We start from the raw sequence: 56,930 nt of genomic DNA on the forward strand, positions 1-56,930 counted from the left end.
CGATGCCCTCGCGGCGAAACGCCGCCTCCACCGCATCCCCTACCGCCGGGTCTTCCTGGGACAGCAGGCGGCTGCGGGCCAGCACGGTGACCTGGCTGCCCAGCCGAGCGAAGGCCTGGGCCAGTTCCAGGGCGACCACTGAGGCCCCGATCACGATCAGCCGCTTGGGAAGGGTATCCAGTGCCAGCGCGCCGGTGGAGGTCAGGTAGGGAGTGTCGGCCAAGCCCGGCACCGGCGGTGCTGCCGGTCGGGCGCCGGTGCCGATGAAGGCGCGATCGAAGCGGACGGTCTGCTCGCCGCCCTCATTCAGCGTGACCGTCAGGCTATGGGCATCGACGAACCGCGCCTCGCCGTGCAGGACAGTGATGGCCGGGTGGTCGCGCAGAATCCCCTCGTACTTGGCGTCACGCAGTTCCTCGACACGTCGCTGCTGCTGCTCGAGCAGCTTGGCCCGATCCACCACCGGCGCCTGGGCGCTCAGGCCTGCATCGAAGGGACTTTCCGTACGCAAGTGGGCAATATGGGCCGCGCGAATCATGATCTTCGAAGGCACACAGCCTGTATTGACACAGGTACCGCCGACGGTGCCGCGTTCGATCAGGGTGATCCGGGCGCCGCGCTCGGCGGCCTTCAGGGCCGCCGCCATGGCGGCGCCGCCGCTGCCGATCACCGCGATGTGCGGGGCGTCTTCATCACGGCCCTTGGACACCGATGCGCCTGCCGGGGAAGTGGGCCCACTGTTGGCCAATCGAGCTTGGTAGCCAAGTCGGGTCACGGCAAACGTCAACGCCGAGGCCGGTGTCCCCGGATCAACGGCTACCGATGCCGTCCCCTGAGGATAGGATACCTCCACCGACTGCACGCCGGGCAGCTTCTCCAAGGCTTCCCTGACATGATCCGCACAGCGGTCACAGGTCATGCCGCTCACGTTGAGTTCAATCATCACGTTTCTCCGAGTCTTCATTAGTAAAGCCGGCATCCTGCTTCCGCTTGTGGTATCGCGCGTAGAGAGGTAAGCCGATGACGATGGCCAGGGCGGCAAACAGCAGGTAATCGAGATAGCCTACCAACGCGGCCAGGCCCGCCGTACCGAATAGCACCAGGGCGATTGGCCCGGCGCAACACAGCACCATCAACCCGGTGCCAAGCACGACGCTTAAAAATTTCTGCGAATCTTTCACGCTTATTCCTTCACCGTGGCGGACAAGCTCGTAAACAACTCACCCGATGACCGCGATGTGCAGCTGCTTGATGTCACTCAGGGGGCGTATTCCTTGATTTGATAGAGCCGTTGTCACAACAGGCGTCGAACTGCTTCTTACGCCAAATCGCATAAATGGTCAGGCCGATGAAGAAGGCCAGGGCCGGCAATAACACAACGTCGAGATAGCCCGTCAGCGCCGCCAGGCCCACCGTGCCAAGCAGGATCACCAGGATCGGCGTAAAGCAGCACAATGCCACCAGGACGGTGCCGATCACGCTCACGCGCAGCAGGGTCTTGGGATTCTTCATGATCACTCTCGATCCGCTTGCGAGGATGTCGGGGTTGATGGATACCCAGCGTTGGTGGTGGCTTCGGTCAATGCCTCCACCGACGTTCGGGCGTCGTCAAAGGTGACCACGGCCTCGAGATCCGCGTAGCTCACGTCGACTTGCGAGACGCCGTCCACCTTGTTGAGGGCGGCCTTGACGGTGATCGGGCAGGCGGCACAGGTCATGCCCGGCACCGACAGCTTCACGGTCTGCAGGGCCGCTAAGGCGGGCGTGCTGAGCAGGGCGAGTAGCGCGATGAAGGCGAAACGAGCTTTCATGGTAGATCTCCTTTTAATAGAACAGGGGCAAGACGTAGGGGAATACCAGGGCGATTAGCACCAGCAGCAATACGAGCCAGAAGATCGCCTTGTAGCCCGTCCTGACCCGTGGCACGGCACACACCTCTCCCGGCTGGCACTTTTCCACTGGCCGAAAGACGCGACGCCAGGCGAAGAACATCGCCATCAGCGCGACGCCGATAAAGAGCGGGCGATAGGGCTCCAGCGACGCCAGATTGCTGATCCAGGCGCCGGAAACGCCCAGCGTGATCAGAACCAGCGGGCCGAGGCAACACGCCGAGGCCAGGAGGGCCGCGACTCCTCCGGCGGCCAGGGGTCCTCGCCCCGTTTTAGATGTCCGCATTGACGATTCTCCTTTCGGGATGGGGGGAGCTACGATAAGGTTACTTCCGTAGCTTGGTACGGAGTCAAGCATCATGAAGAGACATGCAGATAAAGTGGCGGACACCATGACCATTGGCGGCCTGGCCAAAGCGGCCGGCGTCAATGTCGAGACAATCCGCTATTACCAGCGACGAGGGCTATTATCGGAGCCCGAACGACCTCCCGGAGGTATTCGACGCTATAGTGCCGCCGATATCGACAGGTTGACGTTCGTGAAAACGGCGCAGCAGCTAGGCTTTAGTCTGGATGAGATCAGTGACCTACTTCGGCTGGAAGATGGCGCCCACTGTCAAGAAGCCAGTGCTCTCGCAGAGCACAAGTTAGGGGACGTTCGCGAGAAGATCGACAGGCTTGAAAGAATTGAGAAGGTGCTGAGCGAAATGGTCGACCGATGCCATGCAAAACAAGGCAATATCACTTGCCCGCTAATTGCGTCATTGCATGAAGGGCTCAGAGAAGCAGAAGACCCAAGGGAGTAACTCACCTTCAGTTCGTAGAAAACAACGCGGTCAAAGAGTCGCGATCATCTATGGACCATGTCGACAAGGAAAGTTTGCATGACTAGCTTGCCTGACAACATCCTTCACCTTCCCGAGTACCACGTCCTAGGTTTTGTCTGAAAAGTCTGCACGCAAACAACGGTCTATGCAGGCCAGGCATACCAACGCCTTGAAACTGCTGGCGAGCTTGTCATAGCGCGTGCAGACACGGCGTAGTTCCTTGATTCAGCCGATGCAACGCTCGATGACGTTTCTTTCCCGGTAGCGCGGCTTGTCAAATCCCCTGGACGCCCCCGGCCGTGGCTTTCGGAGCATCTTGCGTCTGGCAATGATCGGCTTCATCCGGTGGCGGTCGCAGTACCGGCGGAGGGAATCACTGTCGTAGCCTTTGTCCGCCACGATGTATCGGCAACGTTTACGTGGTCGTCCCACTCGCCCAGGCAAATGGACGTGCTCCATGGTAGGAACAAAGTGGCGGGTATCCGAATCCTGCCCCGGCGACACGGTGAACGTTAGTGGCCAGCCATGCCGATCGCAAAGCATGTGGATCTTGGTAGTCAGGCCGCCTCGACTGCGCCCCAGCGCATGGTCTATGGGTTCTTTCGATCCCCCTTTTTGCCGCCTCCAGAGGCAGCCCGGGTGGCCCGGATCGAGGTGGAATCGATCATCCAGGTATCCAAATCCATCAGCCCGTCTTCCCGTAGCTTGAGATGTAGCCGATTCAGGATAGCCTCGAAGGTGCCATCGTCTCGCCATTGCCGGAAGCGGTCATAGACGGTCTTCCAGGGACCATACCGCTCTGGGAGATCGCGCCATTTGGTGCCTGAGCACAGGATCCAGAAGATCCCGTTCAGCACTTGGCGGTCATCCCGGAGCGGGCGGCCCATTGTCTGAGGCGGTGAGACGATGTCTTCGGTCATCTGCCAGCTTGCGTCTGAGAGTTCGTGACATCCTGCCATGCATCACCTATGCAGTTACGGCATCGGAAACATTAGCAAATCAGACTTTTCGGACAAAACCTAACAACTGCCCCGTCATGCACCTTGTTGCCTTAACTCATTGCTATCGCCATTCTTCCTGCTCGCGCTCGTCTTACTGCTAACCTAGAACGCCACGAGCGTGGCATCTGTGCGCCCCTTCAGCGGCGTAGCGCGCCGTAAGGAGCTAGGCCCCAATGCACAGAGCCAAGTTCATACGGCATGCCCTTCCATATAGCCAGCATAGCCAACATGTGTGACTCCAACACCCAAGAAGGCGACCATTTTATCCTGTACCTCGATGACCTAATTGCTCGGCATGTGTATGGAACTGGAGAACGGCGCCAGAGAGGGCCTCAATCCGGTTCCGCACAGGGCTGCGGTTGCGATATGAAGCCACCCGATAGTTCGCCCCCTATGTCGGCGATTACTGGGAAATCTTATGCCGACATGGCTGACTTGGCTCGTGCCTCGTGGGATGCCACCGGGGATACTGGCGTCGTCACCGGCGTGAAGATGTGGCTCTTATCCAGCCCTAACGTCATAATGGTTCGCGCTGAGGCCTCATAAAATATGCGAAGAATCAGGATCTCTCGGTCCTGACCCTGCGATGCGCTCTAGGTCAGAGAAAGGGAGACATGGTTAGCCCGCACAAGATCGATACTGGCGCCCCGAAACGCCTTTCCCGTGCTTCATGGCGACGCATCATGTTGGGCATGGCGGTACTTACCGTTTTTCTCGCCACCGCTCTGGTGCTGTGGCGAACCGGCATGCTGGATGCCTTGCTGGCCGGCGACACCCTCGAACAGGCAGTGATACGGCTTGGCCCATTCGGTCCAGCACTGGTCGTTGGCCTAATGATGATCGCCATCGTCATGAGCCCGATCCCAAGTGCCCCGATCGCGCTCGCTGCCGGCGCGGCCTATGGTCATGTCTGGGGCACACTTTACGTGGCCATCGGCTCCGAGGCCGGCGCGCTCATCGCCTTCGCCATTTCCCGCCTGCTAGGATATGACGCGATGAGAGCCTGGTTGGGCATGCGTCCCTCCAGCGGTCTTCTTCATCGTTTCATCACCTCCCAGAACGCCCTGATGGCCGCCGTTTTCGTGACCCGGCTGATGCCGTTCCTTTCCTTCGACGTCGTCAGCTATGCGGCCGGCCTCTCGCCCCTCAAGGCCTGGCGCTTCGCCATCGCGACGCTGCTCGGCGTCATGCCGGCGAGTTTCCTGCTGGCGCATTTCGGCAACGAACTCGCCTCCGACGATCTGCGCCGTGCGGGCCTAACGGTGCTCGCGCTCGGCACCCTCACTCTGCTGCCGCTGGCCTGGAAGGCGGCGCCGACACGCTACCGATCCGCCCTCAAGCGCTTGCTGCATCTGAGGTAGCCGGTCAGCGTCTCACCAAACACCCGCTGAGGCCGGCTATGACTTGCACCCCGGACATTTCTCGCTGACGTATCCATGACATCCACAACAGTAGCTCCCATTCAGCCTTGGTTCAGCTTTGTCGCCCAGGCTGATGGCGTGCGACGTAGGAGTGAGAATTGCATAACCGTGATCCAGGACTGGTGCTGCCCACCCTCTAGCGGCACACCACAATTTGACCATTGGGTAACACAAGGGTTGTAGGATACTCACACATGATAAGTGGAGGCTCCGCCTGCATCATCCGGGCTGCTCCGTTCTGCGAGCCCCGTCCGGAACGATCAGAAAATCGCCCCCCTGCAGGGAAATGACGCTAGCGAGGTCATGACGACACAGACAAGAAGGAGTGCTCCACATGTCCAAGAATGAACTCCGTCTAGGCGTGAATGAGATCCATCTAGTGACGCGTAAGTTGAAGCTCGAGCCCTGCGATGCCGATGCGTTACGTCTGGCCATCGCACAGATAGACGAGCTATTCGGACTGCAACGCGTCACCTACGACACCGACAAGTGCAAGCTCATCATGGCCTATGACGGGTCGCGGCTGTGCATCGACCATATCGAAGCGATCCTCGCCCGGCACGCCATTGAGATCAGTCACGGCTGGTGGAACCGCTTCAAGGAAGACCACTACCGGTTCGTCGACCAGAACATCAAGGACAATGCCAACAAGGAGCCCTGGAGCTGTCATTGACGGCTCCCGTCGTCACCGACGCCAGGTCGTTCCACGCGGCATCGATGGTGCGGAGTGCCCCGTATTTACGTCAGACGAAGATCCCCCACTGTCAAGCTAGTTGGAGCCTCAGCGGCTGATAGACTCTGAACCCTGGAGGGGCGAGACGAGGCTCCGATGAAGTAATCCGACGAGCGCCGGGAAGCTATCCTCAAGAAGCTATTCCCGCCCCATAACCGCACGGTCGCGGAGGTAGCTGAGGAAGAAGGTATCTCGGCGACCACGTTGTACAACTGGCGGAATAAGGCCCGGAAAGCGGGTCGTCTGCTGCCCGACCAGGCGGATGATCCCGAAGGCTAGAGCTGATGTGACAAATTCCATGCCGTGCGTGAAATGGCCGCGCTGAGTGACGCCGAGCTGGCCGAATACTACCGGCAGCGTGGTTTGTACCCTGATTAGTTCCAGCATTGAACGTGCGTCAAGCGTTCGGGCGATGGGCCAAGCAACGCCCACCGGATCATAGATTTCACCGACGTGTAACTGGCTACTCTGGAGGAATAATGAACGCTACGCAGCAATACGTTCTGCTACTTGGCCTGGCGCTGGGTACCGTGGGTATGGTGCTTTCCCTTTACAGCTTGTCCCGCGCCATAGGCCCGACACGCGGGGAGCCGGGCAAGGATGTGCCGGCGAGTTCCGGAGTCCTGTCGCGGGATCCGGTATGGGGGCGGTATCACGCTCGTTACTATGGATACGCGTTGCTGTTTCTGGCTTTCGATATGGAGATGGCATTCATGTACCCGTGGGCCGTTGTGTACAAGGAAGTAGGAATGGTTGCCTTGCTTGATATGGGCGTGTTTCTTGCCATTCTTTTTCTCGGTCTGCTCTACGGGTGGAGTCAGGGGGCTTTCAGGCGGCAATGAGTTCTGATCCAGCAATAAACCTAACGGGCGCACGGCAGAAACGTTACTCAGTGCTGCAGAAGCTGGTTTCCCGGGCCCTGGCGCGTAACCTGAGCTGTCTGATCGTTCCGGGCCCGGAAGTGGCCCTGGCGCATGGTCTGGACGTGACTGCAGCAGGCTTGCGCATTGCAACCACGCCACGCGATGCCAGCGTGCTTCTGATTGTCGGAGATCTGCCCGGGAAAATGGGGGATGCCGTGGCAGTGCTCTACGCGCAGATGCCCCGGCCGCGCGCGATTCTCATGGTAGGCGGGCAGACACCGTCGACTTTATCGGGTGACGATATCTCCTCAGACCTCTCGCAAGAAGATCTGACCGAAGCCGTAGGTCAGCTAAAGCGGGCATTGGCTGACGGTGCCTTTACAGACTCGCCGGAGGATTTCGACGCCTCTGTAATGCACGCCAGGATCGAGTATGTCTGCCCCATGCATCCCGAAGTTGTGGAGGATGAGCCGGGTAGCTGCCCCAAATGTGGCATGGACCTGGTAGCCCGCGAAGCCGGGGAGTCAACCCCTGACGGCGGCAGCGATCATGAACATCACGAAGATCACGAACACCATGGCCACGAACACGAGCATTGCCATGACCAGGAGCACCAGAGCCACCATGAGCACCAGAGCCACCATGAGCACCAGAGCCACCATGGGCATCATGAGCATCATGATGGCCATGATCAGGACCACGGCCACGACCACGACCACGACCACAATAACGAACACCAACCGGAACACGCTCCCGAAAATGCTGGGACCGAATATACCTGCCCCATGCACCCCGAAATTGTTCGGGACGAACCGGGCAGCTGCCCGAAGTGCGGCATGGATCTGGTAGTCCGTGAATCTGACGACCACTCAGAACATGAACATTCCGGCCATGATCACGGTGAACACGATCACGGTGAACACGATCACGGTGGGCATGATCATGAAGGACATGATCATGGTTCCTCGGGATTCATGTCCATGATTGAAGTCACCAAAGACCTGCCGCGCAGCGCCGACGGCCTGCAGATGGACTGGCTTGAGGTGCCGTTCGGTCCGGTCTTCCCTGGCTTGCCCGGCGGACTGAAGTTGACGCTGACCCTTGATGGTGACGGCGTAACGGAGGGGCAGGCGATCTCCCTGGTGGGGGTGACCAGCAAAGGTGACAATGTTGAAGAAAGTGAAGAGATGGATGCCGAGACCTTCATTGCGTATCTGTCAGCTGCAATTCCGCTCGCGCCGGTGAGCTACCGTCTTTTGGCTTGTCTGGCAATAGAGCAAGCGGCAGGACTGGAGGACGATTCGGCAAACGCCGGTGCCCGCACTGGCGCCCTTGAGCGTGAGCGCATCGCCAGTCATCTTGGCTGGCTGGCTCAGTTAGGGCGCCAGCTCGGCTTCGCCTGGCTGACGCAACGGGCTTCAACTCTGCAACTGCAAGTCAGAGAGGCTAACCGGGACAGTCTTGCTGCCCTGGAGCCAGCGCTGCGTACATTGGGTACCCGCCTTGAACGAACGCCTTTGCTTAAATCGCGGCTGATGGGAGTCGGTATACTGCCAACGGAATCTTCTGGTTTGCGCGGCCCCGTAGCGAGTGCTGCCAACGAAGGCGGAGATGCCTGGGCGCGCCTGTGGCAGCGCCTGGCCGAAATTTCGGCCAGCCTTGACCTTATAAAGTCGGGCGCAGAACCGGAGCTGCCGGTTCTGCGCGACGTTGGCGATGTGTCAGGAACCGGTGAGGCAACCGTTGACACTCCGCGCGGCGAGGCCCGGCTAAGTCTGAAACTGGAGCGCGGCCATGTTAAGTCATACGAGCTGGACACCGCCTGCAGTCACCATATCGGCCTGGTCCCGAAGCTTGTCGAGGGCCAGGAACTGGGCGATGCGCTGCTGGCAGTCGGGTCACTGGACCTTTCGCCCTGGGAGGTGACTTCGTGACTGTCGCCATCGTTTTGCTCGCGCTGCTTGGCAGCGCCTGGCTGCTGGCTGTGATTGAGGGCTGGATGGCCACTGGGCGTCTGAGTCCGGCGGCGCCGCTGTTCAACGGCCTGGCTCACCTCGGACGTGAATCTATTGTGCCGCGCTCGCCGGACCGGGTCTTTTTCGAGGCGGCGCCGGTGCTGCTATTGGTCGTAGCAGTGCTTGGCATGGCGGTCCTGCCGCTGGCGCCGGATCTGATCATCGCGGACCTGGGCACCGGCGCGCTCTTCATCAACGCGGCCCTGGCCTATGTGCTGGTCGCGGTGATCATGGCTGGCTGGGGGCCGGATGGCGCCTACGCGATGATCGGCGGCTGGCGTTTTCTGGGCCAGCTTATTGCCTATTCCATGCTTATTGTCATGCCGATCACGGCCGTGGCCATGCGTGCAGAGTCCCTGGTGAACACCGCGATCGTTGGTTCCCAGAGCAGCTTGTGGAACATCGTCTACCAGCCTCTGGGCTTCGTGCTGTTTTTCATTGCCGCCATGGCGCTGGCGTTCCGTGCCCCCTTCGATCTGCCCACCGCAGAAGGGGAGCTTGGCGGAGGTGTGGACGCCGAGTACACCGGGGTGCGCCTGGCAGTGCTGCGCCTGGCCCGACTGACGCTGGTGGTTACTCTGGCTTCGGCGACCACGGTGTTTTACCTCGGCGGCTGGCATGGCCCGCTGCTGCCGCCCTGGGCCTGGAGCCTGATCAAGACCCTGGCCGTAGCCGTGTCGATGCTGCTCGTCGGTCGCTACCTGCCACGCATTCGCGAGGCGGATCTGATGCGGTGGTGCTGGATTATGGGCATCCCCCTGGCACTGGTTAATATCATTATTGTCGGTTTACTGATCCTGGTGGTTCCCTAATGTACGCACAGGCTTTTTTTGTCGCTGTGTTCGGGCTGGCCGCAATCGGCTTCGGCCTGGTGGTGTTTCGCACATCGTCCATGGTCCGTTCCGCACTGGCGCTGTTGTTTTCGCAGACCGCCGTCGGCTGCATGTTTCTGGCGATGCAGACCGAATTTCTGGGTGTACTGCAGATCATGATGATGGCCACGGAGATGAGCATCATGGCCATCTTCATGGTGATGTTCATGATGGATCCCGGTGGGCTTGGCGGTATGGATATGAGCCACCAGAAGCGCTTCTCGATCGGTGCCGGGGTCAGTGCCGCCGTTGTTGCCATCGCCATTGCACTGCTGTCCGACTGGGGTCCCTTGGCGGACCAGGTGCCGGACGCGGAGGCGCAGACACGGGCGCTGGGCATGGAGCTGCTCGGGCGCTCGATGATGATCTTCGAAACCGCTGGCATCACCATCCTGACCGCGATGATTGCGGCCACGGCGGTGGCAATTCCGGTGCAGAACCTGGCGAGTAAAAACGACAAGGAGTCATCGGAATGACCGCAGTTCTGATAGTAGCGCTTCTGATCGGCGCAATACTCTTCGGTATCGGTATCTATGGCGCACTGTCCCAGACCAATCTGGTGATGATCATGATGGGCGTGGAGCTAATGCTGGCGGGCGCGATGGTGAACCTGGTCGCTTTCTGGCGCTTTCTGCACCCAGAAGCCTATTCCGGCCAGATGTTTGTGCTGGTGGTGATGACGGTTATGGCGCTGGAGATGGCGGTCGGCTTTGGCATTGCCATCGCCCGCTTCCGGGCCAAGGGCTCGGTAGAGATGGAAGAAGCGCAGGACCTTAAAGGATGAATGCAGTGGTCCTGCCGATATTACCGCCGCTGATCGCCGCCCTGGCCGTGTTGATACTGCGCCGGTGGCCGCCTGCACTGGCCCTGGCTGGCGCAACGCTCAGCCTGGCGGGAAGCCTCTGGCTTCTGGCCCGGGTGGCTAGTGGTCAGACCGAAACCCTACTTATGCCCGGTCTGCCGGACATGCCACTGCGACTGGTCGGCGTGCCGCTTACGGCGTTATTGGCCGTGACGGTGGCCACGGTGGGTACATTCGTGCTGATCCATGCCGTCGGTTACATGAAGCGAGGGTCTGGTCAGGCGCGCTTCTACGCCGTAATGTCCCTGTTCCTGGCCGCCATGCAGGCGCTGGTGCTGGCCGGCGACTGGGTTCTGCTGCTGGCGGCCTGGGAACTGATCGGCCTCTGCAGTTACCTGCTGATCGGCTTCTGGTTCCAGCGGCCCGAAGCCGCGAACGCAGCCAGCCGCGCTTTCCTCTATACCCGCAGCGCAGATCTCGGGCTTTACGTTGCGGTATTCATACTTATCGGGTCGGCAGGTACCAGTGAGATTGCCGTCTCCCTGACCGCTGGTGGTAGTGCCTCGACCGCGGCCGGGCTTCTGTTACTGCTGGCCGCCATGGGCAAGTCGGCCCAGGTTCCCCTGCAGGACTGGCTGATGCGCGCCATGGCGGGCCCGACACCGGTCTCGGCGTTGTTGCACTCGGCCACGCTGGTGGCGGCGGGCGCGATCCTGCTGATCCGCTCGGCCCCGCTGCTGACTCCTGAAGCGCTTTTCGCCATTGGGCTTGTTGGTGGCGTTACCACGGTGGCAGCCGGGGTGATTGCGCTGGCCGAGCGTGATCTCAAACGCCTGCTCGCGGCTTCTACGGCCAGTCAGTACGGCCTGATGCTGATCGCAGTGAGCGCCGGGGTTCCGCTGGCCGCCCTGTTGCACTTGCTCGCCCATGCTGCCATCAAGAGCAGCCTGTTCCTGGCTGCCGGTGATTTCCAGCATGCGCGTGGCGATACCACTTTCGATCGGCTGAAGGGCGTTGGCCGCTCCAGACCCTGGGCCTTCGCTGGCTTTGCTCTGGCGGCGCTGGCACTGGCTGGCATTCCACCGCTGAGCGGGTTCTTCTCCAAGGATGCGGTTATCACCGCCGCTCTGTCTGCACAGGGCGCCGTCTGGCTCGGCCCTCTGGCCCTGGCAGGCACTCTGCTGACCGGCGCCTATATGGCCCGGGCTTTACGCTTGCTCTGGCAGAGCTCCGGCGATACCCGGCCGGTCGCCGGTACTGGCTGGATGCGCGCTGGCATCTGGGGTCTGGCGATCCCCGCCGCAGGCCTGGGTCTGGCCTTTGGTCCACTCGAAACAATGCTTGATCTGCCGGTGCCGGAAACCACAGGTATCGGCGCCATATTGTCCGGACTCGTCGCCGCCTTGGGTGGTCTGGCGCTGGGCTGGCTAGTGCCGGTCAAGCGTCTGCTTGGGCCTGCCCATCAATGGGCAGCATCGGGGCTAGTGGTTGCGGGCGGGCTCACCGCCTGGGTAGGTCGGCCCGTAATGGCTGTTGCCCGGCGGTGTGACCGTCTGGAAGGCCACCTTTATGCGGCCGCGCTTGGCGTCGGTCGCGCCAATCTGGCGGTGGGTCGCTGGGTTCGGGGCGGGGATGAGCGTGGTATCGACGGTCTGATCTTCGCCCTGGTGGCCGGTGTGCGGGCCCTGGGCGCGCGGGCGAGAACCCTGCAAAGCGGCCTGATCCATCACAGCCTGGCGATCAGCGCCGTAGCCACCGCTGTGCTCCTTGTCATCCTGTTTTCAGCTTCACTGAGTTTCTAAAGGAACCCTGTATTCATGCTACCACTCGTATCTCTGACCTTGTTTTTGCCTCTCGCCGGCGCCGTGCTGATTCTGTGTTTGCCGAAGCCGACGGCGCGGACAGTGCATGGCATAGCGATCGTCAGTGCCGCCCTGACTCTGGTCGGCGCTCTGGCCATGTGGCTGCAGGGGGTGAGTGGTGAGGGCTTTTCCCAGGTTGAAGAGCTGGAATGGATGCCGGCCATCGGCGCCGCTTATCGGGTCGGGGTTGATGGCATAAGCCTGCCGCTGGTGCTACTGAGTGCCGTGCTTTTCCTGGTTGCACTCATCTACGCCTCGTCGCTTCGCGATCGCCCGCGGGCCTACGTGGCCCTGGTCCTGCTTCTTGAGACCACGGCGATCGGTACCTTTACCGCCCTGGACGGGATTCTGTTCTATGTGTTCTTTGAAGTTTCCCTGGTGTCGATGTATTTCATGATCGCAGGGTGGGGACACGAAGACAGGCAACGTGCAGCGCTGATGTTCTTTATCTACACCCTGCTGGGCAGCCTGCCATTGTTGCTTGCTATTCTGGGGCTTTACCTCGGCAGCCCTGATCCTACCTTCGATATGCGGGCCTGGATTGCCCATCCTCCGCTGGAGGGGGCGGCGGCCATGTGGGCGCTGATCGCCATGCTGATTACCTTTGCGGTCAAGATTCCCGCCGTACCGTTGCATACCTGGCTGCCGGCAGCCCATGTTCAGGCGTCGACCGTTGGTAGCGTCATCCTGGCTGGCATCATGTTGAAATTCGGGACTTACGGGCTTGTGCGCTTCGCCCTGCAAATGACCCCTGACGCTTTCCGCGAAGCCGGAATCGTTGTTCTGTTCTTCGGTGTCGTCAGCGCGATTTACGGCGCCTTTGCCGCCCTGGCACAGACGGATCTCAAGCGCCTGGTGGCCTATACCTCAGTCAACCACATGGGCTACGTGATCGTCGGCGTCGCCGCGGCTGCGCTAACACTGGATCCTGCCGTGCGTGCCACCGCTCTGGACGGTGCCGTGCTGCAGATGTTCAGTCACGGTCTGGTCACCGGTGCCCTGTTTTTCCTGGTGGGCATGATCCAGGAGCGTGCCCAGACCCGCGAAATGAGCGAGTTTGGTGGCCTGCTCAAAACAGTTCCGCTGCTTGGCTGGCTCTTTGTGCTGGCAGCTTTCGCGTCTCTGGGTCTCCCGGGCCTCGCGCACTTCCCGGCTGAGTTCCAGATATTCCTCGCGACTCTCGGTACCACTCCCATTGCCGTTATCGTGATTCTGGGCATTGCCATTATCGCCGGAACCTTTCTCAAGGCACTGCGTGAAACCTTTCTGGGTGAGCCCCGGGAGCGCTGGAATAAAATGCCGGATCTGAGCCCGCGCGAAATTCTCGCTGTGGCGCCCCTGCTAGTGCTCACTGTCGCCACAGGTGTTGCGCCGTCCTGGGTGCTGGACATCATTCACCGGACCACATCGGTACTGGTGCTGTAATGGGTCGAGATCTCGCATTATTAATCCCGGAAATTGCCGTCCTGTTGACGGCTGTCGGTGCGCTGATCGCGGAAATGCTGCGCCGACCCCGAATTTCGCTGGCTGTCGCCGTCATCGGCTTGCTCGTTGCCACGGGGCTGACCCTGCGCCTGCTGGGCACAGACACAACGGTGTTTGGAGGCAGCTTTCGAATCGATGCTCTGAGCATCTGGGCCAAGCTTATTTTGCTGCCTGCTACAGTGCTTTCGATGCTGTTGGCGCGGGTGGATGTTCGGGGGAGCGCCCGCGAAGGTACGGTCTATAGCCTGCTGATCTTTGCCACCCTCGGCGCCCTGGTTCTGGCAGGGGCAGGGGATACCATGTTCCTGGTACTGGGTACACTGCTGACCGGCCTGGCCACCTTTGCCCTGGTTGCCTATCCGGATACTGATCCGGCGACCGAAGCTGCGATGAAATTCTTTGTATTCGCTTCGGTCACCACATCGATCATGATTTTCGGCCTGAGTTACTGGTTCGGCGCTTCGGGCTCCACACTGATTGCCGATCTGCCGGGGATGGATACGATGCCGATGGCTGTCATTCTCGGGTTCGTGGCTGTTGTTGTTGGTCTGGGCTACAAGGCATCGCTGGTTCCGTTTCATTTCTGGGCGCCAGATGCCTACGAGGGCGGGCCCCTCTCGATTGCAGCTTATCTGTCTGTAGTGCCCAAGGTTGGCGCCCTGTTTGCGCTAACGCAGGTGGTTCGTGACCTGCCCCCGGAAACCGGTTGGACTGCCGTCATTGCGGGCCTCGCGGTTCTCAGCATGACCTATGGCTATCTCGCTGCACTGGTGCAGGACAACGTCATCCGGCTGCTGGCCTATTCGTCGATTGCCCAGTCCGGTTATTTTCTTCTGGGCATTGTGGCGGTGGGCTCAAGTGAGCTTGCACTACCATCGATCATTCTGTTTGCCGCCGCCTATGCGGCCATGAACCTGGGTGCTTTCGCGGTTGCCGCCGCAACCGGGCGCACTCTGAACGATTTTGACGGGCTGGGACGTGCACGGCCGATTATGGGTATTGCAATGGTGATCTTCCTGCTGTCGCTGGTCGGCATTCCGCCGCTGGCCGGCTTCGTCGGCAAATTCATGCTCTTTGCTGCTGCCATCGACGTCCAGTTCACCTGGCTGGCAATCATAGCGATCGTCAACAGCGTGCTCTCGCTCGCGGTGTATCTACGCATCGTAGTGCCAATGTACCGGACGGCGGAAAAGACAACCATTTCACCGGGCACATGGCCCGGCATCGTGGTCATGATCACGTTTGCCGCCACATTGATCATCGGACTGGCCGCTCAGATTTTCCTAGCGGGACTGGCGACGTGATCGGACTCGCTATCAAAACGTCCGAGACCATAGACTCACGGACTGGCGGAGCATCTAGGTATCGTTCTTTAGGCTTTGACACCTGGACTCAGGACAATAAACTTCTTATAGCTGCGCCTCTCCTTATAGGCGCATCAGCAGGTTAGCAGTATTTCGGAGGTCGGGCTCACGGGTCTATGTAGTTATAACCCGGCAATTTCACAGATCATCCATCCTCCCCGTCTGACGAACAAGGCGCATTGCTTCGTGTTGCTCCAGCTCAAGAAGGGATTCGAGTAATTCCTTTGCTTCAGGAATTTCTGCCTTACCTATGAGGTTGCGATAAAGGTCCGTCACCTGATCATGGAAATCGAAGATTTCCCGGCAGATCTCATTGAAACCCAGCGCAGCATAGGGTGCATCACAGGTTCGATGCGTACGGATCGGGCTTGTGTTCCAGATGATCATATATATAGGTATTCAATGCTTTGGGGGCGGCTCGACGCTTGAACTCTCTGACAACAAATTCCATCTCATTCTCATGATCCGCCAGATAAGTAAGCAGCATCCTGGCACGCTCTTCTTCATTATGATCGGCACAATGAGAAAGACAGCGTGCCAGATTCTCATGAAGCTGGCGTGTCCAGTCGACCAGATCACCAAACGTTTTTACCTCCATGATCCTGCTCCTCTGAAATCAGTGGGAATGCATGTTGTCGCTGTGATTTGATGATTCTTTACGAGACAGAAAGAGACGTTCGCCAACCAAGATAGCCGCCATGACAACCGATGCTACTATCAGCACCAGGGGATCTGTCGTCGCTTTTACCCAAAGGAAGCCTGCCAGCACGACGACATCCAGCAGTATCGCAATAACCAGCACGATTGGGTTGGCACCGACTTCCTTGCGAAGATGACGCAACACCCCCCAATGAATAGCGATATCCATGATCAAGTAAAAGATGATACCAAGTGCGGCGATACGGCTAAGGTCAAAAAATGCCGTCAGAACCAAACCAAGCACGACGGTATAGACCAGGGTATGCTTCTGGATACTTCCTGGCATATGAAAGTGACGATGCGGCACCAGTTCCATTTCCGTCAGCATTGCCAACATGCGTGAGACTGCAAATATACTGGCAATGATGCCACCCGCGGTGGCCAGCATGGCAAGAATGACGGTAAACCAAACGGCGGCCTCTCCAAAAGCCGGCCGCGCAGCAGCCGCAAGTGAATAGTCTTTAGTTTCGATGATTTCCGTCAGGGACAAGTTACTCGCTACTGCAAACCCCACCAACGCATAGATAACGACGCAAAAACCGATCGATATCATGATCGCCCTGCCGACATTGCGATGGGGATCTTTTATCTCTGAGCCACTGTTGGTAATCGTCGTGAACCCCTTGAAGGCCAGAATACCCAACGCAGTCGCACCCAGAAAGCCTGTAAAAGACCCCTCAGGAGCCGATGCCGAGGTTTCCATACCGACGGAGTCGGCGAATATGACACCGACGACGCCAAACAATAGAATCCCACCAATTTTTATGAACCCGATTACTGATGCAACGCCCTGGATCAACTTGTTGGCGGTGAGGTTGATTAAGAATGCAGAAATAAGCAGCGCCACACCCAGTAGAGGCACATACAGAGACCTATCTCCTAGATCGAAGAGTTCAAGTGTGTAGGACCCGAAGGTTCTCGCCAGGAAACTCTGAGCGATCACCATGGAGAAATACATCAAGAGCGCATGAAAAGCGGTAGGTAGCGTCGATCCATAAGCTTTCTGCAGATACATGCCGATCCCACCTGCCGAAGGATAGGCATTAGACATCTTCACATAGGAGTAGGCACTGAAGGAGACGATTAGTGCCGATGACAAGAAGGCAAGAGGGAAAAGCGCTCCCGTCATCTCGGCCATCTGTCCTGTCAAGGCAAATATGCCAGCTCCAATCATGACCCCGGTCCCTAAAGCAATCGCGCCGACCAGAGACAGGCTATCTTTTTTATATTGTGGCGTTCTATCCATTGGCTCCATTATCTTTCTCCTAGCAGTTCACCTTGCGTCTCATCGATGCTTGGTTCCCGTGCCGATCTAGTACAGGCCGATCCCCTTCTCGATCACGCAGTAGATGCCAGTCAGCCATGCGACGATTCATGCCACACCCAATCGATGGCATATAACCGGCCTGGCCATGCCCCCCTGATGTGCGCTAGCTGCCATGAATCCTTCTCGATCGTAAGAAGAAATAATTCTATCGCGTGTCCAGTGAGATCTGGTGACCTATTCCATCGAGCGAAATGGTGTATAGAACCTCGAGAGAAGCCGGGTCGAGCACCCAGAGCTTGCTTTCCTCACGACTGGTGACAAGCAGCCGGCCATCATCCGGTACCACCGCCAGATGGTAAGGGGCCGTGGACAGGGTGATACTCTGCCGAGTCCCGTCGTCGAGCGTAATCCGGACTAACCGATCATCGCCCTGGCTGGTCGCGTAGAGGATTTGCCCATCTGGGCTCAGACCGACACCATGGGGGGCATCGCCGACCTCATATTCGCCCGTCACGCTGCCGGCAGGCAGATCGATCACGACGACGCGTCCGGCCGAGTCATCATTGACATAGAGCCGCTGATTGTCGCGTGAGAGCACCATATGCTCCGGGCTGCCGCCGACACGCAGGTTTCGCTCAACGAACCAGTGCTGAGTGTCGATTTCGCTGACCGTCCCGTTACCCGCGTTGCTGACCAGCAGCGACTGACCGTCTTCGCTTTCGACGACGTAGTTCGGATTCGGACCCGTTGCCACCGTCTCGATATGCTTTCCGGAATCCAGCGACACGACGCTGATGCTGCCCCCCATGGGATGAGTCGAGACGGCATAGCGACCATCGGCCGTCACCAGCACATGATGAACCGGGCCGGGAACTTCCAGCTTTCGCACAATGGCATTGGTGGTCGTATCCATCATATACAGCACGCCGGTGTTCTGCTGATTGGCCGCTGACTTTTCTCCGCCACCGTGATGGGCCGCATGTTCGTCTTCCGTCACGCCCTCCGGGGGGCTGACGTTTTCCTTCGTATCGCGTGGTGTGAGGCTGCCGGCGATCAGGTAGCGACCGTCCGGCGTTAGTGCAGAACCGTGCGTATTGAGGGTATTCGGAATGGAGGGCATCACCTGGTAGCTCTCCAGGTCAATGACGCCAATGGCATCTGCCGAGCCCATCGGCACGAAGGCGCGACTACCGGCTGCCATCGCGGCCATCGATGCGCCCAGCATGACCCCTGCCACGATTGCGTTGAGCCATTGCTTCGTTGATTTGCGTTCCATGCTGGCACCTCTTTGCTGGATACGCCGCGGGACGTAGGCCCCATAGGGGCGATGCCCACACAGCACTTAGTTGTTGGGTCCCGAGAAGAAGTCCTAGCGCTTGTCCTCGACCATGGTCAGATCTTCACCCGACGCAGCCGCAGCGAATTCGTGACCACCGACAAGGACGACGCGCTCATCGCAAAGGCGGCGAACATCGGCGAGATAAGGATACCGAGGAACGGAAACAGGACCCCGGCCGCGACAGGCACGCCGGCCCCGTTGTAGATCAGCGCGAAGAACAGGTTCTGCTTGATGTTGCGCATCGTGGCCAGCGACAACTTGCGGGCCCGCACGATGCCGTCGAGATTGCCCTTGACCAGGGTGAAGCTTGCGCTTTCGATCGCCACGTCGGCGCCGGTGCCCATGGCGATGCCGACATCGGCCTGAGCCAGGGCGGGGGCATCATTGACCCCGTCGCCCGCCATCGCCACCTTGCGGCCTTGTTCCTGCAGTTCACGGATGATGCGGGCCTTGTCTTCAGGCATCACATCAGCGCGGATCTCGTCGATGCCCAGTCGCCCAGCCACCGCTTTCGCCGTCCGCTCGTTGTCGCCCGTCGCCATGATGATGCGGAAGCCCAGTTGGTGCAGCGCCTTCAGTGCCTCGGGCGTTGTCTCCTTCACCGGGTCGGCGACACTGACCAGACCCGCGATGGCGCCGTCGAGTACGACGAACATCACCGTCTCGCCCTGGTCACGGCGGTCATTGGCGGTGTCCGACAGCTTGCCGCCGTCGAGGCCCAGTTCGGCCATCAGCTTGGCATTACCCAGCGCCACCGGCTTGCCGTCGACCACACCCTTGACGCCCATGCCGGTCACGGCCTCGAAATCGCTGGCATCGGCGAGTGTCACCCCACGTTCCTCGGCGCCGCCTACAATCGCCTCGGCCAGCGGGTGTTCGGAGCCGCGCTCCAGACTGGCCGCCAGGCGTAGCACCTCGGCCTCGTCATGCCCCTCTTCCGGCAACACCGCCACCAGCTTCGGTTTGCCCTCGGTCAGGGTGCCGGTCTTGTCGACCATCAACGTATCGACCTTGGCAAAACGCTCCAACGCCTCGGCATTCTTGATCAGCACTCCCAGCTGGGCGCCGCGCCCGGTGGCCGTCATGATCGACATCGGCGTGGCCAAGCCCAGCGCACAGGGACAGGCGATGATCAGTACCGCCACCGCCGAGACCAGCGCATAGGACAGCGCCGGCGCCGGCCCCCAGATCGCCCAGGCGATGAAGGAGAGAATGGCGACGCCGATCACCGCAGGGACGAACGTGCCCGCCACCTTGTCGGCGAACTTCTGGATCGGCGCGCGGGAGCGCTGGGCATTTGCCACCATCTCGACGATCTGGCTGAGCATGGTATCGGCGCCGACACGGGTGGCTTCCATGACCAGACTGCCGGTGCCATTGATCGTGGCCCCGGTGACCTTGTCGCCGTCGACCTTTTCCACAGGCACCGGCTCGCCCGTGATCATCGACTCGTCGATCGAGGAGCGGCCTTCGACCACCACGCCGTCCACCGGCACCTTGTCACCCGGCCGCACCCGCAGGTGATCACCCACCTGCACGTCATCCAGCGCGACCTCTTCTTCGCTGCCATCGGGCCGGATCACCCGCGCGGTCTTGGCAGCCATGTCCAGCAGCGCGCGAATCGCTTTGCCGGTGCCTTCACGGGCGCGCAACTCCATCACCTGACCCAGCAGGACCAGCGCGACGATCACCGCAGCGGCCTCGAAATAGACGCCGACATTGCCGCTCTCGTCGCGAAAGCCCTCGGGAAAGATGCCCGGCGCCAGCAGCGCGACGATGCTGAACAGATAGGCCGAGCCGACTCCCATGGCGATCAGGCTGAACATGTTAAGATTCATCGTCCGAAAAGAGTTGACACCGCGGACGAAGAACGGCCAGCCCGACCACAGGATCACCGGCGTCGCCAGGACGAATTCGATCCACAGCGTGGTGCGCTCGCCGAAAACGTCGCGGATCGCCGTGAGGCCCAGGAAGGGAGACATCGTCAGCACCAGCAACGGGACCGTGAAGATGGCCGCGACCCAGAAGCGCCGGGTGAAGTCGATCAGCTCGGGATTCGGCCCCTCATCGCCGACCGCCGACGATTCCAGCTCCAGCCCCATGCCGCACAACGGGCAAGCGCCGGGGGCGGTCTGGCGCACCTCGGGGTGCATCGGGCAAGTGTAGACGGCGCCGGCATGCCCGGCCGGCACCTTGTCGTACTTGCCGCCACGCACCGGCGTACTAGCCTCATGGTTGGCATTATGGTCCGCCTCGTGCTCGTGACACTGGTCGTGGACAGTATCGTCATGGCCGGCGAGGGCCTTTGGGTCATCGCTTACCACGGGCACGAGGTGCATGCCGCATTTCGGGCAGTCACCCGGCTGGTTGGCCACCACCTCCGGGTGCATCGGACAGATGTACTGGTCGACACTCTGGTGGTCTCCCTGGCAGCCGGCAGAGACGTGGTCCGTCTCGCCACTGCCTCGTGCTGATACATCATGCGATGCATGCCCGTGACAATGGTCGTGCTGATCTTGTTTCATGGAATCGTCTCCGTCGCCTTCATTGGCAGATGGAATCTCAGGATCGCCTGTTCCGTGATCGATTTGTCGCCATGGTGCTCATGCAGATCCATCAATGACGCAGATCGTTCCTGCGTTGCTCGTATTCCTCACGGTCGATCTCTCCCCGGGCATAGCGTTCTTGAAGAAGGTCCAGTGCCGTTGGCCGCGGCGGGTCCATGGCGTCGCCCCGCCCCCGGCTCAGGCGACGTACCAAGAAAACGGCCAAGGCGATAACGGCGCCCCAGAACAGCACCATCATGAACCCGCCGAAGAGCACATGCCCCCAGCCATCGTTGCCCATATACCCCATCATATCGCCCCACATGGTCGGATCTCCTTTCGTCATGAGGCACTCTGATGTCAGGCTAAGACCTGTGTGTTGCCCAAGGGTCAAGCTGAAGAGGCGAACGCATGCAGCTCTCGACTTCGGTCAACGTTCGGCCTGGATCATGGCATTTCGGCCTTAAGTGGCCGCCACTCCGGGATTCTGGCAAGAGCTCTTAGTGCCGCCCTGCCTGCTCATCATGAGAAATACGTGATCCATCGGCTAGCGTTCGCCACTGCCCCCAGCGAGGAATGAACATCGGCACCCTCCGCTGATAGGCGCGATAGGCGTCACCGAAATGGGCCAGCATCTGCTGTTCCTCGCGATGGGCCAGCCAGGCATAGGTGATTACGATCAACGGAAACAAACCAACCGAGAATAGCGTTGGCCAATGCACCACCCCCTCACCGAACAAGGCGATGAACAAACCCGTGTATTGCGGATGCCGTACGAGGGCATACAGTCCTCCGGTAACCAGGCGGTCCTCGCGCCGTGCCTTGTAGACTTGCCGCCAGCCTTGGATAAAGATCCCGATACCGGTAAACGCCAGTCCATAACCGAGCAGCATGGAGACAAGCATGCCGGTTTCTCCCAGCCCCACCAGCGTCGACCAGAGACTGGCGCTAACATACTCGCTATCCAGGCCGAAGAAACGCACCAGCAGATAGATAGTGAGTGGAAAGCCATACATCTCGGCGTAGAGCGCGATGATGAAGGCCTGCACCGCGCCGGCACCGGCCCATTCGCGCCAGTTCTTCGGTGCGAAATAGCGATAGAAGAACCAGGACACCAAGACGATGACGATCAGCGCGAGGCCCCAGGCCCCGGTATGATTGATGGATTCGTTCATAGCCTAGGCTCCGCTGTGCCGGTGGAGGCGTGTGACAAAGAAGTTGTAGAGCGGGCCGAAGACCAGGGCCACGTACCAGCCGTAGCCGAAGCTTTCAGCCAGGCCCAGGAAAAAACTTGGCCAACTCAACCAGGTGAAGCCAGGCAGGAATCGCAACCAGCTTTCGTACATCGCCTGGTCGGGAAACAGCAAGTCGAAGCCGACACATAGGATGAAGGTCACTGCCAGAAATAGCCCCAGGCTCATCCCCAGTGCGATCACGGGAATCCGCGGCGCGGCTTGACCCGGCAAGGGCGTGCCATGACGCGACCTGGGCTTGGCCATCGGAGCTGGATCGACGTCAGGCATCTTGGTTCTCCAGTTGGGCTGGCCGACTTTCGGTATCCGGGCTGACATATTGCTCGGGCGCTGCCTCGAAGCGTTCCCGACAGTCACGCGAACAGAAGTAATAGACGGAACCGTCGTGGACGCTCGGCTTGGCCTTCTCGGTGCTAACGGTCTTGCCGCAGACAGGATCCACGTCTTCGGCTGGCGGAATCCAGCGCGGGCCTTCGGAGGCCGCCCGGCTCTCTGACGCCACCTCGCCATGCTTGCCCTTGTCACGGCCATGCCCCATCACGTGAGCACCGCAGCCGAAGCGCATCATCAGGAAGATGAGTCCTGCCCAGAGCATGAAATACACCAGTTCGTTCATCGCCCTTCTCCTTTATCATCAACGCCTCACCGCTGGACGCCAGCGAGCTCGATGCCAGTCTGAGGCCTATGGGCAACCCAAGAGGCAAGCAGAACGAGATGTCACGTACTGCGATGCGATTCTTATCCCTAGAAAGCGTATCCCGCCAAGCTGAATCGATGCTGAATGCTGATCTTCGACTCCCGGCGAGTATCACTCTCCCGTCCCTATCTAGCGATCGGAGGCACCCATTCTTCTGCGGTCACCGTAAGCGGCCTGTGACCGCGCGGCCTGTCGAGGCTTATCTGTGAGTCAGTGCAGTCAGGGGCGGCGGGTGCCAAAGCAAGTGATCGAACACCGCACGATTAGGCCTAGCTAACTGGACTCAGCCTGGTTTCAGCTTCGCCCTCTACACTAAAAAAAGACAGTAAGAGGTGTCTCATCGAGCATCTCTGCGTGCCGCCCTCAGAGTGGTGACGGCTCTCGATTCCAGGAGGCGATCATGAAACAACGACGCTTTCTCATCGGCGCGTCGAAGGTAGGAGGTTGCATAGGGGCGACATTCACGACGGAACCAACACCGATCAATCTGGAGGTTCCGCCTTACCGTTTCCTGTCCGAGGCTCGAGTCAAGATCGGCGTCGACCCCCAATCAATGACAGCCTAATACCGAGAGGCAAGTCACCATGACCGCCAACACAGCGACAGACAAGGCACCAACGGTCCGCCGGGCCAAGCGCAAGCGCCAACCGGCAGCATCACAAGAGCTGCCCGAGCAGATGGCCGCACCCGGTCCAGATGAGGTTACTGTCCCAAGCAACGCAGCAACGGAACTGCTCGCCTATCAGGGCGACCTGTGGCGGCGCGGTCTGCGCTACCTGGATACCCTGCGTGAGCGCGCCGATAAAATGCTCGAACATGAGCAGGCGGGTAAGCCGCCACTGCTCGACTTCGACTACGAGATGATCCTCGATGGTCGGCAACTGGCGCGGCCTGCCAACTATGCCCTGCTGCGCATCACCCGGGTCGGCGACGACTGCCTGGAGGACTGTCTCGACGAGAGCAAGCCGCCGGTCATGATCATCGATCCCCGCGCGGGTCATGGGCCCGGCATCGGTGGCTTCAAGCGCGACTCCGAGGTGGGCATGGCGCTCCACTTGGGGCACCCGGTCTACTTCGTGATCTTCTTCCCCGAGCCCGTTGCCGGGCAGACTCTGGAGGATGTGCAGCATGTCCTGCGACGCTTCGTCGAGACCCTGGGGGAGCGTCACCCCGGCAAGCCGCCGGTGCTCTACGGCAACTGCCAGGCGGTCTGGGCCATCGTCCTGCTCTCCGCAGACTGTGAGGGCCTGGTCGGGCCGGCAGTTCTCAACGGCTCGCCGTTGTCCTACTGGTCCGGCGAATCCGGGGTCAATCCCATGCGCCTGGCCGGCGGGCTGCTGGGAGGGGCCTGGCTGACCCACCTGATAGCAGACCTAGGAGACGGGCGCTTCGACGGCGCCCATCTGGCCGCCAACTTCGAGAGCCTCAAGCCGGCGAATACCTTGTGGCAGAAAGACTACCAGCTGTTTGCCGACATCGACGGCCAGCGCGAGCGGTTCCTGGCGTTCGAGCGCTGGTGGGCGGGTTTCTATACGCTAAGCAAGGAGGAGATCACCGCCATCGTCGAAAACCTGTTCATCGGCAACAAGCTCGAGCGTGGTGAACTGCAGATCTGCCCGGGGTGTACCGTCGACCTCAAGCACATCCGCAACCCGCTGGTGATCTTCGCCTCCAGCGGCGACAACATCACCCCGCCCCACCAGGCACTCAAGGCCGCTGGCCAGCGCATCATCTATCTGCTCAATCCGCATGTCGGCCATCTGGGGATCTTCGTTTCCGCCAAGGTCGCACGGCTGGAGCACCGGGCGATCCTCGAGAGCGTCGGCGAGCTGAATGACCTCGCGCCGGGGCTCTACGAGATGAAGATCGACAACCCCACCGGCGATCCCGACTGCCACAAGCCGCAGTTTCAGGTGCACTTCGAGGAGCGCCGCGTGGAGGAGCTGGACTACCCCGAGCAGGAACCGGCGTTCGAGCAGGTAAAAGCACTTTCCACGCACAATGTGGCCCTCTACGAGACCTTCGTCGGGCCCTGGGTACGATTGTTCGTTACACCTTGGTCCGCCGAGGCACTGCGTCAACTGCATCCGGCGCGGACCAGCCGGCTGATATTCTCGGAGCGGTTCGCGCCCTGGATGGGCAGCGTGAAGTGGCTGGCCGAGATAGTGGAGACCATGCCAACGCCGGTCGATAGCAACAATCCCTATCGGCAATGGGAGACCTTGATGAGCGAGGCGATCACCTCGACGCTGACGCTTGCCGGCACGAGTCGCGACAGCGTCTTCGAGATGGTGTTCAAGGGGCTCTATGGCCGTCGCCCAGCCCGATGAGTCGCGGCCCTACAGGGGCCAATGGATAGATCGAGGTCATTCACACCCTGCGCCAGCCGTACTTGATGCGAGTCATGGGCCAAGGCATCCGGCAAGGGTATCCTGCGAGAACCACCGCTTTGGTGCAGGCCTATCGCCGACCAAGCATCCTATAACACAAGAGGGCGTCAACATGCAAGTCGAAACCTTTCAGGATCTCATCGACTGGACCCGGGAGCTCCATGGCTTCCTGGCCAAGTGCCTGCAGCACTGCTCTGTACAGCAAGATGAACCCCGGGCCAAAGCGCTGCTTGAGTACCTTGCCACTCATGAAGCGAACCTGGAAAGTACCGTGGCGAGCTTCGAGCAGCAGGCCGATCCCAAGGCCCTGCATACCTGGGTCTATGACTACTTGCCCCATCCGCCCATCTCGCCCCATCAGGAGTGTGACCTGCCCTACGCCAACATGAGTTTTGATGAGATCTGTCGTGAGGTATTCGCCTTCCATGATCAGGTCGTCGAGCTGTATCAATATCTAGAAGGCCGCGCCGAGATCCCCGAGGCACGCACCTTGATCCAGCAGCTGCTGAAGATGGAGGAACACGAGGCGATGCGACTTTCCCAACAGGCCAATCGCGCCAGAGACCTGTAAGCGTGTATCTTGCTGAGGCCACAGCGCGCCATCATCGTCAATGCGGGTATCGGTGGAGCGGTACTGATGGTGATCCCATTTGCTACGTCGCACTGAAGGAAAGTGACTCGTGGAAACGCTCTCGTCCATTGGACTGATCGGCGCCCTCGTCGGCGGGCTGCTGTCGTTTTTCTCGCCCTGCACCCTGCCACTGCTGCCCGCCTATCTGTCGGTAGTCACCGGCGGCAGTGCCGGCAAGGCGGATCGGCGCTTCGAGGCGTTGCTGCTGAGCACCTTCTTCGTCTTCGGATTCAGCGTGGTCTTCATCCTGATGGGCCTGGGTGTGACCAGCATCGGCCAGCTTCTGCGCGGCTATCGTCAGGAGCTCAACTGGATCACCGGCAGCATTGTCATCGTGCTCGGCCTGTTCATGACCGGCGTGTTCCGACTGCCCGCCCTACAGCGCAGCTTTCAGTGGTCGCCCGAGTTGCGAGGGGGCTCCCCCATGGCAGCAACCTTCTTCGGCGTTTCCTTCGCCATCGGCTGGACGCCCTGCATCGGCCCGATCCTGGGCGCCATCCTGATGGCCACCTCGACCACCGCCAATGCCCAGGCCGGCATGCTCTATCTTGCGACGTACTCGATGGGATTGGCCCTACCCTTCCTGGCCAGCACACTGCTGCTCAACAAGTTCAGCCGCTATCGGGGCAGTCTGGGCAAGTGGAGTGCCTATGCCCGTCCGATCGCAGGCGTGATCCTGATTCTGATGGGGCTTCTGATCGTCTCAGGGACGCTAACCAGGCTCTCCAGCATGCTGGTGGACTGGTTCCCGGCCCTTGCCACCATAGGCTAAATGCTGCCTTCCTGAGACATCTTACCCTTTACACCACCCAATTCGGCACGGGTGAAACCCTACCAAGGATACTCAGTGCGCAGTTCGTGGCACAGAACCGTAAGCTCGGGTGGCAGTGATGAGCCGGAGACCTAACAGGAGAAATTGTCCGTGCTAGTCCAACTACATCTTGTAGGAGCCAGGTACAAAGTATGGGCTAGAGTATGGGCTGATAGAATTTAGACATAAAAAAAGCCGCTGAAATCAGCGGCTTATCTTTGTTTGGTGGCGGAGGGACAGGGATTCGAACCCTGGGTAGGTATTAGCCTACGCCGGTTTTCAAGACCGGTGCATTAAACCGCTCTGCCATCCCTCCGGCTTACGGATGCATATACTACCAGCTTCGCTTGATTCGTCAAGAGGCAGTTTGCGATCAATGCGTTACGACACAATGTCGCAACGGCCTGTGCCTAATAGTAGAGGCGCAGACCGACCCGGGTGATCTGATTACCGCGCATTTCGCTGACGACCCAGTGGAAGCCGTGCCAATCCACGTCATCGCCCACTACCGGATGCCCGCCGACGCGCAGTGACACGTATTCACCCAGCGTCATCTCCTGTTCACCGGGGCTTAACGTCAGGCCATAGGCCTCGGCCACGTCCGACATCAAGGCATCACCTTGCAGGGTAAAGGTGCCAAAGAAGGCGCGGGCGCGCTCAAGGTGAGCATCGCCATTGAAAAGACGATTCAGGGCCGGCAGGTCATCACTTCGGCCGATGACGCAGACCACATCTCCCTCACGTAGCCGAGTGCTGCCCTTGGGATGCAGCATCACATGCTGACGAAACATGGCCGAGATCAGAGCCCCCGAAGGAAAACGCAGCAGACGAATCGGCACATCGTTCAGGGCCTGATCCTCGACCTTATAGACGAACATTTCATAGTCGTTCTCCGGCAATACGCCGAGCGGTCCGCGGCGGTTCGGCGTGATCGTGGCGGGGACCTCGACCTTCATCCATCGTGCCATGAAGGGCAATGAGCCGCCCTGAATCAGCAGCGACAGCAGCACCACCGCAAAAGCGACATTGAAATACAGCGAAGCGTTCTCGACGCCGCCGATAACCGGGAAGATGGCCAGCACGATCGGCACAGCACCACGCAGCCCCACCCAGGAAATGAAACCGACTTCCCGCCAGCGAAACTTGAAGAAAGGCTTGATCGCGATCAGTACCGCCAGCGGACGCGCCACGAAAATCAGCGCGAGCGCGACCATCAGCGACGGTAGCGCGAACTCGAATACCTCACTTGGGTTAACCAGAAGCCCCAGCACCAGGAACAGCCCGATCTGGCTGAGCCATGCCAGGCCGTCGTGGACTGGCAGGATGAAATCAAGATGGCGCCCTGGCTGATTGCCAATCATCAGCCCCGTTAAATAGATGGCGAGGAAGCCGCTACCGCCCAGCCAACTGGTGGCGCCGAACACAAAGAAACCGAGTGCCAGCGCCAGCAGCGAATAAAGCCCCGGTGCCAGGTCCAACCAGCGCAGCAGGCGCGCGATGCACCAGCCGGCCCCCAGGCCGATCGCCAGGCCCAGGCCAAACTGGGACAGCAGGAACATCAGGGTGCCGGTCACGCCCCCCAGATCACCGACCAGCAGTTCGACCAGTGTCAGCGTCAGGAAAATCGCCATTGGGTCGTTGGTGCCGGATTCGATTTCGAGCGTGGCCCCCACCCTCTCGTTCAGGTTGATGCCCTGACCGCCAAGCATCGAAAACACGGCCGCGGCATCGGTAGAGCCGACAATGGCCCCGACCAGCAAGCCCTGGATCAGGGTAAGGTCGAAGACCCACATGGCAATCAGCCCCACCACGCCACTGGTGATGAAAACACCCAGGGTGGCAAGCGACAATGCAGGCTTGAAGCCCACGCGGAAGGTTTTCAAACGGGTGCGCAGGCCACCATCGAGCAGGATCATGGCGAGCGCCAGGTGGCCGATCAGAAAGGCCAGGGAGTAGTCATCGAACTTGATGCCCAGTACCCCTTCCTCGCCGGCAAGCATGCCAAGGCCGAGAAAGATAACCAGCAGAGGAAGCCCAAACAGGGTGGACAGGCGGCTTGCGAGGATGCTCAAGGCAATCAAAAAACCACTGAGCAGAAAGAGGGTGTTGATGCTGTCCATGATCATCCGTGGTCAAGCCAAACCAGCATGTATTATGTCACAGCCACGTGAAGCCAGCGACGTACTCACGCGGCAGCGGGTGGCTCATACATGCTCAAGAGGGATAAACTACTACCGAATTGGCCGATGGGCCCGACAAACCCTTTGCCTTGGGAGTCCTCAGTTGATGACAACGTGTTCGATGCTGCCATTCAGGCGCACCGCCCGACTCACGAGGCTGATGCTAGCCATGCTGCTGGCGGCGACATTGGCGATCGCTCCCGCCTGGGCCCAGTCGGCCGACGACAAGACGCAGACTCAAGCGCCGTCGGCTTCAGACGAAGCCTCGACAGAAGCGTCGCCGCAACCCTCTCCGCAATCCTTGCCTGGCGAGGCCGCAAGCGGCGACTCACCGAGTGCATCCAAACAAGATGCCCCCTCCGGCAGTGAGCCCAAGACAACGGAGACAGTCATCGAAGTTCCCTCGGTGGTGCAGGGGTCTCCTGAACCCATAGAGCCGCCGCCGACACGCGAATTGCGCTTGGTGCTCGACTGGTACCCATCGCCCCAGCACGCCGCTCTGCTGATTGCAAAGGCGCATGGTGAACTCAAGCGTCGTGGAGTGTCGCTGACCATCACCACCCCGGCTGACCCCAGCGTGCCGGCGAAACTGGTGGCAGCCGGACGTGCCGATCTGGCGGTAGGACGCGAGCCGCAACTGCACATGCTGATCGACAAGGGACTACCGCTGGTGCGTGTCGCCACCCTGATTGACACCCCGCTTTCTTCCCTGATCGTCCGTGAAGACAGCGACATCACCGACATCACTGACCTGGCGGGCAAGACCCTAGGCTATGCCTTTCAGGACAGCATCAACCCCGTACTTGCGACGATGCTGAATCATCACGGCATGACGTTAAACGACGTAACGCTCGAGAAAATCGACTTTGCCATGGTGCGCGCACTTGCCGAGAAGAGCGTCGACGCATTAATTGGCGCACCTCGCAACGTCATACCGGCGCTGCTCGGCCAGGAAGGCGTTCCCACCCGCCGCTTCCTCCCCGAGGAGCACGGCCTGCCGCTGCATGACGGCCTGGTACTGATCGCCAACCGGGACCACCTGAATGCCAAGCGCGATGACATCGACCATTTGCTTGGTGCTCTCGAGGAGGCCACCAATTGGATGATCAACCACCCGGATGAGGCTTGGGCCCTGCTCGTCAATCAGGAGCCAAGCCTTGAGAGCGACGCCAATCAGCAAGCCTGGGAGGCAAGCCTTAGACGCATGTCGCCAAGCCCAGCCATGCTGAATGACAGTCGCTACGCCAGTTTTGAACACTTCCTGAAGAAAAAGGCATTCATCGACGAGATCACTTCGTTAAAACGTCTCGCCGTGGACCCTGGCTCGTCGTAAGCATTACCGTTCACCATCAGGAAGGGCCATATGACCAAGGTTTTTCTGGATCTGGAAACCACCGGGACACGCACCACTCGGGATAGAATCACCGAGATCGCCGCCCTGAAGGTTGAAGAAGACTGTGTGGTGGAGCGGTTCGTGCAGCTGGTCAACCCGGGCCAACCGATTCCCGCGCAGATCCAGCGCCTGACCGGCATTTCGGATGCGATGGTGGCAGATGCCCCACGCTTTGCTGACCTGGCCGACGCCTTGCGCGACTTTCTCGGTGACGCCGAACTCGTCGCGCATAACATGCGCTTCGACTACGGCTTTCTGCGCAACGAGTTTGCTCGCGCTGATATCTCTTTTCGCGCCTCGACGATCTGCACCCTCAAGCTGTCCCGGCGCCTGGCGCCCGAACACCCACACCACAACCTGGATGCCTTGATCGAACGTCACGGACTTACCGGCCATCAGCGTCACCGAGCCGAAGGCGATGCCGAGGCGTTGCTCGCACTTTGGCAGCACTGGCAACACCAGGTGGATGGCGATCACTTCGCCTCCCTGATCGCTGGTCAGCGACGTATGCCGAGCCTGCCAAACCAGCTCGACCCCGGTTTACTGCAGGAGATCCCTGAACGCCCCGGGGTCTATCTGTTCTATGGGCACAATCGCTTGCCGCTCTATATCGGCAAGAGCGTCAATCTGCGTGCCCGGGTGTTGTCGCACTTCCATGACGACCTGAGTCAGGACCGCAAGATGCGGCTCACCCAGCAGATTCAGGATCTGGAGTGGCAGGAGACGGCAGGCGATCTGGGGGCCCAGCTTCTCGAAGCACGGTTGATCAAGACCCAGCTTCCCATCATGAATCGTCGGCTGCGTCGCCAAGGCCGGCTGATGGGTTGGCAATGGCCGCAAGGCGAGAAGGCGCCGAGGCTGGTGGCGGCTGAGGAAATCACGACGCACCCGCAGGTACCGTTGTACGGCCTATTTCGCGCCGCCAAAGAGGCACGGCAGGCACTCAAGCAAATCGCCGAGCACCATGGGCTCTGCCCGCGCCTGTTGGGACTGGAAAAGGGACGCGGGCGCTGCTTCTCGAGCCAACTGGGGCGCTGTCGTGGCGCCTGCCACGGCGAAGAACCCAGAGACGTCCACGACGCTCGCGCTCGGGAGGCCCTGGAAAGGCTACGGGTGCAGCACTGGCCCTGGCCCGGCCGAGTCGCCATCGGCGAGGGTACCGCTGCCAATGCCGAGGGCACGCTGGCTTGGCACCTGGTCGATCATTGGTGCTATCTGGGCAGCGTCGAAACCCTGGATGAAGCGTCTCTGGCGGCACTCGACGACCAGCCGGTTGCCTTCGATATCGACACCTACAAGATCCTCAGCCGCGCCCTGGGTAAACACAGGGATGGGGACAAAGCCGATGCATCGCTGACAATTCACCGGCTGGACAGCGACGATGCCCCTCAGCCGCGAGAGGACTAATCGAGCGACTCGATAAACTCGCTCACGGACCGCTGGAAGGCCGTGGGTTGCTCGGCATGCAGCCAGTGACCGGCATCCAGGGTCGCAATCTGCGCTGACGGCAATACCTCTTTAACCGCCGGCACCAGGTCATCGGTCACGTAATTCGAACGTCCGCCGCGCAGCAGCAGGCTCGGGCCTTCGAAGGCGCCCTGCCCGGCCGGCTCGCCACGAATGTCTTCATACCCCGCCTCGATCTGATCGAGCCCGATCCGCCAGCGCATGCCGCCCGCCTCATCACGCTCCAGGTTGGTCGCCAGAAACATGCGAATCGCTTTTTCGTCGATGTACTCGGCCATCAAGGCGTCGACCTCACGGCGGTTGGCCGGGTCGCTTGCCTCGACATGGCGCAATGCCTTGAAGATCTCATCGTGACCGTGGTCGTAGGTGACCGGGGCGATATCGGCGATGATCAGCGAGGCAACGCGCTCAGGCGCCAGGCGCGCCAGGCTCATGGCAACCTTGCCACCCATCGAGTGCCCCAACAGATGACAGCGTGCGATCTCCAGGCGGTCCAGCGCCGCCAGCACATCCTCGGCCATGGCCTGGTAGGCCATGCCTTCCAGATGCGGCGATCGTCCGTGATTTCGCAGGTCCAGCGCCACCACTCGGTGGCGACGCTCCCACTGTTTGACGTGAGAACGCCAGTTGTCGGCGCTGCCCAGCAGGCCATGAATGACCACCAGCGGCGTGCCTTCTCCGCCGCTGTCGAGGGTATGCAATTCCGCTGTCATGAGATCTCCTCTATCGATGAGGGACGGTGAACGTCAGTGAAAGCCCGTGAAAGACATAAAGCAAAGCCGGTAACCGTCCCAGGCGTCACCTGGCCATTGCCGGATCGCGATCGCGTTGCCCCGTCCAGGCCACCAGACGGCGACTCAGCCAGCCAAGCAGCAGACCGTAAAGCGGCAGGAACAACAGCAGGCTGATGCCGAGCTTGATGCTGTAATCGACCCAGGCAATTTCCGGCCAGTTTTCGGCCATGAAGGCATCCGGGCTTTCGTGGAAGGCGATCGAGAAAAAGGCGAAGGTGTCCGCCAGATTGCCAAACAGCGTCGACACCGCCGGTGCGACCCACCAGGCACGCAGGCGCCGCAACCGGTCGAAGACCTGAATATCCATCAACTGGCCCAACACATAGGCCATGAAACTCGCCAGGGCAATGCGCCCCACGAACAGGTTCCACTCCGTCAGAGCCCCGAATCCAGCAAAACTGCCCTGAGGGAAGATCACCGACACGCCGTAAGACACCAGCAGCGCCGGTAGCATCACCCGGGCAATGATCATTCGCGCCGGCCCCTTGCCAAAGAGTCGCACCGTCAGATCAGTGGCAAGAAAAATGAACGGGAAGCTGAACGCGCCCCAGGTGGTATGGAAACCAAACAGCGTGAAAGGCAGTTGAACGAGATAGTTGCTGGCGGCAACCACCGTAATATGAAATGCCACCAGAATGGCCATGCAGCGGCTGGCTTGGGCGGGGGTCAACGTGAACATCGGTCACCTTTTTGGAAAACGGAGGGGTGAGGGAACCCTCGAAACACAGGGCGCCACGGCATAAGCCGTGGCGCCCTTCGTGCAGATCAGTATACCCGCTCACCCGAAGGGGTGAAACGCGCTTAGCGCGCCTGAGCGGGCTGGTTGCTCTCGGATGTGGCCGAGGCATCGCGCTCGGGCCAAGCCTTGGGATCAACCTTGCCGGCAAGCTTGGGGAAGCGGCGCGGATCAAAGACCGGCTCCACGCCGGCGCGCATCTGGCGGTCGTAATCCTTGAACAGCGCCACGGCCAGCGGCGACAACAGCAGAATCGCCACCAGGTTGATCAGCGCCATCATGCCCATCGACAGGTCGGCGAAGCCCCAGATGGCCTTCAGGCTACTCACCGAGCCGATCATCACCATTGCCAACACCGCCAGGCGGTAAATAAATACCGCAGTACGTGCGCGGCGCGGACCGGCCAGATACTCGATATTGCTCTCGCCATAGGAGTAATTGGCAATCACCGAGGTGAAGGCGAACAGCAGGATGGCCACAGCGATGAACATGCCACCCCAATCGCCCACGTGAGAAGACAGCGCCATCTGAGTGAGCTGAATGCCGTTGGGTGAATCACCGCTGTCCATCATCGGGCCGGAGATGATGATGATCGCCGCCGTCGCGGTGCAGATCACCAGAGTGTCGAGGAAGACCCCAAGCATCTGGATGAAGCCCTGGGCCGCCGGATGGTTCGGTGTCGTGCTGGCGGTCGCAGCGGCATTGGGCGCCGAGCCCATACCGGCTTCGTTGGAGAACAGGCCGCGCTTGATGCCCTGCATCATGGCCTGTGCCACGGCATAGCCCACCGCGCCACCAGCGGCTTGCTCGATGCCAAAGGCACTGCGCAGGATGGTCATGATCGCACCCGGCAGTTCGGACGCATTCATTGCCACCACGACCAGGGCCAGAGCGAGATACAGCACCGCCATCAGCGGCACGATCAGCTCGGCAACCTTGGCGATCGATTTCAGTCCACCGAAAATGATCGGCGTGACGACCACCACCAGGGCCACACCCACAATCCAGGTCGGCACTTCAAAGGCCTGCTCCATGGCAAGTGCAATGGAGTTGGCCTGCACACTGTTGAAGGCAAGGCCGAAAGCGATGATCAGGCACACCGAGAATGCCGTAGCCAGCCAGCGGGAGCCGAGCCCACGCTCAATATAGTAGGCCGGACCACCGCGAAACGTCTGGTCACCGTGATTGACCTTATAGGCCTGTGCCAGGGTCGACTCGACGAAACTGGTCGACATGCCGACGATGGCCGTCATCCACATCCAGAAGACAGCGCCGGGACCACCGAAGTAGATCGCGACCGCCACACCGGCCAGGTTGCCAGTACCCACCCGCGCAGCCAGGCTGGTCGACAGGGCCTGGAAGGAAGAGATGCCTTCGCCGCCTTCACGAGAGCGCCTGAGCAGCTTGAACATGTGACCGAAATAACGGAACTGAACGCCGCCGGTCATGATGGTGAATAGCAGACCGGCACCGATCAGTAGATAGATCAGCACGCTGCCCCAGATCAGGCCGTTGCCGGCGCTGACCAGTTGGGTAAAGAGATCAGAGAATGAAACATCCATGGTAACGCTGGGCACCCTGTGTCGTGTTGGTGCCCGCCATTCTTCATAGAATGGATTTATGCGCAAGTATCTCCATGAAACGAGGTTTCTTGTCGCCCATCCGCCAGGCTTTCACGTATCCGCCCTATTTTTTACTGTGGCTACCTTTCGTGTCTTTCTCCCACCCCGCCACTCGGGCATAATCCGCGCCCCAGTGCCGCTGTATCATTCTCTTCTATAAAAAATCGCGCCCTGCGCCCGACACGATATCAATCATCATGGAACTGACCTCACACGCCACCTCGTATCTGTCCTTGCTGGCACCGCTGGTCGCCATCGGCATGGCAGTGATCACCCGTCGCGTACTGCTCTCGCTGACGATGGGCAGCCTGGTCGGCGACCTGCTGCTCAATGACTTCCAGCCGCTGGCGACCCTTGAAAGCCTTGCCAGACGGCTGATCGGCGTGTTCTGGACATTGCCCGAGAGCGATGCCACCGGCCTAGGTAACGCCAACATCTGGAACCTTTCCATCCTTGCTTTCCTGCTGCTGCTGGGCGCCATGGTGGCACTGGTCACCCTGTCCGGCGGCACCAGAGCCTTCGGTGAATGGGCACGTGAACACGTCAGAACTCGCCGTGGCGCTCAGGTCACCACGGTCGTGCTGGGAGCGGTCATTTTCATTGATGACTACTTCAATAGCCTGGCAGTGGGCAACATCAGTCGCCCGCTGACCGACCGCCAGGGTATCTCCCGCGCCAAGCTGGCCTACCTGATCGATTCCACTGCTGCGCCGGTTTGCGTGATCACCCCGATCTCCAGCTGGGGCGCCTACATCATCAGCCTGGTCGGCGGTGTACTCACCGCCCATGCAGTCACCGATATCACGGCGCTGCAGGCCTTTCTGGAAATATCAGCGCTGAATTTCTATGCCATCAGCGCCTTGGTGCTGGTCCTGCTCAGCGCCTGGCTGGATCTGGATATCGGCGCCATGCGCCGCCATTCCGACATGGCCCGCCAAGGCCAGGTGTTCGACGCCTCGCGCGGCGAGCCGCCCGGCAACCTGACCATCGAAGAGGCGCAAGGCGGCCGCACCCGTGACCTGCTGCTGCCGATCCTGATTCTGGTAGCGGCCACCGTGGCGATGATCTTCTACACCGGGGCGGCGGCACTCGATGCCGATGGCCTCACCTTCAGCCTGCTTGGCGCCTTCGAGCAGACCGACGTCGCTCGATCGCTGCTGGTCGGCGGCGCCGTGGCGCTGCTCGCCACCCTCGCCATGTTGTGGCCTCGCTCGTCGGTGCGCCGTCGCACGGGATTGGCCCTGCTGCACGGCATTCACAGCATGTTGCCGGCGGTGTACACCCTGGTACTGGCCTGGCTGTTGACCGGCATCATCTCGGATCTGGGCACGGGCGCTTACCTGGCAAGCCTCGTCGAAGGTGTCCTTGCCGCCCAATGGTTGCCAATGCTGCTGTTCGTGCTCGCTGGCATCATGGCGTTCGCCACCGGCACCAGTTGGGGCACCTTTGGCATCATGCTGCCCATCGCCGGCGACATGGCCGCCGCCACGGATCTCGCCATGCTGCTGCCGATGATGGGGGCGGTGCTGGCCGGCGCCGTTTTCGGCGATCACTGCTCACCGATTTCCGACACCACCATCCTGTCCTCCACCGGCGCTGCCTGCCATCACATCGATCATGTACTCACCCAGCTGCCCTATGCCGGCCTGGGGGCGTTGTCCACCCTCGCCGGCTATCTGACGCTTGGCCTTGGCGGCACAAACCTCCTGGCCCTGATCGTGACACTGGCTACCCTTTCACTTGCCGTGGCCTGGCAACACCAGCGCCAACTGAATAGCCGACAGAGCCAGGCGACGGCCTGACACAAGCCTGTTGGATATTTAAAAGCTACCCCATCTGCCGACATGCCATAAAAAAGGCCGCCCTCTCTAGAGGGCGGCCTTTTTGCTTTGCAGGCCTTGGGTGCGTGGCGGCGCTCACCGCCCCTACTGGCGATTAGGCAGCGCCATGCACCCATGGCTCGCTTGAGACCCGGTGTCTTCCAAGGCTATTAGTCCCGTGGCTTGGCCTGCGCGGCCAGCCCCAGGTCACGGTCGCACATCAAGTCATGCACTTCCTGCAGGCTGGTCGGATCATCGATGGTAGAGGGAATCGAGAATTCCTTACCATCGGCGATGGTGCGCAGCAGCTTGCGCAGGATCTTGCCCGAACGGGTCTTGGGCAGACGATTGACCACCAACACCTGCTTGAGGCTGGCAATGGCGCCGATTCGCTCGCGCACCAGCGCAATCAACGCCTCCTCGAGGGCCGGCTCATCGCCGTCGAAACCGTCCTTGGGAATGACGAGGCCTACCGGCACCTGCCCCTTGAGCGCATCGTGAATGCCGATCACCGCGCACTCGGCCACCGCCGGGTGACCCCCAAGCACTTCTTCCATCTCGCCGGTGGAAAGCCTATGCCCGGCCACGTTAATGACGTCATCGGTGCGCCCCATGATGAACAGGTACCCTTCATCGTCGAAGTGGCCGCCATCACCGGTCAGATAAGCGCCCGGGAAGGCCGACATATAGGCATGCTGAAAGCGCACCGGGTCGCCCCATATGCCCACCAGGCAGCCGGGCGGCATTGGCTCACGAATCACCACGCTGCCTTCTTGTCCCGCCGCGACCGGGTCGCCATCGCGCCCCAGCACCTGCACATTGAAGCCGGGTACAGGGAAGGTCGCCGAGCCTGCCTTGCTAGGCATGGGGGCCAGCCCCTGAAGATTGGCGACAATCGGCCAGCCGGTCTCGGTCTGCCACCAGTGGTCGATCACGGGAATCTTCAACAGATCATTCAGCCAATAGTACGTCGGCGGGTCGAGCCGCTCACCGGCCAGGAACAGCGACTTGAGGCAGGAAATGTCGTATTTCTCTAGCCACTTGCCGTCCGGGTCTTCTTTCTTGATGGCACGAAAGGCCGTAGGTGCGGTAAAGAACGTCTTCACGCCGTATTCGGCGATCAAGCGCCAAAAGGCGCCGGCATCGGGCGTTCGCACCGGCTTGCCTTCATAGACAAGGGTGGTGCAGCCACGCAGCAGTGGCGCATAGACGATGTAGGAATGCCCCACCACCCAGCCAACGTCAGAGGCCGAAAAGAACACTTCACCAGGCGCCATGTCGTAGATGACGTCCATTGAATAGTGAAGGGCCACGGCGTGGCCGCCATTATCACGCACCACGCCTTTGGGCTTGCCGGTAGTGCCAGATGTGTAAAGTATATACAACGGGTCGGTCGCCTTGACCGGCACGCAAGGAGCCGGCTCTGCCTGAGCAACCAGAGACGCCCAGTCATGGTCTCGAGCCCCCAGCTTTGCAATGGCCTGATCGCGCTGCAGAATGACGCAGGCCTCAGGCTGGTGCTGGCTCTGCGCCAGCGCTTCATCAAGCATTGGCTTATAGGGAATGACCCGGTCGATCTCAATGCCGCAGGAGGCGGCTATTACCACCTTGGGCTCAGCATCGTCGATGCGCAGGGCAAGTTCGTGAGGGGCGAAACCGCCAAACACCACCGAATGGATGGCCCCCAGCCGAGCGCAGGCATACATGGCTACGAGGGCTTCGGGGACCATGGGCATGTAAATCACCACACGATCGCCTTTGCTGACTCCTAACCCGGCCAGCGCACCGGCAAACACTGCCACCTCATCACGCATTTCACGATAGCTAAGACGTCTACGCTGCCCGGTGACGGGAGAATCCCACAGCACAGCAGCCTGCTGCCCACGGCCCTGCTCGACATGATAATCCAGGGCGGCATGGCAGGTGTTCATCTCGCCATCCACGAACCAGCGCGCATGGCCATGCTCGTCATAGTCGAGAATCGTCTTGGGCGGGGTGATCCAGGGAATGCGATGGGACTGTTCTGCCCAAAAAGACTCGGGGCGATCGATGGCATGACGATAGGTGTCTTGATAGCGGCTCATGGCAGTACCTTAAATGGAAATGAGCATCCTGGGTGTACACAGAGAAGTAGCCACATGCGGCCTCTGTGCGAACCGATTGTTGACACTCTAGAGGTTTTGCCACGATTTTCTCTGCGACAATGGGCTAACCATTCGCCTTTACGCCAAAATTGTTGACAACGGTCAAGGTATCGGTGGCTGTCATTGGTGCATGCCGCCCCGCTTGTAGACGTTGATACTGCGTTGGCCTTAAGGGATTCATGCTTGCAGTGTTAATAAAACTTTACTAAACCCATATTGATGATTCGCTTAATGAAGCGACAAAATCCGTCCGATTGCCCAGTAGGCAGCATCGTTATTGACCGACGAGCATCGTGATGAACGACACGCTTGGTGCCGTCCAACAGCCAGGGAAGGTGATCTTTCGGCATTACCCTAACCTGCGTGTTCTGCATGCGCCGCTGACGATCCGTCAGGCGCACGGACCGCACAGCCAGGAGGTCACTTCATGAGCTCGCGACAACCCGCCATTCAACTGCTCGAAGCCGGCGACACCGTCTTGAGCGCGGCGACTTCGTTGCTCAAGGCCATGGCAAACGAGAACCGGCTTCGCATTCTCTGCCTGCTCGACGGGGCCGAGCTCTCTGTTTCCGAGCTCAACGCCCGCTTGAGCCTCAGTCAATCGGCGCTTTCTCAGCATCTGGCGATTCTTCGCCGCGAAGGCATGGTCACCACGAGACGCGCGTCACAGACCATCTATTACTCGTTAAAGGGCAACCAGGCGAGGGTCATCATCGACGCCATCAGCCGCCTTTACCTGGGCAACCCTGCCTGAAGCACCAAGCACAGCTGTCGTTGAACGCAAAACGCCCCGAGCCAAGCCTCGAGGCGTTTTCTTTTGCAGCATCGGTCATATGCTCGGCGCGGCTACTTGGCCAGTGCGTGCGAGAGGCCAGCCCAAGCTCACCTGTCCCAGGTCATCGCCCTAGCGCTTGAGCCATCGGCTGGCGTCAACGGCCTCCAGCAGCCTTGTGACACCGCGCTCCACGCCCGCCGAGAGTGACAGCCCCAGGCGCTCGGGAAGCCTCTTCTGCGCTTCCAGTCGCACCGAAAGTACCCGTGCGTCCTGCATACGAGCCAGCAGGTACGCATCGCTGGTCATGACCTCATCGGCCAACCCTTTGTCGACGGCCTCTCGGCCATACCATATCTCACCGGTCGCCAGCTGCTCGATATCCATTGACGGACGCCGTTCGGCGATATGGCGCTTGAACAGCTCATGGGTATGTTCGATATCGGCAAGAAACTTGTCTCGACCCTCTTCGGTATTCTCGCCCAGCACCGTCAGCGTGCGCTTGTAGCGGCCGGCGGTCAGCACTTCGACATCGACATCATGGCGTTTGAGCAGACGATGCACATTGGGTACCTGCGCCACTACCCCAATCGAGCCCAGCACCGCGAAGGGGGCGACCTGCAACCGGTCTGCGCAGCAGGCCATCATGTAGCCGCCGCTAGCGGCCACCTTGTCGACGCAGATCCGAGTCAGGACGCCCGCATCACGCAAACGATCCAGCTGCGCGGCAGCGAGACCATAGGCATGCACCAGGCCTCCCGCAGACTCGAGGCGCAACACCACTTCATCGCCCTCAGCAACGACGTCCAGCAAGGCGGAAATTTCCTCGGCAAGACGCACCGTCCCCGAGGCCTTCAGATCACCGTGGAAGTCGAGTACCCAGACATTGCCGCAGGGGGATTCTTCGCCGTTTTTCTTGCGCGAATGCTTATCGTCGCGACGAAAGCCCTTGAGCAGCCGCTTGCGGCCCTGTGGCTCGGTCACCGCCATTTTCAGGCGCCGTACCCGCTTGCGCTGACGAAGGTTGAGCTCTTCGACGCGCAGTTGTGAGCCCGCTTCCCCCTGACCACGACCTTTACTTACCATGACCATGATGGCCGCCAGCATCGCCAGCAATGTCAGGACCTGAGCAAAGAACAGGGCGTAGTCCTGTATCCATTCGTTCACTGCGATCTCCTTGAGTACGCGTCTTATCAGTCAGTTGATTCCATCATTCTGCCGGCAAACGGGAAAGCTTTTCATCAGGTTGACATATAAAGTCTTGATCAGAACGCTCGTTTTAAATAGCCTCAACCACTATAGTAGTCGTCCGTGCCAATACCGTTTTCATCGCTGAACTCGTCACAGCTGAACTCGTCATAAACAGGATTCGTCATGACCGACAATGTACTCGAGAAACTCCAGACACGCTTCGACCCTCAGGCGGCACAAGGCATGGACGATGTATTCCAGTTCCATTTCAGCGACAAGGGCAACTACTATCTGGTGGTCAAGGATGGCAGTCTGGATATCCTAGAAGGCGAGCACGAAGACCCGTCAGTGACGCTGACGATGTCCAGCGACACACTTAAGGGCGTGATGAGCGGTGATATTAGTGGCATGAGCGCCTTCATGAGCGGCCAGCTCAAAGCCACCGGCAACATCATGCTGGCCACGCGCCTGAATAGCCTGTTCCCCAGCCGTTAAGCCGGCTCGACGGGTTGCCATCCGCTAGCCTTTGCCGATGGCAACGTCCGTAGGATTGTCGACGAGCTACTCTCACAGCCCTATCCACAAAGCCCTATCCGCAACGCCCTATCCGCAACGCCCTATCCGCAACGCCCTAGCCGCACAGACCTGCCTGCGAAGCACTCTTGGCAAACGCGTGTCTGCAACACACTACCCTACCCTGACTGTCTCATTGACCGCGGGCAGAGACAGATTTGAGATGTGTGTCGATCAACTGCCGGGAGATGGAAAATGTGGGCGGCAGTTCGGGCAGATTCTCCGGCAAGAACCATGCAGCATCGGCGATTTCCCGATCATCGATGCGAATATCACGGCTCGCCGCTTCGGCGAAGTACCCTAGCATCAGCGAGTGCGGGAACGGCCAGGCCTGGCTGCGGAAATAGCTGGTCCGCCCGACCGAGACCCCCACCTCTTCAAAGACCTCGCGCCGTACGGCCTCTTCTGCCGACTCCCCCGGTTCGATAAACCCCGCAAGGGTTGAATAACGCCCCACCGGAAAACGCGGACTGCGTCCCAGCAACATGGCGTCACCGTGGGTCACCAGCGTGATGATGCAGGGGGAGATGCGGGGATAGTTGCGGTGCCCGCAGGCATCACAATGCATCGCGAACTCCCAGGCAACATGCCGCGCACGGCTCCCACAGCGGCCGCAGAAGCGGTGATTCTGCCACCAGCTGGCGACCTGCAACGCGGTCGACAGCAGCGGAAAATAGGCGTGAGGCATGTTCGCCAGCCAGGCACGGCCATCAGGCCAGTCTTCGGCGGCCTGAGGATTGTCATCATCGAATACCAGCGCGACCGGCTCATCGCGCCAGTAGCCCAGAGGCAAGGCCTCGGAGGACCAGGGGCCGGGACCCTGAAGGGGGGTGCCATCAACCCCGGGGGCAATTCGGCCGCGATGTAGGTGAAGCGTCCATCCGGACGTCGCCCCCTTGGGGAGAATACGTTGAAACATCAGTGCGCCTCGCCTTCGGCAGAGCCAGGTGCCGGCGACCATCCGGGCAAACTGTCCCAGGCACACTCTCCTGATGCCTCGCGAATGCCCGCCAGCTTGGCATGATGCGCCGCCAACTCGGCGTCGTTGGGCGCTACGACCGCAAGGCGAGGCCGCTGTTCGTCCAGGCGCCGGATGCCGCTGCTTTGCTGGGAGTTTTCTTGCTCATTGCTGGACTGCGCATCGAGGGTCAGCGCCGTTTGCCCACCGGTCATGTGCAGATAGACATCGGCCAGGATCTCAGCGTCCAGCAAGGCGCCGTGCAGCACTCGGTGGCCGTTTTCGATCTGGTAGCGCTTGCACAAGGCATCGAGGCTATTGCGCTGCCCCGGGTGCATCTTGCGCGCCATGACCAGGGTGTCGAGGATCCGGCAATGCTCGGCGACGGGCCCGAGGGTCACGCTGCGCTTGGCGTTGAGCAGCGAAAGCTCATTATCGATGAAGCCAACATCGAAGGGCGCATTGTGAATGACCAGTTCGGCACCTTCGATGAAAGCCCAGAATTCATCGGCGATGGCCGCAAAGACCGGTTCGTCGGCTACCCGCTCATTGGTAATGCCGTGAATCCCGATCGCTTCTTCTTCGATCGCCCGCTGCGGGTTGATGAACTGATGATAGGTCCGCCCGGTCAGGCGCCGGTTGATCATCTCCACCCCCCCGATCTCGATCAGGCGATGTCCATCACGAGGGTCGATGCCAGTGGTCTCGGTATCAAGAATGATCTGACGCATGGTGTCTCTCTTTCTAGGAACGGGCTTTCTGGGTCGCGGCGGACGCTGATAACCGCGCCGGCATGAAGCGCAGTCGGTTCTAAAGACTGTCGTCGTTCTAAAGAGTGCTGAACGACGCTAATGCTGAACGGTGCTGAAGAGCGATGTAGGCCAAAGGCGTTGCAGCCGCCGCATGAGGGAGAACGGACTTCAGGCGCGCGACGCCTGGTGTTCGTCAATGGCCTCATTGGCCAGGGCATCGGCCGCTTCATTGCCAGGGTGGCCGCTATGCCCCTTGACCCAGTGCCACTCGATGCGGTGACGGTGAGTCTCGGCCAGCAGTTCTTTCCATAGTTCGGCGTTTTTCACCGGCTGACGAGAGGCCGTTTTCCAGCCCTTCTTTTGCCAGCCGTGGATCCACTCGGTGATGCCTTTGCGCAGGTATTGTGAGTCGGTCCACAGTTCCACCTGGCATTCTCGCTTGAGCTCGCGCAGCGCCATGATCGCCGCCATCAGCTCCATGCGGTTATTGGTGGTTCTGGCTTCAAACCCCTTGAGGCGTTTCTCGTGATCACCGCTTTTCATGAGAGCTCCCCACCCTCCCGGGCCAGGATTGCCACGACAGGCTCCATCGGTATAAATCGTTACGCGGGGCAGTGCGGTGTCAGTCACCCTCGGTCATCCTATCGGGTTGTCGTGCCAGGCCGGTGGCGCGCCCCATGCCGGCGGCTCCCAGCGAAGAGCCGAGTGTCAGGCGTGGCCGCTGAACCGTTGCCAGCTGCGAACGCCGCCGGGCACGTATCATGAACGTATCCCCGAGCGGCAGATTGTAGCGCCGCCCCAGGGCCTCGAGACCGGCATTGCGGGGTGCACCGCCAGGCCAGTGAAAACCGCAGTAGTCTACCCGCTCGATCTCGAAATCGACAAATGCCAGCCAGTCCTTCAGCCGGCCCGGGGTGCGCCAGTGTCCGCACCACGGCAACCGTCGGCGCCTTTTCGGCAGTAGACGACTCCAACCGGAGACTCCCTGGGGGCTCCAGCCAAAGATGAGCAAACGGCCATCATCCGCCGTGACCCTGGCCGCTTCCTGCAGGACATGATGGGGCTGATCGACCACTTCAAGCAGATGGTGAATCACCACCAGCGACAGGGATTCATCCGGCAAGGGGAGCTGGTTGGGCGTGCAAACCAGCGTAGAGGGGTGTTCGGCCAGTTCTCGGGTCGGCGACCACTGCATGGCATGATTGATCGGGCACATGTCGGTAAGACGGGGCGCCATGCCAAGCTCGAGGCTATGGGCACCAAACAGCCGCTCGCACACCGGTCCCAGGCAGGCGCGCTCGGCGGCCCAGTGCGCGCGACCATCCTCAGTGGACCAGTAGCGGCGGGCGTCTCGTACCATTTGTGCCAGCAATATCGGATCTGGTGAATTTGACACGCTATGCCGAAGCCTCCAAAGTAGCGACTATTTTTGACGTCGGCCACCTAGCCTTTATCCAGAGTGGCCTGCCATGGAGTGGCGGCAGACTGGCAAGTTCGTTCCTTTTGAACGTACTGTCTGTCTCGAACGGCCTCTGTATTGCACAGGGTCCTTTTGACACCAAGAACCGGTTCGATTGCCGCCGCCACCAGACATCGCTCTCTAAAGTACTGGGTACTGTCAGGATTCAAGGCAGAATCGCCATGCCGACAGCGTCATGGCTCAATCAGGATGATGGCGCGAGCAGATGGTACTGAGGCAGATGGTACTGAGATAGTACTGCAGGGACAGCTAATGCATAAAGACGTCACCTAGCGTCACCATGCTCGTCTGGCCACCCGTTCGCAACTGCTGAAAGCAATATAGCAGCAGGCGCCGCCCGACATGACGCAGCCATAACCGAGGACACTACCCCATGCTGAGCGTGACACCGATCCCGGCCTTCAACGACAACTACATCTGGCTCCTTCGCCAGGACACCAGCGACAAGGTGACGGTTGTCGACCCGGGCGATGCTGCGCCGGTCATCGAGATCCTTGAGCGCGAGGGTTTGACGCTTGCCTCAATCCTTATTACCCATCATCACCATGACCACACCGGCGGACTTCCCGAGCTGATCGAGCGCTATCACCCCCGCGTGATCGGCCCGGACAACCCGCGCATCGACGGCATCGACGAGCGCTTGGGCGACGGCGACGAATGCTTGGTGATGGGCCGCCGCTTCGAAGTGATAGCGGTACCTGGCCACACCCTTGATCATATCGCCTTCTTCGCAGCCGGTGTGCCACCGCTGCTGTTCTGTGGTGACACGCTGTTCTCAGGGGGCTGTGGCCGACTATTCGAGGGCACGGCAGAGCAGATGCATGCCTCGCTGTCTCGCCTAGTCGCCCTGCCCGGCGACACCTTGGTGTTCGCTGCTCACGAATACACGCTGGCCAACCTGCGTTTTGCCAAGGCGGCCGATCCAGATAATACGCTGCTGGATGCCTATCAGCGCGACTGTCAACGCGCCCGTGAGCTGGAGCGCCCGACGCTTCCCAGCAACATGGCCCGCGAACTGCAGATCAACCCCTTCCTGCGCAGCGATCAGCCCGGCGTTCAGCGGGCTGCCGGCTCACAAGGTGATGCCGACACCCCCCTCGCCACCTTTACCACGTTGCGCGCCTGGAAGGATGCCTTTTAAGTCATCCCGATCCTGATTCCATTGCCCCTGGACGCAGCACTCTAGCGCCCTCGAGGACCCCTACTTCTATGTCAACCTATATCACTGCGCGGCGCCGGGCCATTTGCCTGGCCGGTACGCTTTTCATCAGCAGCATGACGCTGGCTGCCGTAACCGCCAAAGCCAGCACTTTTCACCCAGGCCAGGCAGCCAGCGGAGAACGCCAGGGCCTTCAGGTTATCGACCAGACGAACAAGACGTTCTGGGATGCCCTGCTCCTCGAGCCACCGGGATTCTGGGAAGTACTGCGCCAGCGCTTTGCCTGGCAGGATCAGATCGATCATCCCCGCGTACAGGAGTGGATCGATCATTATCAGCAACATCCCGAAAGCATCGCCGACATCATCGAACGCTCGCGGCCGTGGATGCACTGGATCACCAGTCGAGTGGAAGCTCGTGGTCTGCCCGGCGAGATCGCGCTCCTGCCCTTCATCGAGAGTGCCTACGATCCCAAGGCACGCAGCCATCGGGGCGCATCCGGCCTTTGGCAGTTCATGCCGCGTACGGGTGACGCCCTCGGGCTGACCCGCACCCGCGGCTATGACGGCCGCCTGGACGTGGTCGCCGCCACCGAAGCGGCGCTGGACTACCTCGAAGGGCAGGCCGCACAGTGGTATGAGGGCGATATGGAACTCTCGTTGGCGGCTTACAATGCGGGTGCTGGCACGGTCAATCGAGCCCGCCGTGACGCAGCGAGCCGGGGCGAGCCGACCGACTATTGGCATCTTCGCCTGCCCGGCGAAACCATGAACTATGTGCCCAAATTGCTGGCGATCTCGGCGATCATCAATGATCCCGACCGCTATGCGCTGTCTCTGCCGACCATCAACAATAGGCCTACCGTCGCCGCGGTCGAGGTCGACGTGCCGCTGAGTCTCGAGCGCCTCGCGAAGATGGCCGACGTCAGCGTGCGCCGCCTGAAATCGCTCAACCCGGGCCACCTGGATGGCTTCGTTGATCCAGCTTACACGCCTGAGCTGGTAGTACCTGCTGACGCCAAGGATACCCTGCTGGCCAACCTGGATGGCGTTTCCACCGGCACCGTCCGCTATGTGGTTCGCCGTGGCGACAATCTTTCGGTCATCGCCGACCAGCACAACGTCAGCCTGGCGTCCCTTCGCCAACGCAACGGCCTCAATGGTGACATGATCCGCGCCGGTCAGACGCTTTACATTCCCAATCAGACGATTCTTGCCTCCAACTAGGCGTTGGCTGATCCCCAGCTAGACATGGCCTGAGTGCTGATGAGGCCACACCGGAAAAGCCTCTTCGGCTGACCGGCCCCTCGCCCCCTGGGGCAAGGGGCGTGGTGGGACTCAATAGAGTTTACAAGTAGCGCGCCGGCTGACACTTTAGCGGCTGGGCTCACGTCATCAGAGGTGAGCCGCCTGACCGGATTCAAGGACGTCACCGATGACCACTGCTGCTCTTCCCCCTCGCACCCGATCATCTCGCTGCCGCTTCACGGCCCCCTGGATCGCCATGGCTGGCCTGGTCCTTCCCGCCGTCGCACTGGCATCGCCCAAGGTAGCTACCGTGCATGGCCTGGCGCTTTATGGGGAGCCCGCCCTGCCCGCGGATTTCAGCCATTTTTCCTACGTCAATCCCGAGGCACCCAAGGGGGGCAGCCTGTTGCGGGCCGCGATCGGCGGCAGCTTCGACTCCACCAATCCCTTCATCGTGCGAGGAACGCCCGCCGCCGGCCTGAACCAGATCTATGACACCCTGCTCGAGAGCAACCCCAACGAGACCTTCTCGAGCTATGGGCTGCTGGCCGAGGGCATCCGTCTTGACCCACAGCGCCGCTGGATCGAGTTCGACCTGCGCCCCGAAGCGCGCTTTCATGACGGCGAGCCGGTCGAGGCCAGCGACGTGGTGTTCAGTTTCGAGACGCTGACTGAGAAGGGCCAGCCCTTCTATGCGGGCTACTACGAAGACGTGACCAAGGTGCGAGCGCTGGATGGCGACACCGTGCGCTTCGAGTTCGCGCCCAATAATTCCCGCGAACTGCCGTTGATCATTGGTCAACTGCCGATCCTGCCCGAACATTACTGGGCCGATCGCGACTTCACCGCCACCACGCTGGACCCGCTGCTGGGCTCGGGGCCATATCGAATCAGCGAGGTACAGCCGGGCCGACGCATTGTCTATGAGCGAGTCGAGGACTATTGGGGCAAGGACCTGTCTGTGAACCAGGGTCGTCACAATATCGACGAGCTGGTCTATGACTATTATCGGGATCAGACCGTTGCCCTAGAGGCCTTCAAGGCCGGCAACCTGGACATGCGCATCGAGTCCAGTGCTCGCCAGTGGGCCACCGCCTATGACTTCCCGGCTGCCGAGAACGGCCTCGTCAAGCAGCTGAACATACACGATGGCCAACCCTCGGGCATGCAGGCCTATGTGATGAACCTGCGCCGTGAAACCTTCAAGGATCCCCGGGTCCGAGAGGCCATCAATCTGGCCTTCGACTTCTCCTGGCTCAACGACAATCTGTTCTATGGTGCCTATGAGCGCACCGAAAGCTTCTTCGAGAACTCGCCCATGGCGGCCAGCGGTCTGCCCTCCGAGGACGAGCTCGCGCTTCTTGAGCCCCTCAGGGATCAACTGCCCGCATCAGTTTTCGAGACCCCGCTGCCGCTTGAAGAACCTGAAAAGCTGCGCCCGCGCCTGGCCAAGGCCCTGGAGCTGCTCAACGAGGCCGGCTATGTAGTGCGTGAAGGGGTGATGACGCAGGTGGAAACCGGCGAGCCGCTGAGCCTAGAAGTGCTCCTCTACGACACCCAGTTCGAACGGGTCGTCCAACCACTGCTGCGCAACCTGGCCCGGCTAGGAGTGCAAGGCGACATCCGCATCGTCGACGTCAACCAGTACCTGAACCGCCTGCGTAACTTCGATTACGACATGATTGTCGGCAGCTTCCCGCAGTCGAACAATCCCGGCAACGAGCAGCGTGAATACTGGACCAGTGCCTATGCTAACAAGCCCCAGAGTCGCAACCTCATCGGCCTGGAAAACCCGGCCATTGATTCGCTGGTCGAGACACTGATTCGCGCCGACAGCCGCGAAGAGCTGAATACCGCCGCCCGCGCCCTGGACCGCGTACTGCGCCATGGATTCTATGTGGTGCCTCAGTGGTATCTCGACAAGACGCGCATCGCGCTGTGGGATATGTTCGACTATCCCCAGCCGTTTCCAGAGTACAATCTGGACCTGTCTGCCTGGTGGGTCGACCCGGAACGGGAGGCCGAAATCCGCAAGCGACAGCGCAGCCGCTGACCTAGACTGCCCTCTGGGCCAGGCCGGACAGTTTGTGCCTGAAGATGAGTGCGTAAATAAAGACGGGAGCTTACATGCTGGTGCCTAGGTTCTCTGACTTAAGCTCTGTTGCTTAGGCCCTGATGGCCCTGATGCTTAGCTTCTGGTGCGGGCTGAAGACGTTGCATTGATATGGCCCGTCGTCCCCATTTCCGCGGTCTGATCAAACAAGACCGGCGATAAAGGCCGGTCATACTCGATCAGGGTCGCTTCACAGACATTATTGCTGGAACGCTGAAAAGGACTCTTCGTGGCTTCCTATGTCCTTCGCCGCCTGCTGCTGATGATCCCTACCCTGCTGGGGATCCTGCTGCTCAACTTCATCATTGTGCAGGCTGCCCCTGGCGGCCCCATCGACCAGATGCTGGCACGCAGCCAGGGCCTGGACAGTTCGGCCAGCACCCGCCTCGATGGCGGCGGTGGCGATAGCGTCAAGGGCGAGTCCCGCGGCTCGCGGGGCGTCGAGGAGCGCTTCATCGCCCAGCTCGAGGAGCAATTCGGCTTCGACAAACCCGCTCATGAGCGGTTTTTCGACATGCTCCACGACTACGCCACCTTCGATTTCGGCGAGAGCTTCTTCCGCGACCGGCCGGTGGTCGACCTGATGGTCGAGCGCCTGCCGGTGTCGATATCGCTGGGGCTATGGACGACGCTGCTGGTCTATCTGATCTCGATCCCGCTGGGGGTGCGCAAGGCCCTGCGTCACGGCTCGCCCTTCGATGTCTGGACGTCAGGCCTGGTGATCGTCGGCTATGCCATTCCCGGCTTCCTGTTCGCGATCCTGCTGATCGTGCTCTTTGCCGGCGGCAGCTACTTCGATGTCTTCCCGCTGCGCGGCCTGACGTCACCGGACTTCGACACCCTTTCGGCCTGGGGCAAGGTCAAGGACTACTTCTGGCATATCTCGTTGCCGGTGCTGGCCTCGGCCATCGGCAGCTTCGCCACCCTGACCATGCTGACCAAGAACAGCTTCCTCGACGAGATTCACAAGCAGTACGTGCTGACCGCTCGAGCCAAGGGCGCCGGCGATCATCAGGTGCTCTACGGCCACGTCTTCCGCAACGCCATGCTGATCATCATCGCCGGGCTGCCCTCGGCGCTGATCGGCATCTTCTTCACCGGCTCACTGCTGATCGAGGTCATCTTCTCGCTCAACGGCCTCGGGCTGCTCGGCTTCGAGGCGGTGATGCAGCGTGATTACCCGGTGATCTTCGGCACCCTCTACCTTTACACGCTGATCGGCCTGGTGCTTAAACTGATCTCCGATTTGACCTACGTATGGGTCGACCCGCGCATCGACTTCGCAACGAGGGAGGCGTGATGCGCATCTTCACACGCTTTTATCAGTCCCTGTCGCCGATCACACGCCGCCGCCTGGCCGTTTTCCACGGCAACCGCCGGGCCCGGCTGTCGCTCTGGCTGTTTCTGTTCATGTTCATCTTGAGCCTCGGCGCCGAACTGATCGCCAATGACAAACCGCTGGTGATGCAGTATCAGGGCGACTGGTATGTGCCGCTGCTGGTCGACTATCCGGAGACCGAGTTCGGCGGTTTTCTGCCCACCGCCACCGACTACCGTGACCCCTATGTGCGCGAAGCCATCGAGGACGACGGCTGGATGCTGTGGCCACCGATCCCCTTCTCCTACCAGACGCTGGACATGGAGCTCACCCGGCCGGCACCTTCCTCGCCCGACGGGCGTCATTGGCTGGGTACCGACGACCAGGGCCGCGATGTGCTGGCGCGGGTGATCTATGGTTTTCGCCTGTCGGTGGTCTTCGCCCTGGTGCTGACCATTGGCTCGCTGACCCTGGGCGTGGTGATCGGCGGCGTACAGGGTTACTTTGGGGGCAAGGTCGATCTGATCGGCCAGCGGCTGATCGAGATCTGGTCGGGGCTGCCGGTGCTATTCCTGCTGATCATTCTGGCAAGTCTGGTGCAGCCCAATCTGTGGTGGCTGCTCGGCATCATGCTGCTGTTCTCCTGGCTGGGCCTGGTCGACGTGGTGCGCGCCGAGTTTCTACGCGCGCGCAACCTCGAATATGTGCGCGCCGCCAAGGCCATGGGCCTGCCCTCGCACCTGATCATGTGGCGTCATGTGCTGCCCAATGCCATGGTCGCCACCCTGACCTTTATCCCCTTCCTGTTCACTGGCGCCATCACCACTCTGACCGCTCTGGATTTCCTTGGCTTCGGCCTGCCGCCAGGCTCGCCGTCGCTTGGCGAACTGGTGGCCCAGGGCAAGAACAACCTGCAGGCGCCATGGCTCGGCATCACCGCTTTCGTGAGCCTGTCGCTGATGCTCTCGCTGCTGGTATTTATTGGCGAAGGGCTGCGCGATGCGTTCGATCCGCGCCATATCCAGACCAGCCCCAAGGCACCCGCCTCGACAACGTCTGCGACCACGCATGACGCCGCCAGGAGCACGGACGATGCCTGAAACGACGCCTAGAAACCCGTCACAAACCCAGTCACAGACACTGCCTGAAGCCGGGCTCCCGCACACTCATACCCGACCGCTGCTGCGTCTGGACGACCTGACCATCGACTTCGACGGCGAGAGGGTCGTGGATTCGCTGTCGCTGCATATCCATTCAGGCGAAGCGCTGGCCCTGGTCGGCGAATCCGGCTCAGGCAAGTCGGTCAGCGCTTTGGGGGCCATGAACCTGCTGCCTGACAATGCCAGCGTCACCGGGCAGCGCCAGCTTGGTGATACCGATCTGGCTACGCTGAAAAGGCGCGACTGGCAGGGCCTGCTTGGCAGTCGAGTTGGCTTCGTTTTTCAGGAGCCCATGACCTCGCTGAACCCGCTGCATACCGTCGAGAAACAGATCGGCGAGACCCTGCGCCTGCACCAGGGCCTCAGCGGCAAGGCCGCCCGCGCCAGGGCCAGGGAGCTGCTTATCCAGGTCAAGCTGCCTCGGCCGGACGAACTGCTGGATGCCTGGCCCCACCAGCTGTCAGGCGGCCAGCGCCAGCGAGTGATGATCGCCATGGCGATCGCCAATGAACCGGAGCTGCTGATCGCCGATGAGCCGACGACGGCACTCGATGTCACCGTGCAGCAGGATATCCTGGCCCTGCTCAGAGAGCTTCGCGAGCGCCACGGCATGGGCATGCTGCTGATCACCCATGACCTGAACCTGGTGCGCCGCCATGCCGATCGGGTCTGCGTGCTCTATCACGGTCGTGAGCAGGAAACCGGCCCGGTGGAACGCGTCTTTCGCGATCCGCAGAGCCACTACACCCGCACGCTACTGAATGCCGAGCCACAGGGCCGGCCACGCCCCATCGGCAGCCCCCCCGTGCTGATGGCGGCGAGAGCCTTACGGGTAGCCTTTTCGCGCCCCAAGCGCCTCTTCTCTCGGAACCCACCGCCCTTCGTGGCCGTGCGGCCGCTCGACCTGACCCTGCGCCGCGGCGAGACCCTAGGCATCGTCGGAGAGTCCGGTTCCGGCAAGACCACCTTAGCCATGGCGCTGCTTCGCCTGACGGCCAGTGATGGCGAAATCGACTTCGCCGGGGAGCGGCTGGATACGCTCAGCGGCAAGGCTTTGCGCCAGCAGCGCCGACGCTTCCAGATCGTCTTCCAGGACCCCTATGGCTCGCTGTCACCGCGCCTGCCGGTGGCCAAGATCATCAGCGAAGGGCTGCGTTTTCATCATCCCGAGCTCGATGATGCCGAAGTCGAACGGCGCGTCCAGGCGACGCTGCTCGAGGTCGGGCTGCCCGCCGACTGCGCCTCTCGCTATCCCCATGAGTTCTCCGGTGGTCAACGCCAGCGCATTGCCGTGGCCCGGGCCATCATTCTCGAGCCGGAGCTGGTCGTGCTCGATGAACCTACATCGGCGCTGGACCGTACCGTGCAGAAACAGCTGGTCGAGCTGCTCGGGGATTTGCAGGCCCGGCGCGGGCTGAGCTACCTGTTCATCAGCCATGACCTGGCCGTGGTGCGCGCCATGGCCCACCGGGTCATGGTGATGAAGGATGGCGACGTGGTCGAGGAAGGCTCAAGCGAGCAGGTGCTGGGCGCACCTCAAACGCCCTACACCCGGGCGCTGGTCGACGCCGCCGGCCTGACACCGACAACCGGCTGATTCGGGCTGGGCTTTACAGCCAGCCGATCGGCAGAGATAGTGTGCACACTGACGACAGGGGCGCCGGCACTCGCCGGCTGAGAGGCACCCTTCGAACCTGACCCGGATAATGCCGGCGGAGGGAGTCGTGTGGCGGGCGCGCCCAACGCCTGCCACACGATCGCCTCCGCTCAGGAGGCCCGATGACCACGATTGACCCCACTGCTCATCTGACGCGAGTCCGCGAGACGGCGCCGCTGATTCACAACATCACCAACTTCGTCGCCATGAATGCCATGGCCAATGTGCTGCTAGCTATCGGCGCGTCGCCGGCCATGGTGCATGCGCGAGAGGAAGCCGCCGAGTTCGCCGGACTGGCCCGCGCCCTGACCATCAATATCGGTACGCTGTCACCGCATTGGGTCGAGGCCATGCTCGAGGCTGCAAGCGCCGCCCGAGCGGCCGGCACGCCTTGGGTACTGGATCCGGTCGCGGTGGGTGCCACCGCCTATCGCCGCAAGACCGCCCGTCAGCTGATTGCCCTGTCACCCACGGTAATACGCGGCAATGCCTCCGAGATCATTGCCCTGGCCACCGAGAGCGCGAGTGGCCGAGGCGTCGACAGCACCGATGCCGCCGACAGCGCCCGCGACGCGGCCCTGCAACTGGCCGGGAAGACCGGCGCCGTGGTCGCCGTCACCGGCGAGCAGGATCTCGTCACCGACGGCGAGCGCCTGGTATGGGTCGAGGGCGGCCATCCGCTGATGCCCAAGGTCACAACCCTTGGCTGTTCGCTGACCGGGGTCGTCGCCGCCTTCATCGCCGAGGCCGAGGACCCCTTTGTGGCGACCGTCGCGGCCCTTGCCTGCTATGCTAGGGCCGGCGAACTGGCCGGCCAGGAAGCCAGAGGTCCCGGCAGCTTCTCGGTCGCCTTTCTCGACGCCCTCTATGGACTCGACGCGCCAGCGCTGGCGGATCGCCACCTGGAGATCCGCCATGTGTAATCACAGCCCATCCAAGGCATTCGACCTGTCCCTGTACCTTGTGACCGATGCCGCGCTTTGCGCAAAAGCAGGGCTCATCGATACCGTACTTGCCGCCGTGCGCGGCGGCGTGACGATGGTTCAGTTGCGCAACAAGACAGCAAGCGATGCTGAACTCATCGTGCAGGCCCGCCGGCTCATGGCCGCGCTTCACGGCACCGGCGTCCCGCTGATCATTAACGACCGCCTGGACGTCGCCATTGCCGCCGGCGCCGACGGCCTGCACATCGGCCAGGGGGACGGCGACGTGGCCGAAGCACGCCGGCAGCTGGGGCCCGATGCCATCCTGGGGCTCTCGGTCGAAAACAGCATCCAGCTCGCCGCTCTCGATCCGCAAGGACTGGATTACCTTGGCATAGGCCCGGTGTTCGCCACCGCTAGCAAGCAAGATCATGCGCCGCCGCTGGGCCTTGAAGGTCTCACCGAATTAGCGGCATCAAGCCCGCTGCCGACTGTCGCCATCGGCGGCTTGAACGCGAGCCATGTCGAGGCCATCCGACAATCGGGCGCTAATGGACTGGCGGTAATCTCCGCGATCTGCGGTCAACCCGATCCGCAAGCTGCTGCCACGGCATTTGGCCATCCGCTTTCATAGCCTGGCGAAGGCCACTGGCTCAACTCTCCCCTGAGCCCCGCGCCCTATGCCCTGCGTCCTGCGTCCTGCGGGTTTCCAACTTTGGATGTTTATCTTACTGAGCGAATACGGTGAAACCCCATCCTTTTCTCATGGAACGGCTACGCTGAGTGCAGGCAGAAACGCTGCCTAGCCTGGCGTGATACGTCAGGTCACCTAGACCGAAACTGGGAGACGCAGAAATGAAGATGCTGACGCAAAGTGCCGGCCGCTGGTTAACTGCGCTAGCGCTGACGATGCTCGCCATGCCGGCCATTGCCATGGAGGGAGTCGGTTTTGCGACGCCGGAGGACGGTGCCGAGGTATCGAATCCGGTACAGGTGGAAATGGAAGTCATGGGCATGCAGGTCAAGCCCGCGGGCACCATGGAGGAAGGCACCGGCCATCATCATCTGATCATTGATGCCGGGCCGGTGGCCAAGGGTGAGGTCATTCCTGCCGATGATAGCCATATCCACTTTGGCGGCGGCCAAACCAGCTACGAACTCAGCCTGCCACCGGGCGAACACACTCTGACGCTTCAATTCGCCGATGGCGAACACCAGTCTTATGGCCCTGACTGGTCAAGCACCATCACCGTAACCGTTGTCGAATAACCCTATTTAGGCTCACCATTGGATTCCCTGTCGGTGAGCCTGATTTCCTGCAGCGCGACATGGTGCTTCAAGGCCAGAAAAGCGACTTCATCACGACTTTCCTTCACCGCCAGACGATGGATCGCCAGTCGTCTTGGCAGGAAAAGCAGTTCCACCAGCCCCCAGGCGGCTCCGATGGCTGGCAGAACCCACCACCATTGCCAAGACCGCTCCAGGACAGCTTCCATTCCCCACACCGCTGCCGGAGACAATAGAGCCCCCAACATAAACTGATGGATACCAAGGAAACGGTTGCTTGAGATCATCTGACGTTGCAACAACTTAGGCGACCTGGCGGCAGGCAGCGAGGATAAGTTCATCTCGGGCATAAAGGATGGAAAACTATTCAGAGCAATGGGATGTGACCACCATGATCCTGCAGAAAACGCCCGAAGAAGGGACGAAAAGGAAGTACATTTGTAGGTAATTTCATTTACTTACAATAAACTACCTGGTCATAAACTTCCGCACCGCCTGACTTCGCCAGGCGACATCTTCGTCAGTCCCATCCTAATCGATTCATGCTTCTTACACCGCCTTCATGGCAAGCCGTTGCAGACTCTCCATGAGTTTTTCGCGCTGCGCGATGTAGGAGTATTGCTGAACGTAAGTGGCAAGCTCACTCCCCACGTCCGTCTCTTCTTGATCGAGCAGCAAACCAATCCGGTCTGCCCATTCGGCACTGGACGCCTCGTGATGCATCACCAAATCAGGATACGTATCCGCCAGCAGCTCGGATGCACCAACACGATCGGAAACCAGCACAGGCGTGGCGCAGGCCATGGCCTCCGCTACCACCAATCCAAACTCTTCGATGTGGGCTGGTAGAACGAACAAGTCCAGGGCGCCAAACACAGTCTCGACGTCAGGCATGGTCGAGCGCCAGATGATGCGCTCGGCGACTCCCGCATCCTGGGCCTGCTGCTGATATTCCGCCGCCTTGTCTTTTCCAACCACCAGGAAACGGTAGCGCCCCGGAGCTTGGCGTTGGAGTTCAGCTGCCATCTCGACGAAACCCCTGGCATTTCGCTTAGCGAAATTTCCCGAGGTGACGAGACCAATCAGCTTTTCATCCTTGGCCACGCCAAGTTCCTCGCGCATAGACGTTCGGTTGGCACGGGCTCGGTTCACATTGAACTGCTGAGGATCGTATCCCGGATAGCTAACCTCAATCTTGGCAGGGTCGATGCCATAGCGATGCGACAGCTCATTGCCCATCAACCGCGAATTGACGACCACTTGACGAAACTTCCCGCCACCGAGCACATGGTCATGTATCGAGGCGACTTCATGTTGTGCAGGAAGCTCCCGCCCGCGGATATATTGCTCGGCCAGGTGGACGCAGTTATGCAAATACAGGGTATCCGCCGTTTCGCAATCGCCATGGCTCAACAAG

55 protein-coding genes, 1 tRNA gene, 1 pseudogene and 1 riboswitch (1 of these 58 cut by a window edge) are annotated in these 56,930 nt (G+C 60.6%); of the genes and pseudogenes, 30 read left to right on the plus strand and 27 right to left on the minus strand.

All coding sequences use genetic code 11. From position 1 onward, the window contains the following. The 5 genes from BCL93_RS15995 to merT all read right to left on the minus strand — a co-directional run. The coding region (locus BCL93_RS15995; RefSeq protein ID WP_220086301.1) for an FAD-dependent oxidoreductase at positions 1-943 on the minus strand (943 nt) is incomplete at its 3' end. After that, positions 936-1,181 carry a mercury resistance system transport protein MerF gene (merF, locus tag BCL93_RS16000; RefSeq protein ID WP_112056282.1) on the minus strand — a complete coding sequence of 82 codons (246 nt, stop codon included), beginning with the start codon at positions 1,179-1,181 and terminating at the stop codon, positions 936-938. The genes BCL93_RS15995 and merF (BCL93_RS16000), both read right to left, overlap by 8 nt. A 73-nt stretch (positions 1,182-1,254) precedes the next feature. Further along, positions 1,255-1,512: a mercury resistance system transport protein MerF gene (gene merF, locus BCL93_RS16005; RefSeq protein WP_008957403.1), complete on the minus strand. Its 258-nt coding sequence runs from the start codon at positions 1,510-1,512 to the stop codon at positions 1,255-1,257. A gap of 2 nt (positions 1,513-1,514) precedes the next feature. After that, positions 1,515-1,811: a mercury resistance system periplasmic binding protein MerP gene (gene merP, locus BCL93_RS16010; RefSeq protein ID WP_006911918.1), complete on the minus strand. Its 297-nt coding sequence runs from the start codon at positions 1,809-1,811 to the stop codon at positions 1,515-1,517. Positions 1,812-1,824: 13 nt separating this feature from the next. Next, positions 1,825-2,175: a mercuric ion transporter MerT gene (gene merT / locus BCL93_RS16015; RefSeq protein ID WP_112056284.1), complete on the minus strand. Its 351-nt coding sequence runs from the start codon at positions 2,173-2,175 to the stop codon at positions 1,825-1,827. Between the two features lie 73 nt (positions 2,176-2,248). Here merT and merR point away from each other — a divergent pair, with 73 nt between their 5' ends. Continuing rightward, entirely contained in the window at positions 2,249-2,695 is a 447-nt protein-coding gene (merR, locus tag BCL93_RS16020; RefSeq protein WP_112056286.1) for an Hg(II)-responsive transcriptional regulator, read from the plus strand. A 126-nt stretch (positions 2,696-2,821) separates the two neighbouring features. Here the strand turns inward: merR and BCL93_RS16025 are convergent. Beyond that, a pseudogene (locus BCL93_RS16025) lies at positions 2,822-3,675 on the minus strand (IS5 family transposase). Positions 3,676-4,331: 656 nt separating this feature from the next. On the opposite strand from BCL93_RS16025, the gene BCL93_RS16035 reads away from it, so the two are divergent. The 11 genes from BCL93_RS16035 to BCL93_RS16090 all read left to right on the plus strand — a co-directional run bounded on the left by BCL93_RS16035 (position 4,332) and on the right by BCL93_RS16090 (position 15,074). Continuing rightward, positions 4,332-5,078 carry a TVP38/TMEM64 family protein gene (locus BCL93_RS16035; protein ID WP_205742751.1) on the plus strand — a complete coding sequence of 249 codons (747 nt, stop codon included), beginning with the start codon at positions 4,332-4,334 and terminating at the stop codon, positions 5,076-5,078. A 394-nt stretch (positions 5,079-5,472) separates the two neighbouring features. Continuing rightward, complete coding sequence (locus tag BCL93_RS16040) at positions 5,473-5,811, plus strand: cation transporter (protein WP_112056292.1); 339 nt, start codon at positions 5,473-5,475, stop codon at positions 5,809-5,811. 186 nt (positions 5,812-5,997) lie between these two features. Then, entirely contained in the window at positions 5,998-6,150 is a 153-nt protein-coding gene (locus BCL93_RS17730) for a transposase (RefSeq protein ID WP_112056372.1), read from the plus strand. Positions 6,151-6,350: 200 nt separating this feature from the next. Continuing rightward, on the plus strand, positions 6,351-6,713 hold the full coding sequence (locus tag BCL93_RS16050) for an NADH-quinone oxidoreductase subunit A (protein WP_112056293.1): 363 nt from the start codon (positions 6,351-6,353) through the stop codon (positions 6,711-6,713). Between the two features lie 50 nt (positions 6,714-6,763). Then, positions 6,764-8,668 (plus strand): heavy metal-binding domain-containing protein, encoded by a 1,905-nt coding sequence (locus BCL93_RS17565; RefSeq protein WP_258396662.1) that lies wholly within the window; start codon positions 6,764-6,766, stop codon positions 8,666-8,668. Next, on the plus strand, positions 8,665-9,561 hold the full coding sequence (locus BCL93_RS16065) for a complex I subunit 1/NuoH family protein (protein ID WP_112056301.1): 897 nt from the start codon (positions 8,665-8,667) through the stop codon (positions 9,559-9,561). The genes BCL93_RS17565 and BCL93_RS16065 overlap by 4 nt, the downstream gene beginning before the upstream one ends. Next, positions 9,561-10,097, plus strand: a complete 537-nt coding sequence (locus tag BCL93_RS16070) for an NADH-quinone oxidoreductase subunit J family protein (RefSeq protein ID WP_112056303.1) — start codon at positions 9,561-9,563, stop codon at positions 10,095-10,097. Before BCL93_RS16065 ends, BCL93_RS16070 begins: the two co-directional genes overlap by 1 nt. Beyond that, positions 10,094-10,405, plus strand: a complete 312-nt coding sequence (gene nuoK / locus BCL93_RS16075) for an NADH-quinone oxidoreductase subunit NuoK (protein ID WP_112056305.1) — start codon at positions 10,094-10,096, stop codon at positions 10,403-10,405. The genes BCL93_RS16070 and nuoK overlap by 4 nt, the downstream gene beginning before the upstream one ends. Further along, positions 10,402-12,225: an NADH-quinone oxidoreductase subunit L gene (locus tag BCL93_RS16080; RefSeq protein ID WP_112056307.1), complete on the plus strand. Its 1,824-nt coding sequence runs from the start codon at positions 10,402-10,404 to the stop codon at positions 12,223-12,225. Before nuoK ends, BCL93_RS16080 begins: the two co-directional genes overlap by 4 nt. A 15-nt stretch (positions 12,226-12,240) precedes the next feature. Continuing rightward, on the plus strand, positions 12,241-13,710 hold the full coding sequence (locus tag BCL93_RS16085; protein WP_112056309.1) for a complex I subunit 4 family protein: 1,470 nt from the start codon (positions 12,241-12,243) through the stop codon (positions 13,708-13,710). Next, positions 13,710-15,074: an NADH-quinone oxidoreductase subunit N gene (locus tag BCL93_RS16090; RefSeq protein ID WP_112056311.1), complete on the plus strand. Its 1,365-nt coding sequence runs from the start codon at positions 13,710-13,712 to the stop codon at positions 15,072-15,074. Before BCL93_RS16085 ends, BCL93_RS16090 begins: the two co-directional genes overlap by 1 nt. Before the next feature lie 400 nt (positions 15,075-15,474). Here the strand turns inward: BCL93_RS16090 and BCL93_RS17570 are convergent, their stop codons facing one another. The 8 genes from BCL93_RS17570 to BCL93_RS16130 all read right to left on the minus strand — a co-directional run bounded on the left by BCL93_RS17570 (position 15,475) and on the right by BCL93_RS16130 (position 22,854). Beyond that, positions 15,475-15,732: a hypothetical protein gene (locus BCL93_RS17570; RefSeq protein ID WP_240724529.1), complete on the minus strand. Its 258-nt coding sequence runs from the start codon at positions 15,730-15,732 to the stop codon at positions 15,475-15,477. Positions 15,733-15,750: 18 nt separating this feature from the next. Further along, complete coding sequence (locus BCL93_RS16100; RefSeq protein ID WP_240724537.1) at positions 15,751-17,079, minus strand: APC family permease; 1,329 nt, start codon at positions 17,077-17,079, stop codon at positions 15,751-15,753. 226 nt (positions 17,080-17,305) lie between these two features. Further along, positions 17,306-18,376 carry a YncE family protein gene (locus tag BCL93_RS16105; RefSeq protein ID WP_112056316.1) on the minus strand — a complete coding sequence of 357 codons (1,071 nt, stop codon included), beginning with the start codon at positions 18,374-18,376 and terminating at the stop codon, positions 17,306-17,308. 116 nt (positions 18,377-18,492) lie between these two features. Further along, positions 18,493-20,964 (minus strand): copper-transporting P-type ATPase, encoded by a 2,472-nt coding sequence (locus tag BCL93_RS16110; protein ID WP_175070158.1) that lies wholly within the window; start codon positions 20,962-20,964, stop codon positions 18,493-18,495. A 91-nt stretch (positions 20,965-21,055) separates the two neighbouring features. Continuing rightward, positions 21,056-21,310, minus strand: coding sequence for an SHOCT domain-containing protein (locus tag BCL93_RS16115; protein ID WP_205742484.1), 255 nt, complete (start codon positions 21,308-21,310; stop codon positions 21,056-21,058). Between the two features lie 175 nt (positions 21,311-21,485). Continuing rightward, positions 21,486-22,160, minus strand: a complete 675-nt coding sequence (locus BCL93_RS16120; RefSeq protein WP_112056318.1) for a methyltransferase family protein — start codon at positions 22,158-22,160, stop codon at positions 21,486-21,488. 3 nt (positions 22,161-22,163) lie between these two features. Further along, positions 22,164-22,508 (minus strand): DUF5676 family membrane protein, encoded by a 345-nt coding sequence (locus tag BCL93_RS16125; protein ID WP_205742485.1) that lies wholly within the window; start codon positions 22,506-22,508, stop codon positions 22,164-22,166. Further along, on the minus strand, positions 22,501-22,854 hold the full coding sequence (locus BCL93_RS16130; RefSeq protein WP_112056319.1) for a YHS domain-containing protein: 354 nt from the start codon (positions 22,852-22,854) through the stop codon (positions 22,501-22,503). The genes BCL93_RS16125 and BCL93_RS16130 overlap by 8 nt, the downstream gene beginning before the upstream one ends. 481 nt (positions 22,855-23,335) lie before the next feature. On the opposite strand from BCL93_RS16130, the gene BCL93_RS17295 reads away from it, so the two are divergent. The 4 genes from BCL93_RS17295 (at position 23,336) to BCL93_RS16145 (ending at position 26,728) form a co-directional block, all read left to right on the plus strand. Continuing rightward, the gene (locus BCL93_RS17295; RefSeq protein WP_168709072.1) at positions 23,336-23,500 is read left to right on the plus strand and encodes a hypothetical protein; all 165 of its coding nucleotides are present in this window, start codon (positions 23,336-23,338) and stop codon (positions 23,498-23,500) included. Between the two features lie 19 nt (positions 23,501-23,519). Continuing rightward, the gene (locus BCL93_RS16135; protein WP_168709141.1) at positions 23,520-25,265 is read left to right on the plus strand and encodes a DUF3141 domain-containing protein; all 1,746 of its coding nucleotides are present in this window, start codon (positions 23,520-23,522) and stop codon (positions 25,263-25,265) included. 172 nt (positions 25,266-25,437) lie between these two features. Further along, positions 25,438-25,896, plus strand: coding sequence for an ATPase (locus BCL93_RS16140; RefSeq protein ID WP_112056322.1), 459 nt, complete (start codon positions 25,438-25,440; stop codon positions 25,894-25,896). A gap of 109 nt (positions 25,897-26,005) precedes the next feature. Beyond that, positions 26,006-26,728 carry a cytochrome c biogenesis CcdA family protein gene (locus BCL93_RS16145; RefSeq protein WP_112056323.1) on the plus strand — a complete coding sequence of 241 codons (723 nt, stop codon included), beginning with the start codon at positions 26,006-26,008 and terminating at the stop codon, positions 26,726-26,728. A gap of 265 nt (positions 26,729-26,993) precedes the next feature. Here the strand turns inward: BCL93_RS16145 and BCL93_RS16150 are convergent. Next, a tRNA-Ser gene (locus BCL93_RS16150) sits at positions 26,994-27,083 on the minus strand. A gap of 94 nt (positions 27,084-27,177) precedes the next feature. Next, the gene (locus BCL93_RS16155) at positions 27,178-28,887 is read right to left on the minus strand and encodes a potassium/proton antiporter (RefSeq protein ID WP_112056383.1); all 1,710 of its coding nucleotides are present in this window, start codon (positions 28,885-28,887) and stop codon (positions 27,178-27,180) included. On the opposite strand from BCL93_RS16155, the gene BCL93_RS16160 reads away from it, so the two are divergent. Next, entirely contained in the window at positions 28,877-30,280 is a 1,404-nt protein-coding gene (locus BCL93_RS16160) for an ABC transporter substrate-binding protein (RefSeq protein ID WP_181463120.1), read from the plus strand. The two genes, BCL93_RS16155 and BCL93_RS16160, sit on opposite strands and share 11 nt — an antisense overlap. A gap of 30 nt (positions 30,281-30,310) precedes the next feature. Next, positions 30,311-31,747 carry a 3'-5' exonuclease family protein gene (locus BCL93_RS16165; protein ID WP_112056325.1) on the plus strand — a complete coding sequence of 479 codons (1,437 nt, stop codon included), beginning with the start codon at positions 30,311-30,313 and terminating at the stop codon, positions 31,745-31,747. On the opposite strand, the gene BCL93_RS16170 is transcribed toward BCL93_RS16165, so the two are convergent. The 3 genes from BCL93_RS16170 to BCL93_RS16180 all read right to left on the minus strand — a co-directional run bounded on the left by BCL93_RS16170 (position 31,744) and on the right by BCL93_RS16180 (position 34,899). After that, positions 31,744-32,520, minus strand: a complete 777-nt coding sequence (locus BCL93_RS16170; RefSeq protein WP_112056327.1) for an alpha/beta fold hydrolase — start codon at positions 32,518-32,520, stop codon at positions 31,744-31,746. The genes BCL93_RS16165 and BCL93_RS16170 overlap by 4 nt on opposite strands. 85 nt (positions 32,521-32,605) lie before the next feature. Then, complete coding sequence (locus tag BCL93_RS16175) at positions 32,606-33,280, minus strand: 7-cyano-7-deazaguanine/7-aminomethyl-7-deazaguanine transporter (protein ID WP_112056329.1); 675 nt, start codon at positions 33,278-33,280, stop codon at positions 32,606-32,608. A 122-nt stretch (positions 33,281-33,402) separates the two neighbouring features. Next, positions 33,403-34,899: an alanine/glycine:cation symporter family protein gene (locus BCL93_RS16180; protein ID WP_112056332.1), complete on the minus strand. Its 1,497-nt coding sequence runs from the start codon at positions 34,897-34,899 to the stop codon at positions 33,403-33,405. Between the two features lie 257 nt (positions 34,900-35,156). Between BCL93_RS16180 and BCL93_RS16185 the strand changes: the two genes are divergently transcribed. After that, entirely contained in the window at positions 35,157-36,761 is a 1,605-nt protein-coding gene (locus BCL93_RS16185; protein WP_220086302.1) for a Na+/H+ antiporter NhaC family protein, read from the plus strand. Positions 36,762-36,949: 188 nt separating this feature from the next. Here BCL93_RS16185 and BCL93_RS16190 read toward each other — a convergent pair whose 3' ends face one another. Continuing rightward, positions 36,950-38,863 carry a propionyl-CoA synthetase gene (locus tag BCL93_RS16190; protein ID WP_112056333.1) on the minus strand — a complete coding sequence of 638 codons (1,914 nt, stop codon included), beginning with the start codon at positions 38,861-38,863 and terminating at the stop codon, positions 36,950-36,952. 487 nt (positions 38,864-39,350) lie between these two features. Here BCL93_RS16190 and BCL93_RS16195 point away from each other — a divergent pair, with 487 nt between their 5' ends. Next, positions 39,351-39,677, plus strand: coding sequence for an ArsR/SmtB family transcription factor (locus BCL93_RS16195; protein WP_112056335.1), 327 nt, complete (start codon positions 39,351-39,353; stop codon positions 39,675-39,677). 150 nt (positions 39,678-39,827) lie between these two features. Here the strand turns inward: BCL93_RS16195 and sohB are convergent, their stop codons facing one another. Beyond that, positions 39,828-40,862 carry a protease SohB gene (sohB, locus tag BCL93_RS16200; RefSeq protein WP_112056337.1) on the minus strand — a complete coding sequence of 345 codons (1,035 nt, stop codon included), beginning with the start codon at positions 40,860-40,862 and terminating at the stop codon, positions 39,828-39,830. 207 nt (positions 40,863-41,069) lie between these two features. Between sohB and BCL93_RS16205 the strand changes: the two genes are divergently transcribed. Continuing rightward, positions 41,070-41,381 (plus strand): SCP2 sterol-binding domain-containing protein, encoded by a 312-nt coding sequence (locus BCL93_RS16205; protein ID WP_112056339.1) that lies wholly within the window; start codon positions 41,070-41,072, stop codon positions 41,379-41,381. A gap of 211 nt (positions 41,382-41,592) precedes the next feature. On the opposite strand, the gene nudC is transcribed toward BCL93_RS16205, so the two are convergent. From nudC to BCL93_RS16225, 4 genes are all read right to left on the minus strand, one after another. Beyond that, a complete protein-coding gene (gene nudC / locus BCL93_RS16210; RefSeq protein ID WP_112056388.1) occupies positions 41,593-42,378 on the minus strand; it encodes an NAD(+) diphosphatase in 786 nt (261 codons plus the stop codon). Beyond that, positions 42,378-43,148 carry a DNA polymerase III subunit epsilon gene (dnaQ, locus tag BCL93_RS16215; protein WP_112056341.1) on the minus strand — a complete coding sequence of 257 codons (771 nt, stop codon included), beginning with the start codon at positions 43,146-43,148 and terminating at the stop codon, positions 42,378-42,380. Before dnaQ ends, nudC begins: the two co-directional genes overlap by 1 nt. A 189-nt stretch (positions 43,149-43,337) precedes the next feature. Then, entirely contained in the window at positions 43,338-43,799 is a 462-nt protein-coding gene (gene rnhA / locus BCL93_RS16220; RefSeq protein ID WP_112056343.1) for a ribonuclease HI, read from the minus strand. Further along, on the minus strand, positions 43,792-44,565 hold the full coding sequence (locus BCL93_RS16225; RefSeq protein WP_258396670.1) for a class I SAM-dependent methyltransferase: 774 nt from the start codon (positions 44,563-44,565) through the stop codon (positions 43,792-43,794). Before BCL93_RS16225 ends, rnhA begins: the two co-directional genes overlap by 8 nt. A 457-nt stretch (positions 44,566-45,022) precedes the next feature. On the opposite strand from BCL93_RS16225, the gene gloB reads away from it, so the two are divergent. From gloB to BCL93_RS16270, 9 genes are all read left to right on the plus strand, one after another. After that, positions 45,023-45,790 (plus strand): hydroxyacylglutathione hydrolase, encoded by a 768-nt coding sequence (gene gloB / locus BCL93_RS16230; RefSeq protein ID WP_112056346.1) that lies wholly within the window; start codon positions 45,023-45,025, stop codon positions 45,788-45,790. A 68-nt stretch (positions 45,791-45,858) separates the two neighbouring features. Further along, a complete protein-coding gene (locus tag BCL93_RS16235; protein WP_112056348.1) occupies positions 45,859-47,034 on the plus strand; it encodes a transglycosylase SLT domain-containing protein in 1,176 nt (391 codons plus the stop codon). Positions 47,035-47,311: 277 nt separating this feature from the next. Beyond that, positions 47,312-49,108: an extracellular solute-binding protein gene (locus BCL93_RS16240; RefSeq protein ID WP_112056350.1), complete on the plus strand. Its 1,797-nt coding sequence runs from the start codon at positions 47,312-47,314 to the stop codon at positions 49,106-49,108. A gap of 289 nt (positions 49,109-49,397) precedes the next feature. Continuing rightward, positions 49,398-50,468 (plus strand): microcin C ABC transporter permease YejB, encoded by a 1,071-nt coding sequence (locus BCL93_RS16245; RefSeq protein WP_112056352.1) that lies wholly within the window; start codon positions 49,398-49,400, stop codon positions 50,466-50,468. Beyond that, positions 50,468-51,586: an ABC transporter permease gene (locus BCL93_RS16250; protein WP_112056353.1), complete on the plus strand. Its 1,119-nt coding sequence runs from the start codon at positions 50,468-50,470 to the stop codon at positions 51,584-51,586. Before BCL93_RS16245 ends, BCL93_RS16250 begins: the two co-directional genes overlap by 1 nt. Then, entirely contained in the window at positions 51,579-53,243 is a 1,665-nt protein-coding gene (locus BCL93_RS16255) for an ABC transporter ATP-binding protein (protein ID WP_112056355.1), read from the plus strand. Before BCL93_RS16250 ends, BCL93_RS16255 begins: the two co-directional genes overlap by 8 nt. Before the next feature lie 46 nt (positions 53,244-53,289). Next, a riboswitch (TPP riboswitch) is annotated at positions 53,290-53,384 on the plus strand. A 41-nt stretch (positions 53,385-53,425) separates the two neighbouring features. Further along, on the plus strand, positions 53,426-54,226 hold the full coding sequence (gene thiM, locus BCL93_RS16260) for a hydroxyethylthiazole kinase (protein ID WP_112056357.1): 801 nt from the start codon (positions 53,426-53,428) through the stop codon (positions 54,224-54,226). After that, positions 54,219-54,860, plus strand: a complete 642-nt coding sequence (gene thiE / locus BCL93_RS16265) for a thiamine phosphate synthase (RefSeq protein WP_112056359.1) — start codon at positions 54,219-54,221, stop codon at positions 54,858-54,860. Before thiM ends, thiE begins: the two co-directional genes overlap by 8 nt. A gap of 221 nt (positions 54,861-55,081) precedes the next feature. Further along, positions 55,082-55,495, plus strand: coding sequence for a DUF4399 domain-containing protein (locus tag BCL93_RS16270; protein ID WP_258396678.1), 414 nt, complete (start codon positions 55,082-55,084; stop codon positions 55,493-55,495). A 2-nt stretch (positions 55,496-55,497) separates the two neighbouring features. Here BCL93_RS16270 and BCL93_RS16275 read toward each other — a convergent pair whose 3' ends face one another. Next, a complete protein-coding gene (locus tag BCL93_RS16275) occupies positions 55,498-55,815 on the minus strand; it encodes a hypothetical protein (protein WP_146742508.1) in 318 nt (105 codons plus the stop codon). Between the two features lie 247 nt (positions 55,816-56,062). Further along, a protein-coding gene (locus tag BCL93_RS16280) for a glycosyltransferase family 4 protein (RefSeq protein WP_258396680.1) crosses the window boundary here: on the minus strand, positions 56,063-56,930 show its 3' portion. The gene runs 227 nt beyond the window's last position; the window shows 868 of its 1,095 coding nt (coding positions 228-1,095); the start codon falls outside the window, past its right edge; it ends in the stop codon at positions 56,063-56,065.

Source organism: Onishia taeanensis, assembly GCF_003268885.1.
Taxonomy (GTDB): domain Bacteria; phylum Pseudomonadota; class Gammaproteobacteria; order Pseudomonadales; family Halomonadaceae; genus Onishia; species Onishia taeanensis_A.

What these genes read in the sequence shown, in the direction of transcription:
- merF (WP_008957403.1), bottom strand. Translation starts at nt 1,512, where the DNA reads ATGAAGAATCCCAAGACCCTGCTGCGCGTGAGCGTGATCGGCACCGTC.
- merP (WP_006911918.1), bottom strand. Translation starts at nt 1,811, where the DNA reads ATGAAAGCTCGTTTCGCCTTCATCGCGCTACTCGCCCTGCTCAGCACG.
- merT (WP_112056284.1), bottom strand. Translation starts at nt 2,175, where the DNA reads ATGCGGACATCTAAAACGGGGCGAGGACCCCTGGCCGCCGGAGGAGTC.
- merR (WP_112056286.1), top strand. Translation starts at nt 2,249, where the DNA reads ATGAAGAGACATGCAGATAAAGTGGCGGACACCATGACCATTGGCGGC.
- BCL93_RS16035 (WP_205742751.1), top strand. Translation starts at nt 4,332, where the DNA reads ATGGTTAGCCCGCACAAGATCGATACTGGCGCCCCGAAACGCCTTTCC.
- BCL93_RS16040 (WP_112056292.1), top strand. Translation starts at nt 5,473, where the DNA reads ATGTCCAAGAATGAACTCCGTCTAGGCGTGAATGAGATCCATCTAGTG.
- BCL93_RS16050 (WP_112056293.1), top strand. Translation starts at nt 6,351, where the DNA reads ATGAACGCTACGCAGCAATACGTTCTGCTACTTGGCCTGGCGCTGGGT.
- BCL93_RS16070 (WP_112056303.1), top strand. Translation starts at nt 9,561, where the DNA reads ATGTACGCACAGGCTTTTTTTGTCGCTGTGTTCGGGCTGGCCGCAATC.
- nuoK (WP_112056305.1), top strand. Translation starts at nt 10,094, where the DNA reads ATGACCGCAGTTCTGATAGTAGCGCTTCTGATCGGCGCAATACTCTTC.
- BCL93_RS16080 (WP_112056307.1), top strand. Translation starts at nt 10,402, where the DNA reads ATGAATGCAGTGGTCCTGCCGATATTACCGCCGCTGATCGCCGCCCTG.
- BCL93_RS16085 (WP_112056309.1), top strand. Translation starts at nt 12,241, where the DNA reads ATGCTACCACTCGTATCTCTGACCTTGTTTTTGCCTCTCGCCGGCGCC.
- BCL93_RS16090 (WP_112056311.1), top strand. Translation starts at nt 13,710, where the DNA reads ATGGGTCGAGATCTCGCATTATTAATCCCGGAAATTGCCGTCCTGTTG.
- BCL93_RS17570 (WP_240724529.1), bottom strand. Translation starts at nt 15,732, where the DNA reads ATGGAGGTAAAAACGTTTGGTGATCTGGTCGACTGGACACGCCAGCTT.
- BCL93_RS16100 (WP_240724537.1), bottom strand. Translation starts at nt 17,079, where the DNA reads ATGGATAGAACGCCACAATATAAAAAAGATAGCCTGTCTCTGGTCGGC.
- BCL93_RS16105 (WP_112056316.1), bottom strand. Translation starts at nt 18,376, where the DNA reads ATGGAACGCAAATCAACGAAGCAATGGCTCAACGCAATCGTGGCAGGG.
- BCL93_RS16110 (WP_175070158.1), bottom strand. Translation starts at nt 20,964, where the DNA reads ATGAAACAAGATCAGCACGACCATTGTCACGGGCATGCATCGCATGAT.
- BCL93_RS16115 (WP_205742484.1), bottom strand. Translation starts at nt 21,310, where the DNA reads ATGTGGGGCGATATGATGGGGTATATGGGCAACGATGGCTGGGGGCAT.
- BCL93_RS16120 (WP_112056318.1), bottom strand. Translation starts at nt 22,160, where the DNA reads ATGAACGAATCCATCAATCATACCGGGGCCTGGGGCCTCGCGCTGATC.
- BCL93_RS16125 (WP_205742485.1), bottom strand. Translation starts at nt 22,508, where the DNA reads ATGCCTGACGTCGATCCAGCTCCGATGGCCAAGCCCAGGTCGCGTCAT.
- BCL93_RS16130 (WP_112056319.1), bottom strand. Translation starts at nt 22,854, where the DNA reads ATGAACGAACTGGTGTATTTCATGCTCTGGGCAGGACTCATCTTCCTG.
- BCL93_RS17295 (WP_168709072.1), top strand. Translation starts at nt 23,336, where the DNA reads ATGAAACAACGACGCTTTCTCATCGGCGCGTCGAAGGTAGGAGGTTGC.
- BCL93_RS16135 (WP_168709141.1), top strand. Translation starts at nt 23,520, where the DNA reads ATGACCGCCAACACAGCGACAGACAAGGCACCAACGGTCCGCCGGGCC.
- BCL93_RS16140 (WP_112056322.1), top strand. Translation starts at nt 25,438, where the DNA reads ATGCAAGTCGAAACCTTTCAGGATCTCATCGACTGGACCCGGGAGCTC.
- BCL93_RS16160 (WP_181463120.1), top strand. Translation starts at nt 28,877, where the DNA reads ATGCTGTCCATGATCATCCGTGGTCAAGCCAAACCAGCATGTATTATG.
- BCL93_RS16155 (WP_112056383.1), bottom strand. Translation starts at nt 28,887, where the DNA reads ATGGACAGCATCAACACCCTCTTTCTGCTCAGTGGTTTTTTGATTGCC.
- BCL93_RS16165 (WP_112056325.1), top strand. Translation starts at nt 30,311, where the DNA reads ATGACCAAGGTTTTTCTGGATCTGGAAACCACCGGGACACGCACCACT.
- BCL93_RS16170 (WP_112056327.1), bottom strand. Translation starts at nt 32,520, where the DNA reads ATGACAGCGGAATTGCATACCCTCGACAGCGGCGGAGAAGGCACGCCG.
- BCL93_RS16175 (WP_112056329.1), bottom strand. Translation starts at nt 33,280, where the DNA reads ATGTTCACGTTGACCCCCGCCCAAGCCAGCCGCTGCATGGCCATTCTG.
- BCL93_RS16180 (WP_112056332.1), bottom strand. Translation starts at nt 34,899, where the DNA reads ATGGATGTTTCATTCTCTGATCTCTTTACCCAACTGGTCAGCGCCGGC.
- BCL93_RS16185 (WP_220086302.1), top strand. Translation starts at nt 35,157, where the DNA reads ATGGAACTGACCTCACACGCCACCTCGTATCTGTCCTTGCTGGCACCG.
- BCL93_RS16190 (WP_112056333.1), bottom strand. Translation starts at nt 38,863, where the DNA reads ATGAGCCGCTATCAAGACACCTATCGTCATGCCATCGATCGCCCCGAG.
- BCL93_RS16195 (WP_112056335.1), top strand. Translation starts at nt 39,351, where the DNA reads ATGAGCTCGCGACAACCCGCCATTCAACTGCTCGAAGCCGGCGACACC.
- BCL93_RS16205 (WP_112056339.1), top strand. Translation starts at nt 41,070, where the DNA reads ATGACCGACAATGTACTCGAGAAACTCCAGACACGCTTCGACCCTCAG.
- nudC (WP_112056388.1), bottom strand. Translation starts at nt 42,378, where the DNA reads ATGTTTCAACGTATTCTCCCCAAGGGGGCGACGTCCGGATGGACGCTT.
- dnaQ (WP_112056341.1), bottom strand. Translation starts at nt 43,148, where the DNA reads ATGCGTCAGATCATTCTTGATACCGAGACCACTGGCATCGACCCTCGT.
- gloB (WP_112056346.1), top strand. Translation starts at nt 45,023, where the DNA reads ATGCTGAGCGTGACACCGATCCCGGCCTTCAACGACAACTACATCTGG.
- BCL93_RS16235 (WP_112056348.1), top strand. Translation starts at nt 45,859, where the DNA reads ATGTCAACCTATATCACTGCGCGGCGCCGGGCCATTTGCCTGGCCGGT.
- BCL93_RS16240 (WP_112056350.1), top strand. Translation starts at nt 47,312, where the DNA reads ATGGCTGGCCTGGTCCTTCCCGCCGTCGCACTGGCATCGCCCAAGGTA.
- BCL93_RS16250 (WP_112056353.1), top strand. Translation starts at nt 50,468, where the DNA reads ATGCGCATCTTCACACGCTTTTATCAGTCCCTGTCGCCGATCACACGC.
- BCL93_RS16255 (WP_112056355.1), top strand. Translation starts at nt 51,579, where the DNA reads ATGCCTGAAACGACGCCTAGAAACCCGTCACAAACCCAGTCACAGACA.
- thiM (WP_112056357.1), top strand. Translation starts at nt 53,426, where the DNA reads ATGACCACGATTGACCCCACTGCTCATCTGACGCGAGTCCGCGAGACG.
- thiE (WP_112056359.1), top strand. Translation starts at nt 54,219, where the DNA reads ATGTGTAATCACAGCCCATCCAAGGCATTCGACCTGTCCCTGTACCTT.
- BCL93_RS16270 (WP_258396678.1), top strand. Translation starts at nt 55,082, where the DNA reads ATGAAGATGCTGACGCAAAGTGCCGGCCGCTGGTTAACTGCGCTAGCG.